Below are 57,671 nucleotides of genomic sequence, written 5' to 3' on the forward strand. Positions count from 1 at the left end.
CGGTGCGGGGCCGAGCGTCTACCCGCTCATCTCCGGGGGAGCCGAACCGGGAGCCGCCATCGAGATCGTCGACGAGACCGGCACGGTCCGCGCCCGGACGACCTCGGACGAAACCGGTGCATGGTCGGTCTCAGATCTCTCGAACGGACGCGACCAGACGGATGCCGCGGCCTACCTGCCTGCGGGCGACCATGAGCTATCCGCACGGCAGACCAGCGCCGGCCGGACCTCCCCGCTCAGCGCATCGGCCCCCGTCTCCGTTCTGCCGCCGCCGGTGCCGACCTCGCCTCTCGCCGGCGCCGCGGTCCTGGCCGATGGGTTCGAGCTCAGGATCTCCGGAGAGCCGAACCTCCGGGTCCAACGCGCCAGGGTCGGCGATGCCGCGCCCTGGCGCAGCCAGCTCATGCGCCTCGACGGCGAAGGTGCGGTGACCGCGCGCTTCTCCGTCCCCGCTCCCGGCCCCGTCATGCTCGGGGTGCGCTACCTCGATCCCGCCACGGGGCGGTTCGGGCCGGCATCCTTCGTCTCGTTCACGGCGTACTGAACACACCGCGCAACGCAGCCCACGCGGTCAGTGCCCACCGACGTTGCCGGTCAGGCGCCCGTGCAGAGCGGACGCCGCGGCATCGAGCCCCTCGATCGTGACAGTCTTTCCGTGCCGGTCGTACTTGTTCACGACCGCGTCGAGCGCGGCCACGGTCGAGGCATCCCAGACGTGCGACCGACTCATGTCGATCACGACGCGCTCGGGGTCCTCGGCGTACGCGAACTGCGTCGTGAGGTCGTTGCTCGAGGCGAAGAAAAGCTCGCCGTCGACCTCGTAGCGCGCCACCGGCTCGTCGCCGGCAGGGTCGAGCCGGCGGGTGACGGTGACGAGATGCGCGACGCGACGGGCGAACATCACCATCGCGGCGAGCACGCCGAGGATGACGCCGACCGCGAGGTTGTGGGTCCAGACCGTCGCGACGACGGTGATGAGCATGACGGCCGTCTCGCTCTTCGGCATCCGCCGGAGGGTCGCGGGCCGGATGCTGTGCCAGTCGAACGTGGCCACCGTGACCATGATCATGACCGCAACGAGCGCCGCCATCGGCATGATCGCGACGACGTCGCCGAGCGCGAGCACGAGGATCAGCAGGAACACCCCCGCGAGGAAGGTCGAGATGCGCGTGCGCGCCCCCGACGCCTTCACGTTGATCATCGTCTGCCCGATCATGGCGCAGCCGCCCATCCCGCCGAACGCACCCGACAGGATGTTCGCGGCCCCCTGACCGAGCGCCTCGCGGGTCTTACGCGAGTGGGTGTCGGTGATGTCGTCGACGAGCTTCGCGGTCATGAGTGATTCGAGCAGACCCACGACGGCCATCGCGAGGGCGTAGGGCGCGATGATGCGGAGCGTCTCGAGCGTGAGCGGAACGTCGGGCACGAACAGTTCGGGCAAGCTCGCGGGCAGCTCCCCCTGATCGCCGACGGTCGGCACCTGCCAACCGAAAGCCACGACGGCCGCGGTGAGCAGCACGATCGTGACGAGCGGGGCCGGGATCGCCTTCGTCAGCCACGGCAGCACGACGAGGATCACGAGCCCCGCGACCACGAGCGGCCAGACGAGCCACGGGATGCCGGCACCGAAGAGCTGCGGCAGCTGCGCGAGGAAGATGAGGATCGCGAGCGCGTTGACGAAGCCCACCATCACCGACCGCGGGATGAACCGCATGAGCTTCGCGACGCCGAGCACCGCCAGCACGATCTGGATGACACCCCCGAGCAGGACGGTGGCGACGAGGTACTCGATGCCGTGCTCGCGCGCGACGGGCGCGATGACGAGGGCGATCGCACCGGTGGCGGCGCTGATCATGGCCGGGCGTCCGCCGAGGAACGCGATCGCGACCGCCATGACGAACGACGAGAACAGCCCGACGCGGGGGTCGACGCCGGCGATGATCGAGAACGCGATCGCCTCGGGGATGAGCGCGAGGGCGACGACGAGCCCCGCCAGCACCTCGCGCGTCAGCAGCCGAGGGCTGCGGAGGGCCTGCACGACGGTGGGTTCGATGCGGTAGCGCGACGCGCTGTCGCGGGCGGGGGTGACGGCGGTCACGCGGTGCCTTTCGGTCGGTGCCCGGCAGGGCGGGCGGGCGATCGCGCGAGCGCGCGCAGCGCCGGCTGTCCGACGCGGGAAGAATGAAGGGGGTCGGCGCGGAACGGCGCCGACAAGAATCTAACGTAACGTGAGGTTTGATGTCGAATCGCGATGAGGTCACCATGCGCATCGGAGAGGTGACCGAGCGGACCGAGATGTCGTTCCGCACACTCCGGCACTACGACGAGATCGGCCTCGTCACCCCGTCGGCGCGCACCGAGGGCGGGTTCCGCCTCTACACGGAGACCGACGTCGCCCGCATCCTGCTCATCCGACGCATGAAGCCCCTCGGCTACAGCCTCGACGAGATGCGGGAGCTGCTCGACGTCGTCGACGCCCTCACCGCCACCCCGGCCGACGCGGAGCTGCGCGCGCGCCTCGAGGCGATCCGGGCCGGCGCGGCCGAGCGTCGCGAGAAGCTGACCCGCCAGGTCGCGATGGCCGACGAGTTCCTCGCGCAACTCGGCGACATCTGACCGGTCTCGCACCGGGACGCCGCCGCCCGCTGCCGCAGCTCACGCGTAGGCCCGATGCACGTGCCACCCGCCCGCGCCGCAGTACACGTCGAACACGAACGCCTCGCCGTCGGCATCCGTCGCCTGGAAGCGCCAGCCGTAGAGCCCGCGTCGCCGGTCATCGTCGGCGGCGAGAGACCAGACCGAGTCGCGCAGACGGGTCGGGATGTCGCTGACGGTCCAGCGCCGGCCCGCGTAGAACATCCGCGCAGGGATGTCGTCGACGAGCCAGAGGGTCACGTCATGGGCGCTCGTCGTGTCGGTCATGACAACCGAGGATAGAACACATCTTCGATACTCGCCAGGGCGCGCCGTCGACACTCGGCGCGCCGGTCGCGTCAGCTCAGCCTTCGCCGCGGTCGACGCCGATTCCCGCCACGCCTCGGATGTCGTCGACGCCGACGACGTCCGCCATGGTCACGACCCCGCGAACATCGCGCTCGACCATGCGGGTCGCCGCGAGGGCCGCCACCCGCCCCGTCGCCAGCGACTGCCCCTCTCCCGAGGCCGAGAACCGCCGGCCGCTCTGCCGATGGACGGCGCCGACGCGCCAGCGACTCGTGCCGAGGTGCGGCGCGCGGCGAAGCAACGGCGCCAGCAGTGGAACGACCCCGACGGTGCGCAGCGCAGCCGTCGCCACCCTGCTGTCGAGCGCCAGCCAGCTCCGCACGGCGACGCCCGACCGCGAGCCCCACAGCAGATCGTCGGGGAAGTCCGCGCGGAGATATCTTCGATTCTCCGCCGCCGACCGGAATCGCCGGACCGACCGCAGGTTGACGATCCGCTCAGCCTCCGGCGCGGCGTAGAGCGGCGCGCCGGCGAGCCGGACCGTCCAGTCGACGGCTGCCGCACCATGCGACTCGCCGGCCCCGAGCATCACCGTGACGTCGACATCGTCGCCGGGGGCGGCACCGAGCGCGCTCGCCAGAACGGTGCTCACCCCCGGCGCGATCCCGGCCCCGAGCAGCACCGCCCCGCCGTCGGCGACGCCGCCCGCGAGCCGAGCGAGGTGGGATGCCGTCGCCGACACGTCGACAAGAGGCGTCGAACCGACCGCCTCCTGCACCGCGGTGATCTCGAGCCCGCTCGCATCGATCACGGCATCCGCTCGGCGCGCGGCGGCGGCGAGCACCTCGCGGCCCTCGAGCGTCGTGACATCGACGGCGAGACCGCCCGGCCCAGGGCGGCGCGATGCCCCCACGACAGCATGGCCGCCGGCGCGCAGCGCGTCGGCGGCGGCAGCGCCGACCGCTCCGCGCGACCCGAGGACGAGAACGGACAGTGGTGACATGAAAACCCCAAACGTCTGGTTGGAGACCACCGTACGCACAGAACGTCGAACACGCCAACCAGAAGGTTGGAGTTGCTAGGCTCGGATCATGGCGTGGGACACCGAGGCGACGCGGCGCCGCCTGCTCGAAGCCGCGACCGAGCACTTCTCCGCGCGCGGATACGCCGGCGCGCGCGTCGAGGCGATCGCCCGGACCGCCGGGGTGAACAAGGAGCGCATCTACTCGTACTTCGTCGACAAGGCGGGCCTGTTCGGCGCCGTGCTCGCCGCCGAGGTCGACCGCCTCCTCGACGGCATCGAGATCCGCGGCACCGGTGCCGACGCGCTCGGCGGGCTCGCCCACGACCTTTACGACCGAGCCGCGTCGCACCCGCAGCTCGCACGCCTGCTGTCGTGGGAGAGTCTCGAGCTCGATGCGCCGGTGTCGGGGCCCAGCCGTGCCGAGGGGTGCGCCGCCATGGTCGACGCTCTTGCTGCCGCTTTGCCGGGCCGCTCCCGCGACGAGGCGGCGCAGCTGCTGGTGAGCATCATCGCGATCGCGACGGCCGACGGATGCCTCCCCCACCTGGTCACGCTCATCACGGGCTCGGCATCCGCGGACGCCCGCCGAGACGCCGTCGTCGCGCAGGCCCGATCGCTCGCCTGAAGCGTCGACCGAATCTGTCTACGCTGAGGCGATGGACCTCCACAGCCTCTTCGGACTCTCCGGCCGACGCGCCCTCGTGACCGGCGGGAGCTCCGGCATCGGCCGCGGGATCTCCGAGGCACTGGCGGCCGCGGGAGCCGAGGTCGTCATCGCCGCCCGCGGTCGCGACCTGATCGACGAGACCGTCGGGCGCATCCGCTCCGAGGGCCGGCGCGCGTCGGGAATCGTCGCAGACCTGTCCTCGCGCGCGGGCTGCCACGAGCTCGCCGATCAGGCCGGCGACATCGACATCCTCGTGAACTCGGCGGGCATCAACATCCGCCCTCCCCTCCTCGAGCTCGATGAACCCGCCTGGGACGCCACGATGGCCGTCAACCTCGACGCGCCCTTCATCCTCGGCCAGCGATTGGCCCCCGGGATGATCGAGCGCGAATACGGCCGCATCATCTCCATCAGCTCGCAGCAGGCGAGCCGCGCCTTCGCGTCGAGCGGCGCCTACGGCGCATCGAAGGCCGCCCTCGAGGGTCTCGCCCGCTCGCAAGCGGAGGCGTGGTCGGCAGCCGGGGTGACCTCTAACGTGCTGGTCCCGGGTTTCGTCCTCACACGCCTCAACCAGCGCCTCGCCAGCGACCCCGACGTCGTCGACGCACTGGCCGCCCGCACCTTCGTCGGCCGCAACGGCCTGCCCGACGACTTCGCCGCCGCGGCGATCTTCCTCGCCGGCCCGGGCTCGGCCTATGTGACCGGCCAGTCGATCGCCGTGGACGGCGGCTTCTCGGTCCACTGAGGCTGACCTTCCTTCGCCCATACCAGGTGAGCGCTCCCACGGGAAGGGCTCCCCTTCGACCCGGGGCTCGGACAGACTGAGCCGCTAGGTCGATCAACACGGGGAGTCGTCATGGCAGTGCAGGGTGAGACATCGTCGGCATCGGCAGTCCTCGACGCGCTGTGGGCGTACGAGGCCGCGGAGGGCGCCATTCGACTGCGCCTGCGCGACTCGATGCTCGTGTGCGAGAACGACCTGATCGCGCTCGAGAAGCTCATCGAGGCACAGGACCGCGACATCGCGCTGACCCCGTCGAACATCACCCAAGAGCTCGGGATCTCGTCCGCGAGCACGACCGCCATGCTCGATCGCCTCGAGCGCTCCGGGTATCTCCGGCGGCAGCCGCATCCGTCCGACAGACGCAAGGTCTTCGTGACGCTCGGCGATCGCCCGGTCGAGCGCCTGCGCCAGTCGGGATCGGACGTGCAGCATCGCGTCGAGGACGTCATCGCCCATATGCCGCCCGGATCCGCCGCCGTGCTCGTCGATTTCCTCTCGCGCATGCGGGTCGCCGCCGAAGCGGCCTGACACGCCTCGGCCGAGCGGCGCGCCGCGCCCGCGATGCAAGGCATCCGCCCCGACACCCCGGCCCGGATGCCGCGTCCCCGGCGCGTCGCCCGCGATCCCTTGCATTCGAGCGCGGGACAACGCGACACATACGCCGGCCGGGTGCCGCCTAGACGGCGGCGGTTGACCCCCGCACGATCAGCTGAGGCTCGACCACGACGTGCGTGGGGCGCTGTCCTGTGCGGATTTCGTGATGAAGCATGCGGAACGTGTCGGCTCCGAGCGCCCGGAAGTCGAGGCGCATCGTCGTCAGGGGCGGTGAGAAGTAGCTGGCGACAGGCATATCGTCCACGCCGACGATGGAGTAGTCGTACGGCGCCCGCAGGCCACGCCGCTCCATCGCGCTCATGAACCCCAGAGCGAGTTCGTCGTTGGCGGCGAACACCGCCGTGAAACGGGCGGGGTCGGCCACCTCGCCCGCGCGAAAGCCCGAGACCGATGACCAATCCGTCGACACGTCGAGCACGTCCGGTTCGACTCCCGCCTCGCTCATCGCGTCGCGGTAGCCGCGCTCGCGTTCCACCGCCTCGTTGCGCGTCCCCGGCCCCGCAACGTGCAGGATGCGGCGATGCCCGAGACTCAGCAGGTGACGCGTCCCGTCCAGTCCGGCGGCGTGCGAGTGGGTGCTCGCCGATGCATCGATCGACGGCGGCAGCTCAGACACCGTGATGATGGGCGTCTCGGCGCCGATGGACGCGACGAGGTCGTCGGCGCCTTGAACGGGAGTCGACAGCACGATGCCGTCCACGGGGATCGACAGAAAGTGGTCGATGCTTCGCTGCGCCTCGTCCTGCCAGTCGCCGGCGTCGTAGTCGAGGTCGAGCTCGATGATCGACAGCGTGTAGTCGGCCTCGCGCGCGGCACGACTCAGCCCCGTCAGCACGCCCGCGCTCCCGTAGTTGAGGGCGCCCAGGGCGAGCACCCCCACCGTGTCGGAGCGGCGCGTCCGCAGGTTCCGCGCCGATTGATTGAAGCGATAGCCGAGCTCGTCGACCGCGGCGGCGATGCGCTCCTTCGTCTGGGCGCTGACGTAGCCGGTACCGGTGAAGTAGCGAGAGACGGTCTGGGCCGACACCCTTGCCGCGCGTCCGACGTCCGCCATGCTCGGCCGGCCCGCGGTCGATCGGGTGTTCGTCACATCAGCCTCCCCGCGCCGTCGGTAACGATTCAGTAACGGGCTTCGCCGCCCGATAGGTTATCGATCACTCTACCCGTAGGTTATCGATCACTGAAATTGGTCAACCGGTTTTAATTGCATCGGTCACGCCACATGAACAGAGAGTCGACGATGACGAGGATCCCCGCCACCACGGCATCCGCCCACCCGCGCGCACCGCGCTGGACGCTCGGTACCGCTCCCTGGCAGTCGATCGCCCCTCTCGGTGCGCCGCGGGCACGGGTCATCGTCGACAACGACTTCTCGGGCGATCCCGATGATCTCTTCCAGCTCGTGCACCACCTCCTGTCACCGAGCGTCGAGATCCCCCTCGTCATCGGATCGCACCTGCGCGCAGGTGACCCATTCGACGAAGGTCCCGACACGGCGACGCACGCGGTCCAGGTGATCGCCGACGTCTTCGAGCGCATGGGGCTCGACTCGACGGGAGTTATCGCTCGAGGGTCGGAGGAGCCTCTCGTCGACCGCACCACACCGCAACCCGCGCCGGCGGTCGATGCCCTCATCAGCGAGGCGCTGCGCGATGATCCTCGTCCGCTGTACTTCGTCGCGGGCGGAGGACTGACCGACCTCGCGTCGGCATGGCTGCTCGAACCTCGCGTCGCCGAACGACTGACCGTCGTCTGGATCGGCGGCGGCGAGCACGAGGGGATCGCCGTCCCGCCTCCCGGTGCCATGCCGATCGAGTACAACCTGCTCATCGATCCGGTGGCCGCCCAGGTCGTATTCGGCGATTCCGACCTGTCGCTGTGGCAGGTGCCTCGCGACGTCTACCGCCAGTGCCTGGTGTCGGATGCCGAGCTGCGCTTGCGTGTGGCGACCGCCGGTCCGCTGGGCGCGTACCTCTACGACGAGATCACCGAGGTGATGCTCCGTGCCGAGGCGGAGGGACGCGGCCCCGCCGAGACCTACGCTCTCGGCGACTCTCCTCTGGTCCTCCTGACAGCACTGCAGTCACTGTTCGAGGCCGACTCCTCGTCGAGCCGCCACGAGGTTCGTCCCACGCCGCGCATCGGAGACGACGGTCAATACTTCAGCCGACCCGACGGACGCGCCATGCGTGTTTACACCTGGGTCGACACACGCCTCATGTTCGAGGACTTCTACCTGAAGCTCCGCGAGTTCTCCGACTGGCAGACCTCCCGCGCCTGACCCACTCATCTCCGGGACGACCCGCGCCCGATTCACCCATCACCACGAAGGAAGCAATGATGCACTCCATCTCCAAGCTGGGCGTCGTCGCCCTGGCCGGAACGACCCTCCTCGCGCTCGCCTCCTGCTCGAGCGGAGGCACCGGCAGCGGTGACGCCGACGAGCTCGTCATCTGGATGCCGACACAGGAGGACAGCCAGGGCGAGGCCATGACCGGTCTCATCGATGCGTTCGAGAAGGCGAACCCCGGCACGACCGTCACCCTCGAGCAACGCTCGGTCGACGAGCACAAGACCGCGATGCGTCAGGTCGCTGGAACCGACGCCGGACCCGATATCTACTGGTACTGGGAGGGGTCGGGCCTGGGCGGCGAGCTGATCGATGCCGGCATGAGCCTCGACCTCAGCGACTACTACAGCGAGTACGGCTGGGAGGACCGCTTCACGCCGGCATCCCTCAGCGGCATCACCCAGTACGGCGGCTTCCACGGCGTCCCCTGGAGCCAGCAGGGCGAAGGCATCTACTACAACAAGACGCTCTTCGAGCAGGCGGGCATCACCACGCCGCCGGCAACCTACGACGAGCTGGTCACGGCGGCGCAGAAGCTCGCCGACGCGGGCATCACGCCGATCGAGTTCGGCGGCACCGTCAACTGGGACGTCATGCGACTGCTCGACTCGCTTGTCGAGACTGAGTGCGGCGCAGAGACGGCAGACGAGCTGAACACCGGCGACGGCGATTGGGGCTCCGAGGCCTGCGTCACGGCGGCCTTCACCGAGCTCAAGACCTGGGGCGACGACTTCTTCAACAGCGGCTACCTCGGCATCAACAATGACGACGCGGCCCAGCTCTTCTTCTCGGGCCAGGCGGCCATGTCGCTCGAGGGCACCTGGTACAACTCGCAGGTCGTCGACAACGGACTCGACCCCGCCGAGATCGGGGTCATGATGTTCCCGACCGGAACCGACCGGCTCTACGGCTTCGGCGAAGCCTTCTACATCAACGCGGCCAGCGACAAGGCCGACCTCGCGGCGGAGTTCCTCGATTTCGGCACCTCCGCAGAGGGCCAGGAGATCGTCGGCGATGCCTGGGCCGCCCTGTCCGTGAACAAGGACGTCCCGGTCGACGAGACGAACCCGCTCAACGCGGTCTGGGCCGACCTCTTCAACGCAGCAGACGGCGTCTACACCAACAACGACCAGAACTTCTCTACCGCCGAGACGACCGAGTACTGGCGCATCCAGAACTCGGTGCTCACCGGCGACATCGCACCCGAGGACGCCGGCGCCGAGTTCCAGAAGTTCCGCGACGCGCAGTAGCTGCGACCCCTCCGCGGGGCGGCGACTACCGGAGCGCCGCCCCGCGGACTCGAACCCGAACAGGAAGTCCCATGGCCACTGTCACCCTCGTCACACAGGGACGCCGGAAGCAGCGCAGCAGCACGCCGCGGCATCATCGCTTCGCCTTGGCGCTGCCCTACCTCATCCCCACGGTCGTGCTCTACGGCTGGTTCCTGCTCTACCCGATGCTCGACGCGGTGCGCCTGTCGTTCTTCGAGTGGTCGGGCTTCCGGACGCAGGAAGCGACGTTCGTCGGGCTCGACAACTACATCCGTCTGCTGACGCAGGATGCGGTGTTCTGGACGGCGCTGCGCAACTCGGTCATCTGGGTCATCGCCTCCCTCCTCATCCCGACCGTCATCGCCCTCCTCCTGGCCCTCGGCCTGAACCGCAAGCTCATCGGCCGCAACCTCATGCGCGCGGTCTTCTACATCCCTGCCGTGTTCGCCTCGATCACGGTCGCGGCCATGTGGCGCTGGATCTACAACCCCACTCTCGGCTTCGTCAACCAGGCGCTCACCGCGGTGGGACTGGGGGATTTGGGGCAGTCATGGCTGGGTGACCCGCAGTTCGCGCTCGGTTCGGTCTTCGTCGCCAACATCTGGCAGAGCGTGGGTTTCAGCATGGTCCTCTTCCTCGCCGGACTGCAGACCGTGCCGCCCGAGCTCACCGAGGCGGCGAAGCTCGACGGCGCGAACGCCTGGCAGCGCTTTCGCGCCGTCACCATTCCTGCGCTGCGACCCACCACGGTGGTCGTCGTCATCCTCACCATCATCAACTCGCTCAAGGTGTTCGACCTCGTCGTGGGCATGACCGGCGGCGGTCCCGCACAGTCGACACAGGTCCTGGCGCTCTGGTCGTACACGCAGTCGTTCACCAATCACCAATTCGGGATGGGCGGCGCCGTCGCCACCGTCCTGCTGATCGTCACTCTGGCCCTGGTCATCCCGTATCTGGCCTGGTCGATGAAGGGAGAAGACCGATGAGCGTCACCATCGCCCCACGCGTGCTCGATTCGGCGAACGTAGGCCAGACCGCCCCCGCGCGTCGCCCACCGCGCGACCATGTCGGCATCGGCCTGTGGGTGGCGCTCGCCATCACCGCGGCCCTGTGGTTCCTGCCGCTGTTTCTCATGTTCATGACCTCGGTGAAGTCCAAGCCCGACCTCAACACCACACCCCTGTGGGCGTTGCCGTCGTCGTGGGAGTTCGGCAATTACGCCGCCGCAATCGACACCGGCGACTTCTGGGTGACGGCCGGCAACAGCCTCCTGATCGCGATCATCAAGGTGCCGCTCGGGCTGGCGATCGCGGCCGCCGCGGCGTATGCCCTCGCCCGCATCCGATTCCGCGGCAGTCGTGGGCTGCTCATGGTGATCGCCGTCGGCTCGATGGTGCCGGTGCAGATCGGGCTCGGCCCGCTGTTCAACACCATGCTCGAGCTCGGGCTGCTCGACTCGCTCTACGGCTTGATCCTGCCCTACCTCGCCTTCGGCATCCCGTACCAGATCTTCGTCCTGTACGGCTTCTTCCGCGGGATCCCCGAAGAACTGGAGGAGTCGGCGCGTATCGACGGCGCCTCGACCTTCCGAATCTTCCGGCAGATCGTGCTGCCGTTGGCCAAACCCGCGCTGGCTGCGCTTTTCGTGCTCGACTTCGTCGCGACGTGGAACGAGTACGCGATGGCGACGACACTGTTGCGCTCCCAGGGCAATTGGACGATCCCGCTCGCCGTGCAGAGCTTCTCGACCCAGCACGGCACCGATTACGGCCCGATGAACGCCTTCATCTTCATGTCGGCGATCCCGGTGCTGATCGTCTACCTGCTGTTCCAGCGCTACTTCGTGCAGGGGGCTCTCGCCGGCGCCGTGAAGGGCTGATGCTGCGAATCACCCGTGCCCCGATGCAAGGCATCCGCCCCGACACCCCGGCCCGGATGCCGCATACCCGGCGCGTCGCCCGCGATCCCTTGCATCCGCGCACCCGAGGCACCGGCTCAGGACGTCAGCGGCACACCCGTCATCCGTCGCCCCGGCGCCCAGCCGAAGAGGAGCAGCGCCGCAGCGAAACTGATCGGCCCGACCAGGTGGAAGACCTGCGACAGCGCAGACACGTCACCACCCGAGGTGCCGAAGGTGTCGGCGATCGACATCCCGATCGAGAATCCGGCGAACAGCCGCAGGAACAGCGCGGCCCCGATGATCGAGAGGTACAGGATGCCGAGCCGGCGGGGCGTCAGCCATGCCCCTCCCCTCGTCAGCGCGGCGACTGTCACAGCGGCTGCCGCCACCAGCCACACCCCGCCCCACACGGCCACCGACTGTGCAGCCAGCGCCGGATCGAAACCGTCGGCCGCGATCATCTCGGCGTAGATGGCGCTCAACTCGTAGCCGGGCACCTTGGCGAGCGGGTTCCACACCAGCAGATCGAGCGCGCCGAGCACGAGCAACACCGTGATGAACACGAGCCCCGCGATCGCGACCGGCCGCCGCCGGGCGAGCGGCGAAGACCGGTCCTCCAGGACGAGCGGCGTCGAGCGCCAGGCAGCGGCCAGCCCGACCGCGGCGCCGCCGACCGTGAGGCCGACGCCCGCCGCGCTCACCTCCGCTGCCAGGGGATGCGCCGCGGCGAGCGCGAGGAGGAGGATGCCGAACGCGGTGACCGCGAACGCGACCCTCACGACCGCCGATCGCGACAGCGCGGCCGCGCCGATGAAGAGGGCGATGGCGAGCAGCACTCCCCCGAAGAGGGCCACGCTGAGCACGGAGCGTCCGACGGCGAGCGCAAGCTCGATGACAGCCGGAATGGCGACCGCAGGCGAGCCGAGATCCGCCGTCAGCCAGAGCGCGGCCGAGGTCGCTCCGACCGCGGCGAGCAGCGAGACACCCCGCCGGCTCAGCCTCCGCGAAGCGGTGCCTCGGGGCTCACCGGTCAGCATCGGAGCGTCGCGATCCGCGGTGAGCGCGACCGCGATCGCGCCGCGCACGACGTCACCCCGGCGCACCCCGGCTTCGTGAGCCCCCGCGACATCCGCCCGCCACTGCTCGAGATGGCGTGCGCGCGACGCGGCCGGCATCGTCCGGCTCACCGCTCGAAGGACGAGGTCGAGGTCGAGGTTCACGCGATCGCTCCCCTCGCGTCACCGCGGCCACGCCCGGGCTCGGGCTCCTGCCGACGCGCGCGGCGTCGCTGCATCCGCACCGCATGCTCATCGACGGCGGCGCGGGCTGCGGCGAGGCCGTCCGGCGTCAGGCGGTACAGGCGCCGCCGGGGTCCGCTGCGGCTCGGGTCGACCTCCCACTCAGAGGTCACCCACTCCATCGACTCGAGGCGTTCGAGGATCGGGTACACCGTTCCCGCGGGCCGCCCCGTTGTGCTGACGATGCGCAGCCCCCACACTCCCTCGGCTTCGAGGGTCAGAATCTCGAGCACGTCCACCGTGGCCGGCGTGATGCGTTTGAGCGGCTGCATGCTCGCACTCTATCTCTATATACCTAGAGATAGAGTGGGAGTCGGGCCGAGATGCAAGGCATCCGTCTCGACACCCCGGCCCGGATGCCGCTCCCCCGGCGCGTCGCACACGATCGCTTGCATCCGCGCACCGGCCGACACAGCGCACCGGCCGACACAGATCAGGGCGGTCCAGGTCAGGGCCGATCGTCGAGCACGCGGCCGATCTCGCGCCGGCTCGACACACCGAGCCGGCGCATGATGTTGGCGACGTGGTAGTCGACGGTCCGTTTCGAGAGGTGCAGGATGCCCGCGATCTCACCACTCGTGTATCCCTGGCCGACGGCTCGGGCGACCTTGCGCTGCTGCTCGGTCAGCCGCGCCGCAGGTTGCCCGCTCCGGTCCCCGAGCATCAGCTCGGCGGTCGATTGCGCCACGATGGCTTCGTACCTCTCGGCCAGCCCCGCCGCTCCCAGGTCGGAGAGTTCGGCGCTGGCCTCTTCATAGGCGGCCAGCGCCCGCACCGGGTCGGGCACCCCGAGCGTGCCGAAGCGGCTGTAGTAGATGCCCGCCACCGTTCGGACCCAGGCCCGGCCCAGCGGATCGAGGTCGGGCGACAGGCGGTCGAGGGAACGCGCGACGGCATCGGCCGCCTCGGGGTGCCGTCCGTCGTACTCGGCCAGGATCGACACGTACGCCCAGTAGTACGCGCTCTGCTCCGCACCCTCCATCCGCGCCCAGATCGCGACGCCGCGGCGGAACTCGTCGATGCGGCCGAGGTGCCACGCGGCCAGCAGGTTCAGCATCCACCACTCGTCGCGCCGGTACGGCCGCCGGTAACCCGGCTCGGCGGCATCCTCGAGCGTCCGCCTCAGCCCGGTCCAGTCGCTTCGCGTGATCGCCACCATCAGTCGGGCATGCGTCAGCACCATGTGCGCGAGGAACGACGGAGTGTCTCGGCAGAGCAGTTCGGCGCGTTCGAGCACGAGCCCGCCGGCCTCGAGGTCGCCGCGAAGAGCGAGCAGCAGCCCGTGCACGGCCAGAGCCTGCGGCTCGAGCCAGTCGTGTTCCACCGATTCGAGGGGCGCGACGGTCGCGCGCACGACATCCACGGCATCCCGCCACCGGCCCTGCCGGATGCGGACGAACGCGAGCTCGACCTCACCGTGGATCCTCACGCCGGGTCTCCACTCGGGAGCGAGCCGGGCGCCGCGGCCCAGGTTGATCGCTGCTTCACCGAGACGGCCGGCGGTGTGCTCGATGCTGCCGAGGCAGATGAGCGCGAGCGCGTGGTCGGCGGTGAGGGTGTTGCGCATCCGGAGGGGCGCGATCGTCTCGGCGAGGGCGCGGCGTGCGCTCATGCCCCCGCCGGTGTGCAGTTCGACGAGCGCATCGAGGCCGAGCAGGTCGAAGTGCAGGTACGGGGGAAGCGCGGCCGCGCCCTCGCCGGCATCAGCGGATGCGGTCGCCACCGCGGCACGCGCCGCATCGATGCACTCGCGCGCCCGGACCCACGCGCCCGAGGCGGCAGCGCCGGTGGCGAGGTAGGTCAGCAGCAACGGCAGCAGGGGCCCCTCCTCGCCGAGAGGGTCGGGGTCCGCTCCCGGGAGGCTGTCGCGGGCGACCGCCGTGATGCGCGACATCGCACTGTCGAGGTCTCCTGCGCCGATTCTCAGCACGGCGAGCACCCCATCGCGGAGGACGCCCGCGGACATCGCGGCGACGTCGGCCCGGTGCGCTTCCAGCAGGTCGGCGCGATACGCCCGGAGCGCGATGGAGCAGGCGAGAGGCAGCCCCTCGGCGTCGCCCTGCGCGTGCGCGCTCATCGCGGTGCGCACCGCGACCACGGCCTCGCGCCGCCGCCACGCCGCGCGGGCCTCGATGATGAGCTGGTCCGTCGCCATCTGCTTCCTTCGGTTCGGGTCAGTCTGCCAGGCCCGATGGCCAGGGACACCACACAGCGCCCGGTCGGAATTCGCGTCGCGGCGTCCACCCGGTCGCGAGTAGCATTCGCCGTCACGCCGTGACCGCCGGACGGCTCTCGGGGCGGGAGAGCCGACACGCCGGTTAGGCTGACGGGGTCGTCCAGCCCTCGACGGAAAGAGCTCCCGATGTTCGAGATCATGACCGTCTGCACCGGTAACGTGTGCCGCTCCCCGCTCGCCGAGCAGCTCCTGCGCACGCGTCTGGCGGGACTGCCCGGAGCCGTCACCAGCGGCGGCACCTACGACATGGGCGGTGCGCCGATGCCGGCCGAAGCCCAGCGCCTCGCGGTCGAGAACGGCGTGAGCGCCGAGATGGCCGACGCGCACCGCTCGCAGCTCATCTCGCCGGCGCGCCTGTCGTCGCCGGATCTGATCCTGGCGATGGCGCGCGAGCACCGCCGCAGCATCGTCGAGCTCGCACCCAGCCGCCTGCGCGCGGCGTTCACGCTTCGTGAGTTCGCGCGGCTGGCTGCCGACGCGAGCGACGACGAGATCCGCGGCGCCGCGGATGCGGCAGGCGACGATCCGTCGGCGCGTCTGCGTGCCGCCGTCGCCGTCGTCGCGTCACACCGGGGCATGGCGCTGCCGCCCGAGTCTCCCGACGACGACGACGTCATCGACCCCTACCGCCGCTCGTGGAACACCTACCAGCTGTCCGGGTCGCAGCTCGTACCGGCGATCGACGAGGTCGTCCGAGCCGTCCGTCTGGCCGTCGCCGCCTGACAGGCCCACCACCCCGCCGACCAGGTCGACTCGCCGCTGAACGCGGATCCTGCACCGCGAGCATCCGCAGTTCCTGGCGAACCGACCGAGGACGGGCTCAACCCGGGGCCTACGGGAGGATGACGGCGCCACCGGGAAGTGTGCCGTCTCCTCCGGTGTCCCCGCCCGTGCCGTCGCCGCCGGACGATCCGTCGCCAGTGCCGGAGCCGTCTCCGCCGGTATCCCCTCCGCCGGTGTCGCCGCCCGTGGCGGGATCGCTCGGTGTGGGCTCGGGGGTGACCGTGCCGCCCGTGTCGCTGTTGCCGCTCCCCGTGCCCGGGCTGGTCGACCCGCGGCCGGTGGTGTTCCGCGCGGCCTCGCGCTCGGCGATGATCGCGGCGATCGCCCGTTCGTGGTCGCGGTGCAGCGCGTCGACGAGCGGCGGATACGCGACCATCTCAGCAGCCCCGAGGCCACCGGCGGCCTGCGCGGCAGGCACGGCAGCAGCGGCCGCGGTCACAGCGTCGCGGAACGACGGCAGCGCCTCGGCGTACTCGGTCACCTCTGCCTCCGCGGAGGCCGGGAAGCTCGCGCCCAGCGCCGCGATCGAACCCACGAACGCATCGCGGAGGGCGACGACCTGGCTTCGCACGGCCCGCGTCTGCTCGGTCATCGCCGTCAGCTCATCGGAGCGCTCGCGCACGACGTCGATCTGGGCTCCGACCTGCGCGAGGTCATCCGTGTCGATCGCGGGCCGGGTATATGCGGCGGGAGTCGACGGCACCTCGATCGCGTCGAGTCCGGCCCGGAGGTCGGCGACCGCCTGCACTGCGGCCGCCCGCGCGGACTCGTCGACGTATCCGGCGACCGTCGCGAGCGCGGGCTCGACCCCGTCGGCCTCGGCGCGCGCCTCGGCCATGAGGGTCTCGATGCGGGTGACACCTGACTGCACGGCCTGCTCGCCGTTGGCGAGGGAGGCCTCATCGACCGAAAGCGCTCGAAGAGCGGATGCCGCGGGGCTGGCGTTCGCGAACTGGATGGCGCCGAACACGCCGACCACGGTGACGACGGCGACAGCGAGCACGGCGAACGCGACGTTGAGCCAATCGGTGCGCTTGTGACCGCGACGCGGCATCTTCGGAGCGCCCGACTTACCCGCGATGTGCACGGGGCTCGCGGACTGTGCGGCGGCGGCGACCATCGCGACGAGCTGCCCGGTCTCATCGGGTCGGGCGAGTGGGACGGCCTGCTCCATCCGCGGGGGGCCGACGAGCGCGGCGAGGCGGCGCTCGTCGATGATGCTGTCCGCGGCGCGGATGCCGTCGTCGCCCGATCGGCGATCGTCGGTGAAGAGATCGGCGAGAGAGTTCATCCGGAAGTGCCTCGGACTCGGACTCGGGCGCACGGAAAGCGCGCGGATGTCGGTGGAGCGTCTGGTCTCGTGAAAGGATACCCGGCGACACCGACGACAGGAGAAACGTGGAACTCCACGACTACATCCGCATCCTGCGCCGCAACATCGTTCTGATCATCGCGACCACGCTGATCGGCATCGCCGCGGGCGCGGCGTCGGCGCTCCTGACGCCGCCGCGTTACGACGCCACGACTCAGCTGTTCGTGGCGACGCAGTCCTCGGGCGATGCGTCCAACAATGAGCTGCGACAGGGCACCGACTTCGCCCGGCAGGCGGTTCAGAGCTACGTCAACATCATCCCGACGGCGCTCGTCCTCGACCCGGTGATCGCCGATCTCGGCCTCGACGAGAGCGCCGCGCAGCTCGCCGAGCGGGTCTCGGTCTCGGCGACCCAGAACACCGTCGTCATTTCCATCACCGTGTCCGACCCGGGTCCCGAGGGCGCGGCGCGCATCGCCAATGCGATCGCCGACAGCTTCACGACCGTCGTGTCCGAACAGCTCGAGCGCTCGACCGCCGAGCGTCCGAGCCCGGTGCGGATCGAGACGGTCCAGCCGGCCCAGGTGCCGGTCGATCCCGCGGCCCCGAACATGCGCCTCGCGCTCGCCCTCGGCGCGCTGGTGGGTCTCGCCGCGGGTATCGCCGTCGCGATCCTGCGGGCGGTCGCCGACACCCGCATCCGCACCGTCGAGGACGTCGAGAAGATCGTGCCCGCTCCGCTGCTGGGGGGAATCGCGCTCGACCCGGAGTCGAAGAAGCGGCCCCTCATCGTCGCCGCCTCCGCCCGCGACCCCCGCGCGGAGGCCTTCCGCGCGCTGCGCACGAACGTGCAGTTCCTCACGACGACCGGCGGGCCGCTGGCGTTCGTCGTGACGAGCGCGAACCCGTCGGAGGGGAAGTCCACCACCGCCGCCAATCTCGCGATCGCCTTCGCCGAAGCGGGGTCGAAAGTCGTCCTCGTGGATGCCGATCTGCGGCGCCCGAAGACGGCGGAGTATTTCGGCATCGAGGGCGGCGTGGGACTCTCCGACGTCCTGGTGTCCCGCGCGAGCCTGCTCGACGTGCTCCAGCGGTGGGGCCAGGGGACGCTGTTCATCCTCCCCTCTGGCGCTGTCCCGCCGAATCCCGCGGAACTGCTCGGATCCACCACGATGTCCAAGCTCCTGGACGAGCTGCGAACCGCGTTCGACGTCGTCATCATCGACGCCCCGCCGGTGCTCGCGGTGACGGATGCCGCTGTCGTCGGCCGCGCCGTCGATGGCGTCATCCTCGTCGCGGCGGCGGGCTCCACCACCCGCGCGCGCCTCACCTCGGCGGTGAAGAACATCGAGACCGCCGGATCGCGTATCGCCGGGACCGTCGTGACGATGCTGCCGACGGCGGGTGCCGACAAGACCTCGTACGGCGTTTACGCCTACGTCGCAAAGGGCGATTGATCGTCCGAACCCACCTCTTGTCCGGTACCGGATGAGCCGTGTGGAACAATGACAGAGCCGTCGCACCGGACACTCATAGGGGGAATTACTACGTGGAACTCCGCGATTACCTGCGCATCCTGCACAGGAATTGGATTCTCCTTCTCGCTCTCCTGATCATCGGAACAGGAGCCGGGGCGGCATATGCCCTGCTTCAGACGCCGCGGTACGAGGCATCGACCAGCCTGTACGTCTCGGTCCGCACCGAGGGTGCCGCCACGGGAGAACTCGTGCAGGGCACGACGTTCGCCCGCCAGATGGTCACCAGTTACGTCGACGTCATCCCGACCTCGCTCGTCCTCGACCCGGTGATCGAGGAGCTCGATCTCGACCAGACCGTCGCTCAGCTCGCGTCGCGCATCACGGCGACCACTCCGGTGAACACGGTGCTGATCAATATCGGCGTGACCGACACCGACCCCGAGCTCGCCGCAAGAATCGCGAACGCGACCGCCGACAGCTTCACCACAGCGGTGCAGAACACCATCGAGCGCCCCGCGGACGGTCAGGGGACGAGCCCCGTCCAGGTCACCGTGACCCAGCTCGCGACCGCGCCCGAGGCGCCCGCGAGCCCGAATGTCCCGCTGTACATCGCCGTCGGGGCGCTGCTGGGCCTCGCCCTCGGCGTCGGCTTCGCCGTCCTGCGGTCGGTGCTCGACACCCGTATCCACACGCTGCACGACATCGAGCAGCTCACCGACAGGCCCATGCTGGGCGGCATCGCGTTCGACAACGAAGCGTCGAAGCGGCCCCTGATCGTGCACGCCGATCCCCGCAGTCCCCGTGCCGAGTCGTTCCGCACCCTTCGCACGAACCTGCAGTTCCTGAACGTCGAAGACGGCCCGCGCAGCTTCGTCGTCTCGAGCGCCGGCCCCGGCGAGGGCAAGTCGACCACGACCGCGAACCTCGCGATCGCCCTGGCCGAGACCGGCGCCCGGGTCGCGCTCGTCGACGGCGACCTGCGACTCCCCCGCGTCGCCGACTACATGGGCATCGAGGGCGGCGTCGGCCTCACCGACGTCATCATCGGACGCGTCCCGCTGGTCGACGCGCTGCAGAAGTGGGGCCAGAACCAGCTGTTCGTGCTGCCCAGCGGCCCGGTGCCGCCGAACCCGAGCGAGCTGCTGGGGTCGAGCTCGATGGACAACGTGCTCGCGGCTCTCACCGAGCACTTCGACTACGTGCTCATCGACGCGCCGCCGCTGCTGCTCGTCACCGATGCCGCGGTGCTCAGCAAGAAGACCCGCGGTGTCATCATGGTCGCCGCCTCGGGCCGCACGAAGAAACAGGAGCTGCAGGGAGCGTTCCGCACACTCGACACAGCCGGCGGAACGCTGCTCGGTGTCGTCGTGACGATGCTCCCGACAAAGGGACCCGACAGCTACGGCTACGGCGCCTATACCTACGGTTCGACGCACGTCGTCGACCAGGCGCCCGTTCAGCTCAGCCGCGCCGACGCCAAAGCCAAGCGGCGAGCGGACCGCGCCGAGTCGACGGGCGTGCGTCGCAGCTGAAGCCCCTGGTTCTCGATCGAACGAGCCCGCGAAGTCGTAGAGCTTCGCGGGCTCGTTCGTTCACACGGTGCGATGACTCAGCCCGCGGGACAGACGACGATGCCCGGCGCCTCCGCCAGCGGGGCCGCAGCACCGCACAGGTCGGCTCCGCCCAGGTCGAGTCGGGGGTAGCCGGCGATGTTCTCGGGCGGAGCGTCGAGCAGCGCGACGTGCGCGCCGGACATCACGACGACCGCGACGAGTCCGCCCCAGTGCGTCGCGATCCAGTCGGCCTCGACCGAGGCGACGGCGGCCGCCTGCTCGCGCTGCGCCGCGAGCTCCGTGCCATCCCGACCGGCAGCGGTGACCCCGGCGCTGCTCCCGGAGACGACGAGGCAGCCCGCGAGAGCGGCGGACACCACCACAGATGCCGCGCGCGCGGCGGCTCCCGACCGCCACAGCTGTCGCACTGCCGGGATGAGCGCCGCCACGAGCACGGGAGCGAACGCGAGGATGCCGGGGGCCGGATGCCGCACCCACAGCGGCAGGTGGCCGGCGGTCGACCACCAGCCGACGAAAGCTCCGAATCCGAGCACGGCTGCGGCGGCGAGGTGCGCGCGCGGCTCCGCGGCGAGCGTCGCCCAGAACCGATCGGTGCTCGGCCGGTAGCGCAGCACGAGACCGGCGATCAGCACGACGATCGCGAGCACGACGGCGGCGACGACGACGGCGGCGGGCAGGTACCAGGACGAGGCGAGGGTCGTCAGCTTCTCGCCGAACGTGGTGTGCGCGACCTGTCCCCCGCTCCGGATGAAGTCGCGGGTCGCGCGCAGGTGGTCGACGAAGCCGCGGGGTCCGAGCGAGATGAAGGCGAAGATCTCGACGAGCACGGTCGGCACCGCCAGGGCGATCGCGGGCGCGATCAGGGCGCGCAGGCGCCGCATCCAGGGCCGCCCGTGCTGGAGCAGCAGCACCGCGACGACGAAGGCGGGGAGCGAGAGCAGGGCGATGTACTTCGCCTGGATCGCGAGTCCCACGAGAAGCCCCGCCAGCCACGGGCGCGTGCGCAGCGCGACGAGCGCCCAGGCGAGCAGGGCGGCTGCCGGTACCTCGCCGAGCACGTCGGCGGGACCCTGGATCGGTGAGGGCAGCGCGGCGGCGGTGAACGCGAGCGGGACGGCGACGGCGACGAGCGCGCCCCAGCGTCCGCCGATCCGGCGGCCCAGGATGCCGACAGCGACGAGCAGCGCGACGAAATACGCCGCCGGCACGAGACGGCCGCCGACGACCAGGTCGACGCCGGTCGCGAGCACGGCGGCGATCGGCAGGAGCACGACCGGTCCCGTCGAGATGCGCGCGTCGAAGGGCGTCAGCTCGCTGCCCGAGAGGGTGCCGTCGCTGGTGTAGCCGAGTCCTTGGAGGAGGTTGACGGGCACGGTCAGGTTGAACGCCTCGTCCTCCCAGAGCCGCGTGGCCGAGATGCTCTGCCAGAGGACGATCCCGTGGGCGGCGACGAGAAGCGCCGCGACGATCCAGAATGCGACGGTCCGGAGCGTGCGGGTCACGTCAGGCCTCCTGGCGAGCCTGCTCGCGCACGCCGCGCATGGGGGCAGCCGGGCGCAGCGAGAGCCGCCACAGCTCGATCAAGGCGTCGCGCGCGAAGGCCCGCAGGCGCGGCGGTGGCAGCATCGGCTGTCCGCTGGTCCCCCACATGGTGCCGGTCGTCTCAGCGCCGCGGCGCGGAAGACTCCGAACGGCGACGTAGCGCACGCTCATGCGCCGGCGCGCTTCCGCGAGCGAGAAGTGCACGTGCGGCACGAGCGCATCGGCGCCGACGGCGTCGAGCAGCGTCGCGATCACCTCGGGCCGGTAGGCGCGGAGCGGGGTGTTGATGTCGGGCACTGCGCGTCCCGCGAATGGGCGGACGATGAGCCGCAGGCCGGCGCTCAGCACACGGCGGTACCAGGGATCATCGCGGCCGCGGCGCACGCCGTGCACCACGTCTGCGCCCTCCGACTCCACAGCCCCCACGACACGTGCGATGTCCTCGCCGGCGAACTGCCCGTCGCCGTCCACGTGGACGATGAGGTCCGCTGATGTCGCGAGCCCGGCACGGTAGGCGGCGAGCGCGGTGGGGCCGTGTCCGCGGTTGGCGGGCTGGGTCTGCACCTCGACGCCGGGCAGCTCGAGGTGCGCGACGACAGACGCGGTGGCGTCCGTCGATCGGTCGTCGGCCACGATGATGTCGAGGCGGTCGCAACGCGACGCGAGATGCTCGTGGATCTCCTTGAGGAACCCGGCGATCCCGTCGGCCTCGTTGTACGCGGGCATGACGATGGCGATATGCGTGAAACTCACGTGGCTCCCCGTGCTTTCCGGTGATGTCCCCGGGCGCGGACAACGCCTGTAGCCTAGTCGAGCCATGTCACTGCCCCCTCGCGTGAAGCGCGCTGCCGCTCTGAGCGCGCGCTTCCTCACCGTCGGTGGCATCAGCACTCTCATCGAGGTCGTCACCTTCAACATCCTGCTGTTCGGGCTCGGATGGGATGCCGTCGCCGCGAAGATCGTCGCGTCGCTCGTGGCTCTCGTGAACGCCTACTTCGGCAACCGGCAATGGACGTTCAAAGACCGTGCCCGTCGGCGTCGCTGGGTCGAGATCACACTGTTCGTGATCGTCAACGCCGTCTGCACCGCGCTCGGTGCGCTCCTCGTGTGGGGCGGCGTCGAGGCGGCATCCGCTGTGCTCGGACGCCCCGCCGGACCATTCGTCGTGAACGTCGTCAACCTCGTGAGCATCGTCGTCGTCGTGCTCGCCCGCTTCGGCTTCTATCACTCGGTCGTCTTCCGCGCGTCACCGACCGAGCCCGCCGCGCGCTAGCCCGACCGCCACCGAGGACGCATCCCCCCGCCGAGGACGCACCTCCCGCGGTGCGTGCTCGCGTCGACGGTGCGCGTTCGCGTCCCACGCCGCGTCTCGCGCCGACTGCGAACGCGCGAGTCCCCGCGACCGCCGTCCGGCCGCGGGGACTCGTGCTCGTGCTCGTGCTCGGTCAGTCCCCCATCGAGATGCCGGTGAAGTCGATCCACCAGCTCTTCGGCTGCTCGTAGCCGGTGACGGCCGACGACATCGCACGGGGCGCGGTGTCGTTGACGACGAACAGCCATGCGGCGTCCTCGGTCACCAGATGGCCGACCTCGGTCAGCAGCGCGGCGCGCTCCTCGTCGTCGACCGTGGTGAGCGCCTGGTCGTACAGCGCCTCGGCCTCGGGGTTGCAGTATCCGAAGAAGTTGCCGTCGCAGCCGAACCAGAAACCCTTCCAGCTCGAGGGCTGCTCGAGGCTGAAGGCCTGGTTGGCGGCCTGCCAGCCGGTGTCGCCTTCGCCGAGCTTGGCGTACATGCCCGAGAAGTCGACGGGCTCGAGCGAGACGTTGATGCCGACGGCCGCGAGCTGCGTCTGCAGCGCCTCGTTCATCGACTTCGCCTGCATCGCTCCCGAGCCGGCGGTGATGTAGCCGACCGTGACGTCGAGCCCGTCCGGGTAGCCGGCCTCGGCCAGGAGCGCCTTGGCCTTCTCGGGGTCGTAGTCGTAGAGGTCGTCGTCCTCGGTGTAGTACAGGCTCGCGCTGGCGAACATCTGGTGCGCCGGCACGGCTGTGCCGTGCAGCAGGTCGTCGGCGATGGCCTCGCGGTCGATGGCGTAGTTCATCGCCTGGCGCACCCGGATGTCGTCGAACGGCGCCTCACCGGTCATGAGCTGCCACGACCACTCCCAGTCGAAGGCGTTGCCGGTGGCGACGAAGCCGGCCGACTCGAGGCTGGCGAGGTCGTCGGGCTGAGCCGCCTCGATCCAGTCGACGCGGCCCGAGCGGAGGGCGGCCGTGCGGGCGGACGGGTCGGGGATGAGCTCGACCGTCAGCCGGTCGAGCTGGGGCACCTCGCCCCAGTAGTCGTCGTTGCGGACGAACGAGATCGACTGGTTCTGCTGCAGCTCGTCGAACACGAACGGGCCGGTGCCGACGGGGTTCGTGGCCTGACCTGCGGCGCCGTCCTCGTCGAGCGAGGTGGGGCTGGCGAAGTAGACGTTGTAGAGGTCGGCGAGGAAGAACGCGAAGGGCTGGTTGAGGGTGAACGTCACCGTCATGTCGTCGACCTTCTCGACCGAGTCGACGAAGGTCAGCACCGTGTAATAGGTGATGAGAACGGGGTCGTAGTTCGGATCGGTCTCATCCATGTACCGGTTGATGTTGTAGATGAGGGCGTCGGCGTCCCAATCGGTGCCGTCATGGAAGGTGACGCCATCCTGCAGGGTGAAGGTGTAGCTGAGGCCGTCGTCTGCGACCTCCCACGACGACGCGAGGGCGGGGGCAACCCCGGCGGGCGCGTTGGGATCGGAGACGTCGCGCTTGGTGAGGCCCTCGTAGACGAGGTTGCCGATCAGACGCTGCCCCTCGTAGCCGGCGGTCGTGATGGCGCCGGTGTCGAGGCTCGGGAACGACGCCATCTGCGAGCCGATGACGAGCGTCTGCTCGCCGTCCTCCGACGACGAGGCACCGGCCGCGCACGACGACAGGGCGAGGGCGGCGGCGAGGGCGACGGTGACGCCGAGCAGCGTCCGGCGTCGCGGTGAGGTGAGGGATGGCATGGTTCTCCTGGAGGTGGAGGCCACGTCGCAACGGGGCCGGTGAGTGGGTGCGGGGTGTGGTGCCTTCAGGCGGGGATCGGGTGACGTGCCGCCAGAAGCTCTCGGGTGTACGCGTCCGACGGTGCGCTCAGCACGTCGGCGGTGCGGCCGCCCTCGACCGCGCGGCCGCGGTTGAGGACGAGCAGGTCGTCGGCGATGTGCTCGACGACGGCCAGGTCGTGGGTGATGAAGAACATGGCCACGCCGAGCTCGGACTGCAGCTCGGCGAAGGTGTTGAGCACCTGCGCCTGCACCGACTTGTCGAGCGCCGAGACCGCTTCGTCGCAGACGAGGAGCTTGGGTCGTCCGGCGATGGCGCGGGCGATGGCGATGCGCTGCGCCTGCCCGCCCGATAGCTCGTACGCGTAGGCGTGGGCGTAGTCCGCGGAGAGGCTGACGGTCTGCAGCAGGTCGTTGATGCGCCCCCGCCACTCGCGCCGGGCGATGCCCTGCGCCGACAGCTGGAACGCCAGGCTCTCCCCCACGGTGGCGGTGGGGTTGAGGGCGTTGCGCGGGTCCTGCGGCACGAGCTGGAAGTCGCGTCGGGCACGCCGCAGCTGGGTGCGGCTCAGCGCGAACAGGTCGCGGCCGGCGAGCCGCACGGTGCCGGCATCCGGCCTCATCAGGCGCATGACGATGCGGCCGAGCGTCGACTTGCCGCTGCCCGACTCGCCGACGATCCCGAGCGTGCGGCCGGGTTCGATGCGGAAGTCCACGCCGTGCAGCGCGGTGAAGTCGCCGAACGTCTTGACGATTCCCTGGCCTTCGAGGATGGCGCTCACTGGGCGAACTCGCTTTCTGCCGCGACGGCGTGACCGGGGGCGACCTCGAGCAGCGGGCCCCAATCGCGGCGCGACCGCACCGCTTCGGGCACGACGGCGAGCTGTCCGCGGGGGACGCCCGCGGAGGGCTCGGCCGCGAGCAGCGCGCGGGTGTAGTCGTGGCGGGGCGAGCCGAGCAGCGCCGGCGCGAAACCGAGCTCGACGATCTGGCCGCCCAGCATGACGGCGACGCGGTCGTGCGGCTGCGACGCGATGCGTGCGGCGATCCCGATGTCGTGGGTGATGAAGAGGATGGCGGTGTGCAGCCGGTGCCGCAGGTCGTCGAGCAGCCCGACCACGTGGGCTCCGACCGAGGCGTCGAGCGCGCTCGAGGGCTCGTCCGCGACGATGAGCTCGGGTCCGCAGCTGATCGCGATGGCGATCGCGATGCGCTGCCGCATCCCGCCCGACACCTCGTGCGGGTAGCAGCGGATGACGCGACGCGGCTCGCGGATCTGCACCTGATCGAGCAGTTCGACGGCACGCTCCTTCGCCGAGGCCCGGGTCGCGACCTGCCGGTGCTGCAGCAGCGTCTCGGCGATCTGGGCGCCGATCTGGCGCATCGGGTCGAGCGACGAATTGGGGTCCTGCGGCACGACGCCGATGCGGTCTCCGTGGAGCGCCCGCAGCTGGGCGCGCGATCCGGCCACCAGGTCGACGCCGTCGAACACAGCACTGCCGGTCACCGTGGCGCTCGGCGGAGCGAGGCCGGTGATGGCCCGCGCGAACACGGTCTTGCCGCTGCCCGATTCGCCGAGCAGCACGGTGACCTGGCCGCGCTCGAGCCCGAGCCCGATGCCGTCGATGACGGTGCTGGGGGTCTTGCCCGGGCGCGGGAACGAGACCCGGATGTCGGTGGCGTCCAGCACGAGCGGCACCGTCGGCGCGAGACCGCCGGCGGGGACGGTGGCGAGCAGATCGCTCATGACTGGCCTCCCTTTCCGGCGATCGCGTCGCGCAGGCCGTCGCCGACGAGGGGGAAGAGCATCGACAGCATGAGGATGACGACGACCGGCGCGAGCGCGAGCGACACGTCGGTGTAGACCGCCGCCTGCATCTCGAACAGGATCGAGCCGAGCTCCGGCTGCGGCGACGGCACCCCGAGGCCGATGAACCCGAGTCCGCCCGCGATCGCGACGTTGGCCCCGACGAGCGACGTCGAGTACGCGAGCACCGCCGGCAGGGCCACGGGGATGATCTGGCGCACGAGGATGTCGATGTCGGTCGCCCCGCTCGACCGCGCCGCGGTGACGAAGTCGAGGTCGCGGATGCGGGCGACCTCGGTCTCGGCTATGCGCGCGACCGGAGCGATCCAGACGAGCGTCAGGGCGAGGATGAGGGTGCCGAGTCCGACGCCGAGCGAGATCGCGAGGAGCAGCGCGAGCAGCACCCCGGGAAAGGCGAAGAGCAAGTCGACGCCGCGCATCAGGATCGTGTTGACCGTCTTGTTGGCGAGTCCCGCGATCGTGCCGATCGCGAGTCCGAGCACGGTCGCGATCACGATCGGCACCACGCCGGCGACGAGCGAGGTGCGGGTGCCGTACAGCAGGCGACTCAGCATGTCGCGGCCCTGCGTGTCGGTGCCCAGCAGATGCCCGTCGGTGAGGAACGGCGAGAGCCGGGCCGACAGGTCGCCCCCGAGCGGGTCGGCGATCGGGAGCAGCGGTGCGGTGACGGCGAACACGGCCAGCAGCAGGATGATCGACAGCGCGACACGGCTGCGCAGCGGCATCCGTCGGAGAATCGAGCGGCGGCGGAAGCGGGGAGCTGCCTCGATCGGCACCCGCTCCTTAATGAGGATGGAGGTCACGCGCGTCCCTTTCTGATCCGCGGGTCGAGCAGGGCGTTGATGACGTCGGCGAGCAGCAGCACGACGACGAAGATGACGGCGATGAGCAGGGCGACGGCCTGCACGAGCGTGTAATCGCGCAGCCCCACCGACTGGACGACGAGCGCGCCGAGACCGGGGATGCTGAAGATCTGCTCGACGAAGAGGGCGCCGCCCAGCATCGTGCCGACCTGGATGCCCAGCACGGTGATCATGGGTGGCAGCGCGTTGTGGTGAGCGTGCACCGTGATGCGCCACGGTGAGAGCCCGCGGGCGCGGAGCGTCGGCAGCAGCTCGGACGCCGACAGGGTCGAGATCGAGGTCTTCAGCGACCGGGCCATCTGCGCGCCAGGCGCGAGGGCGAGGGCGATCGCGGGAAGCGCGAGGTGCGTCAGCACGTCGACCGGCGACCCGTCCCCGCGCGTGCTGATGCCGCCCGCGGGGAAGAGCGGCACCAGCACCGCGAAAGCGATGAGCAGCAGCAGGGCAACGGTGTACTGCGGCGCCGACAGGAACAGCGCCTCGGCGGCGTCGACGGTTCGGCGCAGTCCACGCCACGGCGACGTCGCCAGGTTGCCCATCACGATCGCCAGGAGGATGGCGATGACGCTCGCGGCGGTGCCCAGAAGCAGGGTGTTCTGCAGCGCCGGGCCGATGATCTCGGTGACCGGGCGGCCCTGGCTGTACGAGTACCCGAGGTCGCCCGAGAACAGATGCCCGAGCCAGATCGTGAACTGGGCCAGGAGGGGCTGGTCGAGTCCCATCACCGTGCGCAGCCGCGCCCGCTCGTCGGGCGTACTGTCGGTACCGAGGATCGTGAGCGCCGGGTCGCCCGGAATGGCTCGGATCGCGAAGAACACGACGATCGCGATGAACAGCGCCGTGACGATCGTCATCGCGAGCCGTCCGACGACGAGCCGGATGAGCCGGTTTTGCGCTATGGCTTTGTAGTCCATAATTGGAATTAGTAGTGGAGCGGTGTTACGGCCGGGTTTCCGAACCGTGAAAGTGTCGAACACGGCACCGTGACACGACGCCCCGTTAGCATCGACGAAACCGGCACCGCGCGGCTGCGCGCTCCCACCGCCGGCGAAAGGACTGAGATGGCCCTGCGGCACGCGATCCTCGCAGCACTCTCGCGCGGTCGCCCGCGCACCGGGTACGACCTCAACGCGAGCTTCAACGACGTCAACGACCGGGCATGGCACGCCAGCCCGTCGCAGGTCTACTCCGAGCTCGCGAAGATGGAGGGCCTCGGCCTCATCGACATCACGGAGCGCACGGAGCGCGGGCGCACGAGTTACGTCATCAACGATCAGGGTCTCGACGAGCTCCGTCGCTGGCTGCTGCACGACCAGCCCGATCACGGCATCCGCGACGACGCGTCGTTGCGCCTGCTCAACCTCTGGGTGCTCGACCCGGGCGACGCCGACCGTCTACTCGACGCCGAGGTCGCCTTCCAGCGCCAGCGCCAGTTCAGCCTGCGGCACCTGCTGCTCAACTGGGACGACGATCGCGAAGACCCCGACAGTGCCGTGTGGCGAAGCCGCCGGGCGCTCTACACGCTGTGGCTGCGCCAGACCGACCTGATGCTCGAGTGGCTCGACGAGCTGCGAGCCGTGCTCCACGATCCTGCGACCCCGTTCCCCGAGCTAGTGACGGGCGCGGTCCCCGAGAAGGTCTGACTCCTCGCGACCGCGCCCGCCCGACGGTCAGGCCCCGATCGTCCCGAGATCGGCGGCCGTGCGCCCGTATCCGGGCGTGGTGAAACGACGGTCCCAGGCGGCATCGGGCGCGAGCAGCTCGCGCCAGGGGGCGACCTCGACGTAGAGCACGCGCAGCGAGTCGAGCGCGCTGCGGTGCAGGGCCTCACCGTCGGTCGAGACCGCGTCCTCGGGAACCGCGACGTCGAAGTTCTTCATCATGCCGGTGCGCGACGTCGTCTCGACGCACACGTTCGTCTGCAAGCCTGCGACGACGAGGCGGGTGACGTCGAGGTTGCGCAGGATCTGGTCGAGGTCGGTGTTGAAGAACGCATCCCACCGGTGCTTCTCCATCACGATGTCGCCCGGTGCGGGCGCGACCGCGTCGAGGATGCGCGAGCCCCAGTCGCTGTCGGCGCCGATCGGCGACTCGTCGGGCGCGGGCGCATCGGCGAGCAGGCGGCGCATGCTGGGCGTCATGTCGGCACCGTCGGCCCGTGACGTCTGCCGCGTGTAGATCACCGGGACGCCGGCTTCCCGGGCGGCGGCGAGCAGCGAGGCGCACTCGTCGACGACGCGGTCGAACTCCCAGATGGGCGGCCAGCCGAGCGCACTGCGGCGCTCCTGCTGCAGGTACATGTTCTGCATGTCGATCATGATCAACGCGGTGCGAGCGGTCATGCCGTTCCCAATCTCGTAGTGTGGTTTGATAGTCCAATTCTGTTATAGAGTCTGGATGTTTCTTCAGTGTTTCCGCTATGGAGGTCTGCGTGTCCGCATCGTCGAGGTCGGCACCCCTCTCGCCCACGAGACGCCGGCGGGTGTTCGCCGTGCTCGTCGCGGCCGCCGCGCTGACGATCCTCGACGTGTCGAAGCTCGGCATCGCCCTGCCCGCCATCCAGGCCGATATGGGCGGCGACCCCGCCACGGTGCAGATCATGCTCGTCGGCTACACGCTTGCTTACGCGGCGACGCTCGTTCCCGCGGGGCGGATCGGCGACGTCCTGCCGCGACGCACGGTCTTCCTGGTCGGCGCATCGATCTTCGTCGCTGCGAGTATCGCGTGCACGGTCGCTCCAACGACGGAGCTTCTCGTCGCCGGCCGGATCGTCGAAGGTGTCGGGGCCGGCCTGCTCATGCCTCAGGTGCTGGGGCTGATCCAGCGCATCTACCCTGCCGCCGAGCGTGCCCGCCCCCTCGCGACGCTCGCCGCCGTCATGACGGTCACCTCCCTCGGCGCGCCCGTGCTGGCCGGGGTGATCATGGATGCCGCCGGCGATGCCCTCGGCTGGCGCCTGCTCTTCGTCGTCACCGTGGTCGCCGGCGCTGTGGTCGTCCCGCTCGCCGCGGTCATGATCGTCGAACCGCCGTCGGTGCGACGCGCGGGCTTCGACCTGGGCGGCGCGACTTTGCTCGGACTGGGAGTGGTGCTGGCGATCGCGCCGCTGTCGGCGTCGTCCGGATCACTCCCCGACACGCTCTGGCCGTATCTGATCACCGCCGCTGGCTTCGTGCTGATCTTCGTCTTCGTGCTGTACGAGCGCCGCGTGGCCCGTCGTGGCCGAGAGCCCCTCATCGATCCCGAGCTGTTCGGGCTTCGCCACTTCGGCTCCGGAGTCGCTGTCTCGGGGTTCATGCACGCCGCCGCGACGGGTGGCACGCTCATCGTCACGATCGCGCTCCAGCAGATCGTCGGATTGTCTCCTCTCGAGACCGCCCTGTGGATGCTCCCCTCGGCCATCGCGAGCCTTACGGGCGCGTGGATCGCCTCGCGCGTCGGCGCGACCAACGGCCCGCTCGTCGCGATCGGCACCGCCACCGGAGCCCTCGCCCTCGCGGCCATCGGCTTCGCTTTCGGCTTCGTTCCCGCCGACGAGCTGCCGTGGGTCGTCGTCGCACTGCTGAGCATCAGCTCGCTCGGCGCCGGAGCGGCCGCGCCCGCCAACCAGGCCCGTACCCTGCAATACGCACCGGAGCACCGTTCGAGTGTCGCCGGATCACTGATCCAGTTCGCCCAGCGCTCCGGTTCCGCCATCGGCATGGCCGCCGCAATGGTCGTCTACTACACGTTCTTCGCCGTGCCCACGATCGGTGGTCAACCTGCGGCGGGGCCCATGCTCGCCCTGTGGGTCGTCGCCGGACTCCTCGCCGTCGGTGGAGTGATCGCGACGATCGACCACGTGCGCAATCACGGTGCGGCAACGGCGCCTGGCAGCGGCGAACACCCAGCCGGGCACGATGAAGAGCGCGCGGACGAGGCTTTGGACCGCGGCCTGCTCGTTGCCAACGCGACGAGAAAAAGCCGTTGACAGCCATCCACTCCGGGGTCTGGGAGTACTGACCTCGGCCGTTGTTGATTCGGTGGATGGGTGCGCGGCCTCCGATGCCGAGGTGGCGTCTCTCTAAGTAGTAGTGGTCAAACCCTGCCGTCAACCCTGCTCGGCGGTCACTGTTTGAGGTCAAAGGCCGAGCGTATGTCCACTCGGTAGCGCGGGTCCGGTTGGGGCGTTCGACTTCCCCGTTAGTCCAGCGACAGTGCGGACGGATGAACTTCTGCGTGATGCCGTGAGCGTCGATCGCGGCACGGAACGTGCCGAGTGGCGGTACACGAACGCGCCGTCGCTGATGAGCCGCTCAACGTTCACTCCTGGCGGCTCGGCAGAACGTCATGGTTCGATTGAGGACTTCTACCGTGCTGGCGCCTTTCTCGTCATCGTAGAGCTGCGCATGGGCGACGCGTGAGTTACCGTCGATGACGGTGTACACATAGGCGTAGCCCGGACCGCATTTGCGAGCGGGACGTTCGACGCGCCCATTCAGGTGCCACCCGCCGCCATCCGGAGTCTGTATGGGCTCCTTCACGTCGACGTGGATCGACGACCCGGGGTGGTCGTGCTCGTAACGCATCGCGGATCGACAGCTCGCGCGGATCACCGTCCCGGTTGCCGAGTCCAGCTCGCGCAGCAGCGGCACGGCGGCAGGACCTCCACGAACTTCGTCGCCTGCAGTCCGCTCGTAGCACAGTTGGAGCGCCGCGGGTCCGATGAGTCAGGTCACGCAGCGTTCCACATCGCCACCGGAATTGCCGTCGTTAGAGCCGGGAGACGATCGGCACGACGATCTGCGACAGTCGTGTGCCGCTCCCTCCAAGCGCTTCAACCGTCAGCTTCGCCGCCGAGCTACCGGCAGACAGGGTCCGCTCGATCACCTGCTCATTCATCCCGGCCCCAAGCGCGACAGTAGTCGATGCTATTCCGGGGCCCGAGAATCGGATCCGGTCAGGCGAGCGCCGCGAGGTCGCCGCAACGACGCAGCGAACCGACACAGCACCGTCGGAGCGAGCGTGCGCCTCCGCTCGCATCGGAACCGGATCGCCGCTCAGCAACGAGATGTCGATGTTGATACTCGTCTCGAACAGGACAGTGACCCGGTGAATCACGCCGCCCGCGATCTTCGCCGCACTAGGGCGGATGAACACTCGACGATCCCCGGGCCCGAAGGTCACGAGCATGCTCGCTTGCCCACGTTTCAACGTCAGACTATGCGCGTTGACCTCGCGCCCCGCATCCCCCGAGTGCATGACCGAGCCATCGGAGAAGCGCAACTCGTCCCCCTCTTTCACGAGGAGGGGAAGAGTCTGTCGGCACTCGCCGGAGCGTTGTGTGGCGAACGCAAAGCCCAAGCCTCCATCCCAATACTTCCAACGGATCGCGTAGTCCTGGGCGTTGGGTGTCGCCTCCGCGCGCTGCGAAAAGAATCCACTCACATCATTCACGGCAGAGGAGTCGATCGCCGGGGCGCTAGAGGTGAGACCTTCGAAGTAACTACTTGTAGAACTGGACCGTCTCGTCGAGAACGTTTTGTCGGGCCCAGCCGTCTCCCACCCCTCCGGGACATCCGGGTCGTTCGTACCGACCAGCACCGTCCCCATAACGGGACTCCAGAGAGTGCCCAACTGTCGAGTTGACAGCCCGGACGGGTGCGCGCCGAACACGCCAGCCGCGTAGTACGAGGGGCGTCGCACGAACAGATAGATATCCCCGGCAGAACCGTTGGCCAATTTCGAGAATCGCGAGTCCACGAGCACGGGAAGCGAAGCTTCTCGGGCTTCGCGCGCAGCCGCGGTGGGACCGACGGGAGCGAGTGGCCCGTACATCCAGGTACGTGGCGACGTGTGCGGCTTGATGAGCGGCTTGATTGGGTCGCTCGACGAACGAAACTCCGCCCGAACCTTGGCCTTTTCTTCTCGCGTGGGAAGGAGTAGAGCAATATCCGGCACTGCATCTAGGAACGTTTTGGCGAGCGCCGCGCGGTCGTCGAGATCATCGGCGGGCCGGTAGAGCGAACTCGTCACATTTCTGTTGTTCATCGCCGGCACAAGAGAGAACACCTTCACGCCAGGCTCCGGGACAACGACGTACCGCATGAAGTCCACGTACCGCTGGACCATAGGCACAATGCCCGGATGACTCGTATGGAGATAGAGCCACGCGAGATCGGGCATGGCCACCGCGAAGTTGTATCCGAAGTCCATGCCGTACGGTTCGTGAGGGAACCCTGCCGGAGCGACACCGTTTTCGAGGAGGAAGGACAGCCGCTCGTCGATCTGACCCTGCGTTACCGCGGGGTGTTCCAGCACCTGGAGAGCTCGTTGCGCGCCCACGAGGCCACCGCCAACCTGGTTGAAGTAGCGGATGGGGGTCTCCCAGTGTTCCGCCGTCTGGTCCATGAACCACTCCAGGGCCCTACTGATACTCGCGGCCAGCTTCTGCTGGCTAACCCGAGACGCGCCGGCGTCTCGAAGCAGCTCGAAGGCGTCGGCCTGCGCGACCATCCCGAAGGTCGTCGAAGCCAGCGATGAGCGTCCGCGATACTCGGGGTACGAGCCATCAGAGAGCTGGAGTCGCGTGTAGTACTCAATCGCCGCTTCGAGCCGCGTCAGGAGCGCTGGACTTCTGTAGAGTTCCGCGTCCTCCCGATTCCAGGCCCGCTCGTTCGCATAGAACCAAGCGAGCGTCGAGACATGCTCCATGATGCGGGAGTTCATCTTGCTGTGGGTGCGCTCCGGTCTCCACCATCCGCCACCCATGAAGCCGAGGTCGGGCCCTTCACCCACAATGTCATTCGCCATGGGAACAACGCTCATGAGGTACCGAGCGAACACTTGTTGCTCGTCTGCGAACAGGTCTCTGGCCGGGGCTGGGAATGACCTGAGGCTGGGGAGGGTGGAGCTTTCCGGCCCAGGAGAACCCGGAGCTAGAACGGGGACCAATCCGACGACTCCCAAACCGGCCGCCAGGCGCAGCATGGCCCGGCGCGTCAACCCACCTCTCCAGAACGATTCCGAAGGCACCGCGCTGTTCATCAGTGGCTCGGGACCGACAACACGTTGTGCGAGGTCAGCGCCCGCAGTTCGGGGCCTCGATGTTCAACGCCGTGTCCCTCACCATCGGAGTGTGCCAGATCTGAAGGGGCCCATACTGGTCCCCCGCAGCTCCGGTGAAAGTTGCGGAGACGGTTCTCGTGGTCGCAGGGTCGTTCACAACATTGATCTTCACTGCCGGGCGGCCAAGATGCTCGATCGGGGTCACGTCGACCGCGACACCGTCGACTGCCGCGGAGACGAGATTGGCGCCGACGGGCCCGTAGAGAACGACGTCGGAACTGATCACGCCGCGCGGGAAGAACCGCGCGGGCGATATGTAGCGCGCAAGTCCATCTACCTCGTCCGGCTGGAGCGACGAGGTAAGCGACGAGGTAACCGTGAAGGACGGCGCAGTATCACCACCAACCGCGCACACATCGGATACGACGCTCACAGAAGTGTCGAGGTAGTAATCGAGCTTCCCCTCGGAGATGTCGTTGACGTAGGAGCCAATCATGGTGATCGCGTCGTTTGATGACGGCAGCTCGCCGGTCATACGACTGCCTGCGATGACCTCGGCTTCCGCCTCCGACTTCGGGACATAGAGGATGCGACCTTCCTGCGCGGCCCGGGCAACCTCGTCCACCAGGGCCCGTGGATTGGAAACAGAGGTGATGGAGTCGAAAACTGCTCCCGCCGCCGACGCGAAGTATGCGTCCTGGACGCGCGGATCCTCGAAGCGGAAATAGACCTCGTTGAGGAGAGACTCCACGACGTTCGAAGAATCAAGCTCGTCGCCGTTCGGGAGTACCACCGGTCCGGAGGCCTTCATGATGTAGCTCAGGGCCACGGGGTCGATCGAGAGAGTCCCGTCAATCGGTGTTCCGAATTGCTCCTCCCAGAACGCACCCATGATGCGTGCGGAGTCGGCGAAATCAGGAGTAGTCGTGACGTCCTGCATGTATCTGCCGATCTTGTCTCCGTAGAGGGCGACTGCCGCCGGATCGAGATCGACGATCGGGTTCTTCCGACCATTGACGAAGTCTGTGCTGGATGCTTGCTGCGTGATCGCGATCGCGCCATTGTCCGCTGTGAGCATCACCAGCGACGCAGGGTTGCCTCCGGTACCTCGCGACTCAGCGTTGTTCTGCACCAACACGAGATAATTGCGCGGCCCATCGGCACCGAGAATCCCGGGAAGCACAGACAGGGTCTTCTGCGCGGGATCGATGACCGGCTCGATTTGGGCGAGCGCCTCGTCGAGCTGGTTCACACCGGCCGAGACTTGGTCGATCACCTCCGATCGATCGATACCATCAACCGTCGCGCGGGCTTTCGCCAAAGCCGCAGCGGCTCGATCCAAGATGCCAGAAGCGATGTCGAGCTGCGAGACGTCGATCCGGCCGTCCCTGGGAGCGAGGCTTGCGAGGCTCAGGCCCGAGGCTGGCTCGAGCGCATTTACAACGAGGTCGTCGATCGTCTCTGCGACCGCGCGGACCGCCGTGAGGTTGGCGCCGGCGACCGGGACGTTCTCGGCGAATGTCCAGAGGCCTCCGCCTGCTTGCTCTCGCGCTTCGGCGGTCAGTGCCTTGAGCTCGGCGACCGTAGACGCTGCCCCTTCGGTGTCGCTCGCGAGCACTTGCTCCTTAGCGGTAGACGCGAGCGGTATGGCGGACTGAAGCGCGTCGCGGGCAGCGAGCGCGCGGTCGGCAAGCGTCTTCGCAGCGAAAGCCCCGAGGGCGCCGAGCACGACGATGAGAAGAAGTAGCCCGACGGGAACCCACAACCTGAAGCTGCGAAGGAACGGCCTCCTCGCTCCGCGAGGGCGGCTCGACTGGCGGGATCGGCGAGTATGTTCGGACACGAGGTCAGTCTAAGAGAGCGTTCCTGCGCATCACCCCGGGGGAGGCGCAGCCGCTCAGAGCGAGGCACGTTTACACGCTGGACACACGCTGAAGGTAGCCTGAACGTCTGCGATGTACCGAACGAGGGGTGCGGTGTGACGTCGGAGGCAGGATATGCGATCAGGGCAACCGAAACGTTGTCCCGATCATCGACGGGCGAAGGCGGCGCATCGCCGCCGGTGACCGCCCCGACCACGACGCTGCCTGCAGTCAAAGACTGGAGGCCTGCCTACGCCAGGCGTCTCCGGTTGACCGATCTGCTCGTGCTGATCATGGTGGTCTTTGGCGCCCAGGTCATTTGGTTTGGCACCGGCAACGTCGAGGTGGCGATCAGAGCGGACTACCGCGTATCCGAACTGTCTTACTGGTACTTCTCTACCGGGCTGGTGCTCGCCTGGATGCTTGTTCTGCATCTGATTGACTCGCGTAGCCATCGTGTCGCGGGTACCGGTATGGACGAGTACAAGAAGGTCGTCGACGGGAGCTTCCGACTGTTCGGCTTCGTCGCGATCTTCGCGTTCCTACTCCAAGTGGACGTCGCGCGAGGTTTCCTACTCATCAGCCTCCCGGCGGGGGTGACTGCGCTCGTGATCGAGCGGTGGATGTGGCGCCAGTGGCTGCTGCGACGACGCAGGCGTGGTGAATACTGCGCTCGGGTTCTTCTCGTGGGATCGGAGCAGTCAGTTGCGCACATCGCGGCTGAGCTTTCGCGAACGCCGCAAGCGGGCTACTCGGTCGTTGGGGCCTGTGTTCCGAGCGGCAGGATCGCAGACGTCATCGCCGGCACATCGATTCCGATCATGGGCCACGTCAACACGATCGAGCGGGCGCTGCGCGTCACAGGTGCAGACACCGTTGCGGTCACCAGCACAGATGATCTTCCCGCGGCCAAGGTGAAGCAGATCTCCTGGCAGCTCGAGTCGGGTCGGCAGCACCTCGTTCTCGCACCGAGCATCATCGACATCGCCGGTCCGCGTCTGCACACGAGGCCGGTAGCGGGTCTGCCACTCATTCACGTCGAGACACCGCGATTCAGCGGCGGCCAGCGCCTCGCAAAACGGATGGTGGATCTCATCGTCAGCATGATCGGTATCATCGCGATCAGCCCGATCCTCGCCCTCCTCGCGATCACAGTGCGGTTGACGTCAGAGGGACCTGTCCTCTTCCGGCAGAAGCGCGTGGGGCTCCGCGGGCGAGAGTTCACCATGCTCAAGTTCCGGTCGATGGTGGTGAACGCCGAGGAGATCCTGCCCGACCTGTTGGCGGGACAGCGAGACGCCGGGAATGAGGTGCTCTTCAAGATGAAGAACGACCCCCGCGTCACTCGTGTGGGCCGACTCATGCGAAAGTTCAGCCTCGACGAGCTTCCCCAACTTTTCAACGTCGTAGCCGGGTCGATGTCTCTGGTTGGGCCCCGCCCGCCCCTGCCCAGTGAGGTCGAGCAGTATGCAGATCATGTCCATCGACGTTTCCTTGCGAAGCCGGGCATAACCGGCCTCTGGCAAGTCAGCGGCCGGTCGACTCTCTCCTGGGAAGACTCAGTGAGGCTCGATCTGTCCTACGTGGAGAACTGGAGCCTCCTCGGAGACGTAGGGATCATTCTGAGAACTGCTCGTGCCGTAGTTGCGCCTGGCGCGACATCGGCGTGACGGCTCTACTCTCCCTCAACCGTCCCTTTAGCAGAGATTTGATCTGATCGTGTCCGTCAACGTTGTGCATTGGAACCCTGAGCGGCCCGTCTTCGGCGGCATTGTGGGCCGCGCACTCCCGCTTCGTCGCCCTCTCAACAACTTCGGCGACCTCCTTGGCCCGGTGATCGTCGAAAGAATGGTCGATCGACTGGGCCTGACCGAAACCGACAGGAAGAGTCGACTCCTCGCCGTCGGATCGATATTGAAACTCGCTCAAGACGGAGATGTCGTCTGGGGCATCGGCGCAAACGGCAAGTCTCTAACGGGCCCATTTGACTTCTCTCGGCTCGACGTGCGGGCCGTGCGCGGCCCGCTGACGAGGGATTTCCTCGTTTCTCGCGGGGTCGAGGTTCCCTCGGTTTTCGGAGACCCTGGGTTGCTCGTCGGCCACCTGTGGCAGCGCGACGAGCTCGCGATGCGAGCTCCGGCAGGTACACCTCGCATCGTCGTCCTGCCGAACTTTCACGACTTCAAGCAGCAGAGGAAGACGCATCGCAACGCCGTCGACCCGACCACCGGTCTTTGGGAAGTCATCGGAGCGATAGCCCAGGCAGACCTCGTGGTCGGATCCTCGCTTCATGGGATCGTCATCGCAGAGAGTTTGGGGGTTCCCGCAAGGCTCGTCAGATCCCACACCGAACCAGCCTTCAAGTACGACGACTACTTCCAAGGCACCGGTAGGGCCGAGGTGGGCGTGGCGGCGACAGTCGATGAGGCCCTAGCTATGGGCGGTAGTTCACCACTGAAATGGGACCCCTCACCCCTGGTCCAAGCATTTCCTGCCGAGCTATGGTCGCGTTGATGCTCAGCCGCGCACCATTCAGGTTGCCTACCCATTCGAATCGCTCGAAGCCCGGTCCTCGCACATGAGTCTCGCAGCCGCAGCCGCGCGAGGCGCTGCAGTCACTTTTCTCGGTCAGTGGATCAAGTTCCTTATAATCCTCGTAGGCACAGGCGTACTCGCAAGACTCGTCGAGCCTTCCGACTTCGGCTTGCTGGCGATGGTGACCGCAGTCTCGGGCATCGGCCTCCTCATCGCCGATTTTGGACTGTCGACGGCATCGATACAAAAACAAGGCATCACCTCGCAGGAGAAGAGCAATCTCTTCTGGCTCAACACCGCACTGGGCACGGCTCTAGCAGCGATCTTCTTCGTATTAGCGACCCCGCTGAGCCAGTTCTATGGCGCTCCCGAGGTGGAGAACATCGCGCGATACATCGCGATCGTTCTCGTCCTCAATGCGCTTGCGGCTCAATCGAAGGCCGAGATATCGCGTAAGCTACGCTTCCGTCAGCTGGCTGGCATCGACGTGATGTCTCAGGCCGCTGGGATCGCGGTGGCGGTGTCCGTGGCGGCTGCCGGTGGCGGGTACTGGGCACTAGTGTGGCAGCAAGTCACACCGGCCGTGGTGCAGTTCATCGGCTACGCGATACTCGCGCGATGGGTTCCGCGTCTACCCCGACGCACTGGCACCATGAAACCGCTGCTGGCTTTCGGAATGAACAGCCTCGGGACACAGAGCCTGAACTACGCCTCGAACAATTTTGATTCCGTGATCGTCGGCAAAGTTCTCGGCGCAGACTCGCTCGGCATCTACTCACGCGCTTTCCAGCTTTTCAAGGTGCCGATGCAGCAATTGGCCGCACCGATGACACGAGTCGCCTTCCCAATCCTCTCGCGCCTCAATGGCACAGACAAATACGACTTGTACATCGCGCGAGCGCAGCTGCTGCTGACGTACAGTCTCGGCGGTGTGTTCTTCGGAGCGGCGGCACTGGCGGACCCCCTCATCGACATCTACCTCGGCCCAGGTTGGGACGAGGCAAAACCGGTGTTCTATATCCTGTCCGTCGGAGGCGTTTTCCAGGGGATGGGCTATGTGTACTACTGGATCTTCCTCTCGAAGGCGATGACGGGCCTTCAGCTCCGGTTCACGATCATCTCCCGACCTATCATGATCGCGCTAACGGCGGCGGGGGTTTTCTGGGGCATCAACGGCGTAGCTGCCGGCTTCGCAGCCGGCCTGGTTGTGAACTGGGTCGTGTTGACAGCATTCGCGCTCCCCCGCACTGGCGTCAATCGCAAGCTTCTCCTTAAAGCGACCCTGCGGCCGCTCGCCCTCTACAGCCTGATGTTGGCGCTATTGACCATTGTGAGCCTGAATCTCAAGTACGTCCTCGGCCCCGTGCCACTGCTACTGCTGTTGATCACACTGGCCCTCATCTACCTCGCCGCCGCGATCCTGGCAGTGAAACCCATTCGTAGGGACGCGAGCACGATCTACGCCTCAGTGAAGCTCATCCGACGACGAGGAAACTAGAGTCGCCTACAATCACGCTCACTGACACCCTCTCGTTCGGATTGACGTCATCCGATGCGCCATCCGATGCACCGCCAGAGGACGCAGGGCGGGCTCCCCGGACTGCGAGCAGCAGTCCGGAACCGCGCTCAAGCGTCAGCTCACGCGCGACCGCGATCCAACTCTGAATCTGACTCCGAGTGCTCCCCGACAGCGATCGTGGATGCGGCCGTCAATACGCCGATGATGCTCCACAGAATCTGAGGAACGCCATTGGTCGAAAAAGGCGAGTTGATGAGGAACGTCACCACCAGCGACACAAGTACAACGAAGATCGGCGACGCGCCCGACCCGAGGACAGCACGCGAACGTTTGATGACTACGAACATTGCGACGAGCAGGAGGATGAACGCGAAGAGCTCAACGAGCCCGCCTCGCACCAACACAGCCAACCACTGCGACTCCGGCGAGGCCCAGCTGAGCAACTTCGGTCGGATCGGCCAATCGGGTGAGAAGTCGTACGTCTGCTGCCCCCACCCAGTGAGGGGTCGCGTTAGCCAGGTGGGCACGGTTTCATTTTCCCAGATGCGCACCCGGTAGGCGATTGTGGACGGGAGCCAGCGCAGCGATTCGTCTGTATAGCGACTCACCGTGGATTGCTGATCAAGGCGCCCTTCAATATCGCTTCCGAATATTTGCCATCCGATAATGCCGGCTGCGCCCGCAAGAATGACGAGGGTGGGGTTCCCCTTCAACTTGAGGAACGTCACGAGAAGCACGGCGGCAGCTGCGCCCACGGTGGAGAAGGTCAGCGTCGTCATCTCTCCGGCGAAGAGAATCGCGATACAGATGAAGATGAATACCGATCGACCACGACGCTTGGCCGACCGATCCATGATGAGCACAGCGCAGAAGCTAGCGATCGCCACCGCAAGGTAGCCCCCCAGCGCGGTCCAATGCCCGATTGTGCTCGTGGAGCGTAGGTCTGTACGCCCGGCCTGCACGCGGGCCTCGAGGCCGCCCACGCTCACGTTAGCGAGGATCCAGTCGAGAACGCCCGGGAAACGAAGCATCTGAAGGATCGCAAGCACTGCTACGCCGACCGCGGGGACAGCAAGCCAGAACAAGAAGTCGCGCACATCCCGCTTCGTCTTGATGACCAAACGCGCTGAAATGCTCGCGAGCCACAGAAAGAACCAGGTGGTGAAGATACCAGAGTGAACGGCGTGATTCAGCTCGACCGCATTGACGAACTCACTGAACAGTCGCGCGCTCAACAGGAAAACGAGCGCGGCGTCGAACAACCCGAACCGTAGACGCAACGCGTCTTTCCCGGCACTACCGAACGCAAGCACGGTGGCCAACACCGTGAGCACAGTACTGGGCGACGGCAAGAAGCCGAGTGAAGAAGGCCACAACAGACTGGGAACCGCTGCCGCCAGCCCCAGAACGACTGCGACATGCCTTACAGAAGAGGCTGGCCGATCGGTCTCGGCCGGGAGTGACGACCTCGCGATTACGCGAGCGCGGTGTGGCTCAGACATCCTTGAGCATCAATCGATAGAAGCTGCGATGCCGTTCGGCAACAGAGGACCAGTCACGGTTGTGCAGATCGGGCGCGCCCTCTGCTGCGCGGCTGGCCCTCGAGATCGCGTCGCCGAGGTCCGCGGACGTCAGCGGCCCATCGAACAGGACGAGCCAGTCTGCCCCTACCTCGCGCTGCAGTTCCTCGTTCACCGGCGACCGCGGAGCAAGGACGACTCGACCGAGCGACAAGGCGACGAGAATCACACCAGAGTTGTGCATCTCGGAGTACGGCAAGACGACCAGCTCCGCGCTCGTCGCCGCCCGGACGAGCTCAGCGTCCTCGACAAACTCGAGGCGCACGGTTACCCGCGAATCTCGAGCAGCCGCGCTCTGGATTTCTCTCCCAAGGCGGGGCGTGTTCGGCTTCCCCACAATGTGGAGGCTGAGGTGGTCCCCCTCAACGCCGCTGAATGCGTTCAGAAGCGCGGGCACATTCTTGTACGGCCTGATCAAGCCGAAGAAGAGAACACGTCCGGAAACAACCTCAGCTCGGTCGTAGGATGCGAACCTTTCGATGTAATGACCGTGTGGTATGTGCACGGTTCTGCCCTGCGTGGTCGTGGACGACTGATTCAGCGCGATGTACCCGTTCGTCCGAGAGTTGAGGACTCGGAGGACGTAGCGCTCCAGCGCACCTCCTTGCTCGTGAGAATCGAGATTATGGAGTGTCCGCACTACCTTCGTGCGCGTCAAGGTGATCCGAAAAGCCAGAAGGAGCAACAATCCATACTTAAGCCATCGCCGCGGGGCGGTGCGGCCGCGCACCAAGTATTCGGGCCAGTGGATGTGTAGTACGTCGTAGTTAGAGAGCAGAGCGCGTCGCCAGGAGAAGAACGAGACCACCGTGTCATCACTGGCCGCGGCCTGCATGTGATCGGCGTATCGGGTCACCTTGCCATCGGGCGCCGCCATGGAATGCAAGACACGAATCAGCCTCGGCTGCTCTGTCCCGCCCGGCAGGGAAGTCGCAAGTCGATCGAGTTGCGCGCGAGCTTCCGCCACCGTGGCTGGAACCTCACTCAGCGAGGACAGTGCGGCTCCAATCTTCCCACCCTTCGGCCCTTCCTCGATGTCGTCCAGAGATACAACGCAATCGGCGAAGCCTGCCGCATCGAGGGTGCGCCCGGCTTTTTCGGTCGAGGCCACACCGAACGCTCGCGGGACCGCCCCCTCGGTCGCCGCCACCAGAAGCGCATGCACCCGGTCACTCAATATGAGGGCCGTGCGGCTGTACAGATCACGGACGGCCACCTCCGCCTCCGCATGGTTGCCCTCTCCCCACAGAAGTATTTCGCCTCCCAGCCGCGCGTGCAGATCGCGGGCCAGATCGTCGTCGGCTGCTACTTGCGAGACCACCGCGAGGCGAAGTCCGGCGGCCTCCGCAAGGCTAGCCACTGCGGACACCTCGCGTTCGGATGGCCAGACCCGATCTCCGCGGAGCGACACTGTCAAATGATCGCGATCGGAACTCGTTTCGATCTGAGGGGGCCCCTCGCCCATCGCCCAGTCCGGCGCGACGCTGCCGCGCCCGATCGTGTCGCGGCTCCACCGATCACGCCACGTCAAGGTGGATGCCACTCGGGATGTGAGGCGCAATGGCCAGACCCACTTCCCCAGCGGGCTCCTCACGCCTACGCCTGTCTGATGGATCGACCCCCCGCGCAGTCGCACAGCCAGCCCGAGCGCCGCGAAGCCCAAACGCATAGGCACACTGCGTCGGTCCGCGATGGCCTCGCCTGGACTCATGTGCACGAATGTGCGACGCCACGCAGCGCTCCTCGCGATCGCAAGGAACCACCGCAGTTGTGAGGTGTACAGGACCGCATCAGAGGGCGCTTGGAGGCCAGCGAGGTAGCCGGGCGAGCAATTACCTACGTAGATGTGCTGCGGGCCGAACTTGTTCAAACGTCGCACAAGGCCCCGACGCAGTATCGAATCACCGAGATTCGAATCCAGCCCCTCACCCCAAGAGAAAACTCGCTGCCTCATGACACCCTCCTCGATGACGCGACTCTCAGACGGTTGCGGAAATCGAAGAGTCGCAGGGCGGCGACCGTCACGGCCGTGTACGCCACCGGACCCAGCCGAATGAGCGTCATCTCCAAGAAGAGCCTGGAATCTGTCGACAGGAGCTCTCGCGTCCGGACTCCGCGGAGACCCTGGCGAGCGAGCGCGTAACCTTGCTTCCGCACCTCGGGCGACGCTCCCTGCCTTATCGGGACAAAAGCAAGCGCGTGCACGTAGAACCGGCAGTCGAATTCAGTCAATCGAAGCACGCTTGCTTCGGCGGCCCCGAACGACGCGACGGTCTCGTGTACCACCGACCTTGCAGCGGCGAAGTTCCCAAACTCGATTCGCTTCTTGCGCGTAATAGATCCGGGCCGCCAGAGGTAGTGGTAGACGATTGTTGGAATCATTCTCACGCGACGTGCGCGACCCAGCATCGCCACCACACCACAGAAATCCGACTGCGAAGACAGGAGTGGGAACGGATCACTTCCCAGGATTTCTGTGCGGAACAGCTTGCACCACAGATAGCCGTGGATCTTCCCCTTCAAAACGAGCTGCAGGGCGTCTCGAGCAGTCAGCTCCTGATCGCTGTCGATTCCGTCGACGATACGCCCGGGAACTAGAGGATCGGTCCGGTAGTCAGCTCTCGCCAACAGAATGTCAGCCTGCCCGATACGCGACACCATGTGAGAGATGGCCTGAGGCAACCACTCGTCGTCGTGGTCTACGAACCACACGAACTCAGTTCGAGTCTGCGCGACGGCACGATTACGAGCGTGAGCCACGCCACGACTCTCCGACTCTTCGAGAATCGAGAACCTCGGATCAGCAGCGACGTGCTCGGTCAAGAGAGAGAGCGTGTCGTCATCTGACGAGTCGTCGATGAAGATAACGCGGTCCTGATCTCTCAAGGAGCCGATGAGCTGAGAGACCAACCCCGGGACATACGATGCCGCGTTTTTCACGGGAGCAATGACGGTGACTGCCCCGGGGAGAAGGTCAGAGCTTGCGGACTGCATCGAAATACTCCCTGACGATCGGACCATAGACGGCCTCCGGGCTTGCCCGCTTTTCTACATAATCCAGGGCTAGAGATGTCTTCTTCTCCGTGGAGAGGTCAAACTCCGTACCACTTAGAAGGGCGGAGGCGAGCTCACGATCTGTGGCCGTGGCATCGACGATGGTGCCTCGCCCCCCTCCAAGGAGCTCACCCATGCCCCCGAGCGCGATCCCGACCACCGGCCGCCGCCGCGCGAAGGCCTCCAGAATCACAAGACCGAGGCCCTCCCAACGCGATGTGATCAGAAGCCCGTGAGCTCGATCGAGTTCGCCGACCACATCGCGGCTCTCGCCGACGAACTCGACTGGTGACCCCAGGTCCGACGCGAGCTTCTTGCATGTTTCATCAAGCGACCCGGCTCCCAGCCAACGACCGGCCACGTTTGCGAGCTTGGAGGCTTCGGCGATGGCTCGCACAAATCGCTCAGGGTCTTTTTGCTCCTCGAGCCTTCCAATCCCGAGGATCAAGCGGGGCTCATCTAATGCAGGAGCGACCCGCTCGATGACGGGAGTGTCCGAGGAGTTGAACGGCACACCACCGACGACGGTCACCCGTTCGGGGTCGCGGCGGAAGGTCTGTACGACCATCCTCTTGACATCCTCACTAACCGCGAAAATTCTCTTGGACCTGAAGGACAAGAAGCGAAGCCTGGTATCCGGAAGCGTGTTATGAGCATGCTCGACGACAGAGATACCCAACCCCGCGCTGGCTATATGCGAGATCAGAGCATCGTGACGCTGGTGAGCATGGATGACGTGAGGACGAAATTCTCGAAGGATGCGCCTGAGCTGAACAATCTCGCTTAGCGGCCCTACACGGGAGTGCTTTCTCCGCCAATCGAGCGCTGAAGAAGCTACTTCTTTTTCCAGCGGACCCCCCGCGCTCACGAGGACACTCTCGACTTGAGATTCTTGCCGCGCCCACGTCGCTAGGGCGATCACGACACGCTGCAGACCCCCGCTGTTGAGCGTATTGAAGACATGAACTACGCGGGGGCGCTCCGCCTCATCGTCAAACATGAACGACCCGCCTCACTGCAGCCTGCTCTATGGCAGATCGGACGTTTCCGTCCGCCTCGACATGTTGCGCGATTTGCAACTTCGATGTCAACTGCGCAATCTGTTCTTGGTGGTCGTCCACGTGCTCGCCTCTGTCCCGCCGCCGCGGGACCACTACCGGATGTATTCCCTTCTCGAGCAACGCGAGTATCGTTCCGACGCCGGCGTGGGTGACGACCACATCCGCCGCATCACACTCTTTTGCAAAGTCCGCGTCTTTCATGTATGCGACAGCCGTACCAGGTAGGTCGTTCCGGCTTGTCTCACCCAGCTGCCATACGGTGTGCTCGTTGACCATTCCGGACGCGAGGAGCTGGTCGACTACCGCATCAAAACGGTAGGGGCGGATGGTCCCGAGAGTGACGAAAATACGCATCGGAAGTGCGGGCGGCTCAGAACGTTCGGCGCTCTCGAACCGCGAGAGAACAGCGGGGAATTGCCGCCATCGCTTCGTTGCCCACCGCTCATGCTGAGTTCGCAACGAAACGAGTCGAGATGCAGCGAGAATTCTCCCGGTCAGCGATGGTCCGTCTGTTCGCGACACGCTCTCGATGTAGTACGCAGGAATACCTTTGACCCGCATCAATGGCAGCACAGCGACCGCAAGCGCCGCACCCGTGCTGACCACGAGGTCGAAGTCTCCCTTGCGCACCGACTTCGCGACGATTCGTGAGGCCTTGAACGTCGCCGCAAAATCCCTAGGTTTGACATACGGCACGCGCAGCACTTCGTCGTGCGCCAGGAGAGAGTCGGTTTGGGGAGAGTCGAAGGTGACCCAAAGAGAGCCTGGGGCAGGGTTGAGTGATCCTGAGATGCGTTTCAGCTGAGCCAGGTGGCCGCCGGTTGATGCGACGAAGAGGATCCGCCGAGGTCGCGTGGAGTCGAGAAGAGGATCCTTCGCGTGCGCGTGCATTGGTGCCTTCCGTCGATCGGCCCTGCCGGATCGAGGATACACGCGACGATGTTACCTACCGTTTCCGAAGAGTCTCCGGCCCGTGAACGTCAGCGGGGAGGCTGGGTCTCAGCGGCCTTCAAGATGCGAGCTCGCGCCACACCACCCCGTCCCACGTGAGCGCGAGTTGATCCCCCTTTCTCAGGGCCCTCGTAGCCGCGCCTCGCAGGAGAGTGTTCGCGGCCCCTCCGTGTGGGACGCGCCAGACTCCTGAGACAGTATCCTGCACCCAGAACCTCGCTACTTGACCTCGGAAGTATCCCGGGAGGAAGACAGTGGAGGTAACGGTCGCGGTACCTGGATTCACCTTGACGATGATGTTCGGATCCGGCGACTGCCGCACCTTTGTCATGGGGGACCCCAGTTCGCTGGCGCCGAGGTAGAAGTACGCCGAACCGAGGTCCTGAACGTCACCGCCCGGATCACTCGAGACGCGCCACTCGAAGAGCGACGAGGCGTCCCTATCACCGGGAAGCACGGGGAACGGGTACGAGAACTCCACACGGCGACCCCGTACACGATGACTGCCGCCGATGAGAGGACGGTTCACACGATCGGCAACGGACTTCGTCGCACGAACCGTCAGCTCATTGAGAATCGAGTCCTGAGTTCCCGGCGACCAGCCCTGACCGCTGGATACGGCAAGAATCGCCTGCGGCTTGCCAGCCGTGTTCGCTGTGTAGTCAAGCAGGACGCCGGCTGAGTCTATGAATGAGTTGCGGTTAGTGATTCCGTTGTATTCGGTGCCGTCCACACCGATGGGCGCGAAATACAGCGCATCACGTAGCACAACGTTTCCGTTCGTCGTCGCCAACATCCTCCTGCTGTCTCGAGCAGTGACGCCGCGGGCGTTCAAGCTCACCTGGGTGAGACGTTGCCTGGCTGCGGGATGCGAGTCACCCTGAACGTTGACAAGGAGCGCCGAGTTTGTCGCACCGGTGACGACGAGGTCGGTGACCGTATGCCCGTAGGACAAACCCCCTCCACCCTCGGTAAAGACGGTGACCCCTGTTTCCATGTTTACCGAGGTGCATGCAGACACACGATGATTTTTGCCGCGTAGCCCGAAAGCCGCGTAACCTTGGTCCGTTCTGGGGATACCGCTCGAAGCGGAGCAGCCCACGAACTCCACGCCCTCCGAAGCGTGATGGGTATCGAATGCGTTGTTGGTCGTCATACTCGCGCTACACCCTATGATCCTCGTGCCGTACGTCCTGCCAAATCGCAGGATGTCACCGCCGGCACCCATACGAGGCGTGTCGTCCGTGTACCCGTGTCTCAGGTAGCGGAACGTGCAACCGATCACCGTTCCAAGGGAGGAGCAGTTGTCCAGGATTCCGTAGCCGAGCTGACCATTCGCTAGGTCCTCGCGGACATGATCGACTACGAGGTTTTCTACTGTGTAACTCAAACAGGACGTGAGCTGAAGCCCAATAGAAGATGCCCGCGCGATATGGACGTTGCGAACCGTAGGAGAGCGCAGCCCCATCAAATGGACCGCAACTCCGAACGACGTAGTCAGGCCGTCATCGGAAAGGTCGAGCTCGACTCCTTCGAGCCTGAATGTTTGCGGGCTGATGCGCGCTGCCCTGACCGCCGTTTGATACTGGTCGCGTAGGAGCCCAGCGAGGGTGACCTGGCGACCGCTCACTTGGTCGACCGAGACAAACTCCCCTCGACGACTGGACGATGAGGCGGTCCCCGGACGCGCCTCAGGAATGGGGTCGTCGGAGACGATTTTCAGAACATCGCCCGGGCGCCAATCCACGTTTGACGATGTGGTCAGCACGGTCACCGGAGCCGAGGCGCCACTGGGGAAGGTGCGCACCTCGGTGGAGACGCCGCTGATCGATGTTGCGCTCGAGTAGGTCCCTACCGCAGTCACCAGGGGGCCGGCGGCCGCGTGAACAAGAGTCGCCCCATACCCGACGATGCTCATCGATCGTCCGGCTGGGACGCTCAGAGTGCCGTCGACCCGATACCGTCCTTCAGGCAGAAGCAGGGTGCCGCCCTCGGGCGTCGCACCCAGAGCCCGCTGCAGCCCCGACGTGGAGTCAGATTGTCCTGATGGATCGATGCCCGGATAGTCGTTCGGGTCGGCAACAACCGAGGTCACACGGGTCTCCGAAAGAGCCTGGGCCGACGGGGGGTTGAACAGGCCGCCGGCCGCAACTCCCACAGCCAATCCGGAAGTTGCTATGAACGCCCGGCGCGAACTACCCGGCTCTCGATTGGTTGTCACAGCTGTGTCCTCTTCTCAACGTGTGGCAGGGCATTGACACCGTCGCGTGAGGTCTCTAGCAACGCGCAGACGCGCCCCGCCTGAGGCCTGCATCCCGAGGGGAGGCGGCTTGGACAAACAGTAGCCGTCTGGAGTCTCCTCAGGCATGCTTGCAATCCGCCGTGTCCTTCCCGGTTGCTAACGTGCCGCTCAGGAGGCAGCCTCATGACCGATGAACTCGACCGCGAGATGCTCCACGCCGTCGCGGCCTACCTGAAGCGCGTCGCCGCGTCCGAGAGCGACGACCAGCACGCGGTGAAACGAACACCGCTGGGCGACGTCATCTCCGAGCATGTGGGTGCGGATGCGTCGCAGATCGCGGTGGTCGCGGAGTCGATCGCCGATCATCGTCTCGTCGATGCAGACATCGCACTCCAGACGTTGGCCGGGGCGGAGGGGACGCTCATCGGCGTCGGTGGTGGTGAGCAGCGACTGCATCAGAGCTTCGCCGAGCTGATCGCCAACCCGTACGCGCGTTTTCAGACGGGTCCGGTCGACTACGCCGAGCGCGCGAGCGGACCGTCGAGCACGCGCCGGGTCGTGGCGATGGGCATCTGGCTCCTCGTGTTCGAGGGGACTCCCCTCGCGGTGCTGCAGCGCGCGGCGTCCCCCCGCTCCGGTCGCGACTCGGCGACCCTCGAGGTGCTGGCCGGCGACCACGACGTCACAGGCGCGTTCCTTGCACGGGTACGCGAAGTGATGATCGAAAAGAGCGTGCTGCGCGGCCAGGTGCTCTCCTTCCAGCCGACGCAGTTCGGCCACGAGGCAGGCGCCACGTTCCTGCCGCGGCCGTCGGTGGCGGCCGATGACATCGTCCTGGCCGACGGTGTGCTCGACGAGGTCGTGCGTCACGTCGTCGGCATCGGCGAGCACCGGGACGAGTTACTCCGGACGGGGCAGCATCTCAAGCGCGGCGTCCTGCTGTACGGCCCTCCGGGAACCGGCAAGACACTCACCATTCGGCATCTCGCAAGCCGCGCGACGGAAGCGACCGTCGTGCTGCTGACCGGCGATAGCATCCGGTTCATCCCATATGCGACCGAGATCGCGCGCACATTCCAGCCCTCGATCGTCGTTCTCGAAGACATCGACCTCGTCGCGATGGAGCGACACATGTCTCCGCAGCCGCTGCTGTTCGAAGTGCTCGAAGCGCTCGACGGGCTTGCGGGCGACGCGGACGTCACGTTCGTGATGACGACGAACCGGGTCGAGGTCCTCGAGCCCGCTCTCGCGGAGAGACCGGGACGCGTCGACCTCGCGGTCGAGATCCCCCGTCCCGGTCGCCGTGAGCGCGAACAGTTGCTGCGCCGCTACGCCGGAGGTCTGCCCTTCTCGGATGCAGCGATCAGCTCGGCCGCTGCCGCCACCGATGGTGTCACGGGGTCCTTCGCGAGGGAGCTCATCCGCCGTGCTGTGCTCGCCGCCGCGATCGAAAGCCAGCCTGTGACGGATGAGCATCTCGCTCGCGCGCTCGACGGGCTTATGGACTCACGCCAGCACCTCACACGGCGGATGCTCGGTGCCGAGGCGGGCGGCTGAAGAGGCCGTCGATGGGCCGGCCACCGGTCAGCGCACCTCCGCCTCGAGTCGGGCGGTGGAACGCGAGCGACGTCAGCGCGCGAGCGCTCCGGGCGACCAGCCGTTCCGGTTGCCCGAGACCTGTCCGCTCTGCACGATCAGCCGCTCGACGAGCGGGATCTGCGCGGTGGGGATGCTCACCCGGCTGCGCAGCATCGCGATGCCGACGAGGGCGATGAACCCCGAGAGCATCTTGTCGATGACCGACGTGAGGATGTTGGCCGAGAAGGCCGCGGCGACGACGGGCAGGCCGAGTCCGGCGATCGACGAGGTGACGTTGTCGGAACCGTGGCCGGAGTACCCGCCGAACATGAGGACGCCCAGCGGAGCACCCACCAGCGAGCACGCCACCGCCACGAGCAGAGTGAGGTTGACGTAGCGGAAGAGGTCGGCTCCCATGCCGAACCGGCGGATGCCGTACCCCCACACGAGCGCTCCGGCGACGTTCACGAGCGCGAAGGGAGCCGCCCCCGGGGCGCCCACGACGAATCCGAACACGTTCGTGCTGAGCCCGACGACGACTCCCGCCCAGGGACCGAAGACCATCGCCGCGACCGCGGTGCCCGCCATGTCGAGGTAGATCGGCAAGTGGAGCAGCTGCACCGTCGACATGCCGATGAAGTTGACGATGAGGCAGCCGAACATGATCAGCGCCTGCGTTCGCCGGGAGACGAGCGGGGGCGGCGCTGTCAGCGAGGTCGGCGCGACCGGCGATTCGCTCGCGGGGCGGGGACGCCGCGGCGGCGAGACCCGGGGAGCCACATCATCGGGCCGGCGTGCCTGCTGATAACGACGGATCCAGCGGTCGGCCTCGTCTGAATCTGCGCCGAGCGCCAGCACGATGTCGCGCAGCAGCCCGATGTCGACCCGGGCCCGGCCCGGCCGGAACGCGTCGTACACCGTGGTACGCGGAGGCGTGGCGGCCGCCGGGTTGACGCCCCTCTCGACGCGCAGTTGTGCGATGCGACGGACGAGTTCGGCGTACGACACCGGCCCGGCGGCATCCTTCAGCGCGAGCAGATCCCGCGCGATCGCGTCGAGTGAATCGGGCTCGCCGAATCGCGTGTCATCGTCCTGCACGTGCGCTCCCCCGCCCTCGAGCGGATGCATGTCGCAAACCGCATACGCGCGGCGGATCCCCTCGCCCCGCGGCGATCACTCTATCGACACTGGCCGCCGGGGTGTTCGGGATTGTTCGCACACGCGCGTTGCGGGCCCGAACGGCCCGCGTCGTCGGGCGACCGATGCCAGCGTGAGAGGGACGGCTCGCCGACTGGGGCGCGGGTCGCGATTCGCTCTCGATGAGGATCCATGAAGAGAAGACATCCCTCCCTCGCCGCGGCCTCGGCCGCCCTGATCGCAGCGACGCTCGTCGTCGCCGGTATAGCGCTCCCGGCGCATGCCGACGAACCGGCCGGAGGCGTTGATCCGGCGGGGCCGACCGCGGCAGCCGAAGTCGAGGTGGCAGCTGCCGAGGTGGTGGCTGAGGCGCTGGTTGCGGACCCGGAAGCCGCGGAGCCGGTTGGGGAACCGGATGCCGCGGAGCGCGTCACCGCCGAAGCATCCGCACCCGCACCCGCATCCGCATCCGCACCCGCACCCGCACCCGCACCGGAGTCCGCTGAGCCCGCGGCAGCCAGTGCGGTGCCCGGCTACGTGAATGACGACGGGTCCGGCGCTGGCCACGATGACGACGACAGTGTCGCCGATCTGCCGCCGCAGACGGGAGTCACGATCAGCATCCGGGTCGATGGCGCAGAGATCGGCGTCGGCCCGATCGGCGAGCGCGGACCGATCGAGCGATACGAGCTCATCGTCCGTCCCATGGACGGCGGCGAGCCGATCACGCGCACCTCGACGACCCGGACCGTCTTCATCCTGACCGGGCTGAAGCCGGGCACGTACGAGATTGAGGCGAGCCTGCACAACAGTCACGGCTCGACGGGCGCCCGCGACATTCGGTTCGCGGTGCCGGAGGTTCCCGGCGAGCCGACGGTGACGATCCGTGACAGTAGCCCCACGGCGCTGCTCGGCGAGATCTGGGCGGCCCCGCTGCAGAACCCGTTCCCGGAGGGGGTCTGGCCGTTCTATCTGCCCACCACCTACACCGCGACCCTCACGGGCGGCGGCCGCACCGAAACGCGCGAGGTCGACGACGTGCAGGGTCTCGGACGCTTCGGGTTCACCGGCCTCGAGCCCTCGACGACATACACGCTGACGGTCGTCGCCCGGAACGCCGCGGGGCAGAGCGCGCCCGTCTCGGTGCAGGCATCCACGAGTCCCGTCACCGGACCGGCCGCGCCCGATCCCGACGCGCTGACCGGCGATAACCGCGGCGGGGTCGTCGTGAACGGCGCATCCGTCCCCGGCACCACGGTGACGGCGAACGTCGGACGCGAGCTGGCGGGTATGGCGGTCCACGGGTGGCTGTTCTCCGAGCCGCGATATCTGGGCGTGGCCACGGTCACGGCAGACGGCATCGCGACGTTCGCACTTCCCGCCGACATCCCCGCGGGCGCCCACCGCCTCGCACTCACCGCGGACGACGGCAGCACGCTCGGCTGGAGCCCTGTCGAGGTGCGCGCCGCTGAGGTGACCACTCCGCCCGCCACCGGTGGCCCGGGTGGGCCCGGCGCTGGGGCCGGAGCGGGTGCCGGGTCTGGCGCTGGGGTTGACGGGTCTGGGGCTGGGGTTGACGGGTCTGCGTCGGAGGGCCGAGACGGCGCGACCTCGGCTGCGGGTTCTGTCGCGTCGGCGGCGAAGACGCGCGCTCTGGCATCGACCGGCGGTGCGGCGCCGTGGGAGCTCGCTGTGTGGGCTGCGGCGCTTCTCGCGGCCGGCGGGCTGGTGATCGCGAGACGACGAGTCGTCGACTGACGCTCATCGAGAGAACGATGTGCGGGGCACCGACCATGGGGGGCGGTGCCCCGCACATGCTTTCACTGCGCCATTTCGCTTCGCCCGCATTTCGCCGCGTGCGCCGTCCGACAGAGGCCGCCGATTCCTCCACAATTCGACAACGAGAAACTTCTCCACACATATACGGATACTCGATGTCAATGTCCGACCCCTTGGGCAGAATGGGAACATGGCATCGAACGGCGACAGCTCATACGAACCGCAGGCCGGCTCGTCGGCGTCGCCATACGCCGGTGTCGTCGACCGGGTCTCCGAAGCAGACGAACTGCTTCACGCGGCCCACATCGCGATGACGCGCGCTCTCGCCGAGGCGGGGCGCAGCGCCCTCCGGCAGGCAGCGCGCTCGCGAACGCGGCCGCGCGGTATGGGCTCCGACATGGAGATGCGCTCGATCGCCGCCGAGGTCGCCGGAGTGCGACGCTCGCACGACCGCCGCGTGCAGAGCGAGATCGACCACGCACTGACCATCGTCGACGACTACCCCGCTGTGTTTGAGGCGTGGGAGCAGCAGCGCATCACGCGCGACCATGTCGATGCGGTCGTCCGGATGGGATGCGGCCTCGCCGACGACATCCGCGACGACTACGCGCTGCAGGCGATCTCGATCTGCGAGCGTGACATCGCGTCACGGGTGCGCGAGGCGCTCCGCAACCTGGCTGCCCGGATGGGATCCGAGTCCTTCGCCGAGCGGCACCGCACGGCAACGGCGAAGCGACGCGTCTGGGTGACCCACGGCACCGACGGCATGTCCGAGCTCGGCGCCACCCTGCCGACCGTCATCGCCGCAGGCATCCACGACCGCCTCACCGCCATGGCGCAGTCCGTCAAGGATGCGCGCGCCACCGACGGGTCTCCACCCGCGGATGCTGCGCCGGGAGTTGCCGTTGCGGGTGATGGTGCCGCGGGTGCGGAGTCTGCGGATGCGGATGCCGCGGCGCCCGACGAGCGCACGATGGATCAGCTGCGCGCCGACATCCTCGGCGACCTGCTGCTCGGCGGCGCTCCGGTCGTCGACCCCACCTCTGGCAGCGACGCCGCGGGGCCGCTGGGTGCGATCCGGGCGCAGGTACAGGTGACGCTGACCTCTGAGACGGTGACCGGCGCCGACGAGGCCCCCGCCGAACTGGTAGGCGCCGCGCTCATCGACGCCGACACCGCCCGCAAGCTCGCCGGCCGGGCGAGAATCTGGAACCGGCTCTTCATCGACCCCGTCACCCGCACCCCGGTCGAGATCGACACCTACCGGCCCACCGCGGCGATGAAGAAACTGCTCATGGCGCGGGATCAGCACTGCCGGTTCCCCGGATGCCGGCGAGCCGCGATCCGCTGCGAGCTCGACCACACCATCGATTACGCCCTCGGCGGGCACACCCACATCTTCAACCTCGCCCACCTCTGCCAACGACACCACTCGATGAAGCAATTCACGAAGTGGGAAGTCAGACAGCTCGGCGGCGGGGTCCTCGAATGGACCTCACCCCTCGGCCGGGTCTACCGCGAAGACGTGCCGGTTCCGTCCGTGTGCTTCGTTCCCGATCCCGCCAGTCCGCCACCCGGGGCTGGCAGGGACGAGCCACCGCCCTTCTGACCCGGGCTCTTCACGAACTCGCCGGCGCCCCGGCGCGGCCGTCTATGCGATCCGGAGGCGCTCCGCTTCAGCGAGCACGACGGGATCCTCGCATCCGCGCGCGAAGCCGGCGATCCGACGGTCGATGTCGCGCTGCAGGATGACGCTGCCGATGCGCTCCGCGAGCGGCGCGAGCCACGCGGGGCGGCAGGCGAAGTTGTAGCGCCACACCGCCAACGAACGCGATGGGTCGCCCTCGACCGGACTGAACCGCCACCCGCCGCCCATACGCGCGAAGAACCACGAACCTTTCGTCATCTTCATCCCGACGTTCGACGGCGGGTTGTACGAGACGTATTCGCTCTCCATTGCCAGCCCGAAGCGCTGCACGGTGTACGTGCGGACGCCCTTCGCGGGCCGTTCCGCCCCGATCAGGTGCTGTCGCCGAATGAATGGATCCCACCGCTTGCGCACCGCGCCCTGCGTCTGCGACACCGCGAACGCGACGTCGGCGGGCACAGGCACGACGCAACGCGACTCGACGACCGGCACTCTCCCATCGTGGCACGGTCCGGCGCGCATACTGAAAGAGCAGCACCACCGTCCCGCCCCTGAATCAACGGAGAATCATGCGCAGCGTCCCCCTCGGTCGGAGCAACATCCAGGTCCCCAACGTCGTCGCGGGCATGATGAGGATCGAGGAGCTCTCCGACGACGACATCCGAGCCCTCTACGACCGCTGCCGCGAGGTCGGTGTCGACTTCTTCGACCACGCCGACCTCTATGGCTCCTCGCGCCACGCGTGCGAGCGGCGCTTCACCGAAGCGCTCAAGCTCACGGCATCCGAGCGCGACGAGATCACGTTGCAGACCAAGACCGGCATCGTCGCCGACGACTGGCACTTCGACCACTCGTACGAGCACATCGTGACCTCCGCCGAGGAGTCGCTCGAAGCGCTCGGCACCGACCGCATCGACGTGCTGCTGCTCCATCGTCCCGACGCTCTCGTCGAACCCGACGAAGTCGCCCGCGCGTTCGACCACCTCGAGTCATCGGGCAAGGTCCGCGCCTTCGGCGTCTCGAATCACACGCCCCGTCAGATCGACCTGTTGAAGACGGCGGTGACCCAGCCGCTCGTCGCGAACCAGGTGCAGCTGTCGATCACGCACTCGACGATCATCGCCCAAGGGCTCGCGTCGAACATGGCCGGCGAAGACGACTCGATCACCCGTGACGGCGGCGGACTCGTCGACTACTCGCGTGTCAACGGCATCACGCTCCAGGCGTGGTCGCCGTTCCAGAAGGGCTTCTTCGACGGCGTCATCTTCGGCGCCGAGGAGTACCCCGAGCTCAACGCCAAGCTCGACGAACTGGCCGCCAAGTACGGCGTTACCCCGACCGCCATCGCGACCGCATGGATCACCCGCCACCCTGCCGGGATGCAGGTCGTGCTCGGCACGACGAATCCTCAGCGCGTCGCGGATGCCGCCGAGGGCAGCGACATCCCCCTGACGCGGGGCGAGTGGTACGGACTCATCCAAGCCGCCGGGCACAAGGTGCCCTGAGCCCGGCGAGCCCTGCCTACTCGCAGCCGATGCCGTCGCCGTCGCGGTCGAGGTGCCGCCCGTAACCGGGGTCATCCGCTCGGACGGGGGCGGCACCTGCATTCCGGGCCGCCGTGCAGTTGTCGTAGTACACGGATGCCGGCGCCTGCGCGGCGGGCGCCTGAGCAACAGGCGCCTGAGCAACGGGTGCCTGCACCGTCCGGGCCGACAGCTGACCCTCGAGATCCGCGATCCGCGCGGCGCGGGCGTCGAGCTCGGTCTGCGACGCCGTCGCCGCAGTCTGCATCTCGGTCACCTGGTCGGTGGCGGTCTTGAGCGACGCAGTCGCCGCGGCGAGGTCCCCGAGCGCTCGGTCGAGATCCGCGCGGGCCTCGGTCAGCGCGGTGTCGTTCTCGACAGCGACGGTCTCGGCGTCGGCGACGTCCGTCTCAAGCGAGGTCACCTGATCCTTCAGCGACGTCACCTCGGACTGGGCTCCGGCGCCGCCGGCCCCGCCGCCGAGTAGCAGTCCGGCGACCAGCGCGGATGCCGACGTGATCAGCGCCGCCTTGCGCGACATCGGACGCGCGAGGAACGTCGGCTTGCTGTCGGTACGCAGGCTGGATTCGGACATGTACTTCTCCCCCAT

50 protein-coding genes and 1 pseudogene are annotated in these 57,671 nt (G+C 67.5%); 22 read left to right on the plus strand and 29 right to left on the minus strand.

All coding sequences use genetic code 11. From position 1 onward, the window contains the following. A partial coding sequence (locus CBF90_RS18540) for a hypothetical protein (RefSeq protein WP_172407857.1) occupies positions 1–544 on the plus strand: 544 nt, incomplete at its 5' end. 27 nt (positions 545–571) lie between these two features. Here the strand turns inward: CBF90_RS18540 and CBF90_RS17770 are convergent. Beyond that, the gene (locus tag CBF90_RS17770; protein ID WP_088380900.1) at positions 572–2,098 is read right to left on the minus strand and encodes a SulP family inorganic anion transporter; all 1,527 of its coding nucleotides are present in this window, start codon (positions 2,096–2,098) and stop codon (positions 572–574) included. 140 nt (positions 2,099–2,238) lie between these two features. Between CBF90_RS17770 and CBF90_RS17775 the strand changes: the two genes are divergently transcribed. Beyond that, entirely contained in the window at positions 2,239–2,616 is a 378-nt protein-coding gene (locus CBF90_RS17775) for a MerR family transcriptional regulator (protein ID WP_036304788.1), read from the plus strand. 39 nt (positions 2,617–2,655) lie between these two features. On the opposite strand, the gene CBF90_RS17780 is transcribed toward CBF90_RS17775, so the two are convergent. Both CBF90_RS17780 and CBF90_RS17785 read right to left on the minus strand, forming a co-directional pair. Continuing rightward, a complete protein-coding gene (locus tag CBF90_RS17780) occupies positions 2,656–2,922 on the minus strand; it encodes a hypothetical protein (protein ID WP_023954252.1) in 267 nt (88 codons plus the stop codon). Between the two features lie 76 nt (positions 2,923–2,998). Continuing rightward, complete coding sequence (locus CBF90_RS17785; RefSeq protein ID WP_088380901.1) at positions 2,999–3,946, minus strand: saccharopine dehydrogenase; 948 nt, start codon at positions 3,944–3,946, stop codon at positions 2,999–3,001. Positions 3,947–4,034: 88 nt separating this feature from the next. Here CBF90_RS17785 and CBF90_RS17790 point away from each other — a divergent pair, with 88 nt between their 5' ends. From CBF90_RS17790 to CBF90_RS17800, 3 genes are all read left to right on the plus strand, one after another. Then, entirely contained in the window at positions 4,035–4,592 is a 558-nt protein-coding gene (locus CBF90_RS17790) for a TetR/AcrR family transcriptional regulator (protein ID WP_023954248.1), read from the plus strand. Between the two features lie 31 nt (positions 4,593–4,623). Then, positions 4,624–5,379, plus strand: coding sequence for an SDR family NAD(P)-dependent oxidoreductase (locus tag CBF90_RS17795; protein ID WP_088380902.1), 756 nt, complete (start codon positions 4,624–4,626; stop codon positions 5,377–5,379). A 111-nt stretch (positions 5,380–5,490) separates the two neighbouring features. After that, positions 5,491–5,946, plus strand: a complete 456-nt coding sequence (locus tag CBF90_RS17800; RefSeq protein ID WP_023954245.1) for a MarR family winged helix-turn-helix transcriptional regulator — start codon at positions 5,491–5,493, stop codon at positions 5,944–5,946. 148 nt (positions 5,947–6,094) lie between these two features. Here CBF90_RS17800 and CBF90_RS17805 read toward each other — a convergent pair whose 3' ends face one another. Next, positions 6,095–7,123, minus strand: coding sequence for a LacI family DNA-binding transcriptional regulator (locus tag CBF90_RS17805; RefSeq protein ID WP_088380903.1), 1,029 nt, complete (start codon positions 7,121–7,123; stop codon positions 6,095–6,097). A gap of 150 nt (positions 7,124–7,273) precedes the next feature. Between CBF90_RS17805 and CBF90_RS17810 the strand changes: the two genes are divergently transcribed. The 4 genes from CBF90_RS17810 (at position 7,274) to CBF90_RS17825 (ending at position 11,533) form a co-directional block, all read left to right on the plus strand. After that, a complete protein-coding gene (locus CBF90_RS17810) occupies positions 7,274–8,314 on the plus strand; it encodes a nucleoside hydrolase (RefSeq protein WP_088380904.1) in 1,041 nt (346 codons plus the stop codon). A gap of 59 nt (positions 8,315–8,373) precedes the next feature. Next, positions 8,374–9,633, plus strand: a complete 1,260-nt coding sequence (locus CBF90_RS17815; RefSeq protein WP_023954239.1) for an ABC transporter substrate-binding protein — start codon at positions 8,374–8,376, stop codon at positions 9,631–9,633. Positions 9,634–9,704: 71 nt separating this feature from the next. Next, on the plus strand, positions 9,705–10,640 hold the full coding sequence (locus tag CBF90_RS17820) for a carbohydrate ABC transporter permease (protein WP_088380905.1): 936 nt from the start codon (positions 9,705–9,707) through the stop codon (positions 10,638–10,640). Next, on the plus strand, positions 10,637–11,533 hold the full coding sequence (locus CBF90_RS17825) for a carbohydrate ABC transporter permease (protein WP_088380906.1): 897 nt from the start codon (positions 10,637–10,639) through the stop codon (positions 11,531–11,533). Before CBF90_RS17820 ends, CBF90_RS17825 begins: the two co-directional genes overlap by 4 nt. 116 nt (positions 11,534–11,649) lie before the next feature. On the opposite strand, the gene CBF90_RS17830 is transcribed toward CBF90_RS17825, so the two are convergent. The 3 genes from CBF90_RS17830 to CBF90_RS17840 all read right to left on the minus strand — a co-directional run bounded on the left by CBF90_RS17830 (position 11,650) and on the right by CBF90_RS17840 (position 15,007). Continuing rightward, entirely contained in the window at positions 11,650–12,774 is a 1,125-nt protein-coding gene (locus tag CBF90_RS17830) for a hypothetical protein (RefSeq protein WP_088380907.1), read from the minus strand. After that, a complete protein-coding gene (locus CBF90_RS17835; protein ID WP_088380908.1) occupies positions 12,771–13,124 on the minus strand; it encodes a PadR family transcriptional regulator in 354 nt (117 codons plus the stop codon). The genes CBF90_RS17830 and CBF90_RS17835 overlap by 4 nt, the downstream gene beginning before the upstream one ends. A gap of 176 nt (positions 13,125–13,300) precedes the next feature. Then, positions 13,301–15,007 carry a LuxR family transcriptional regulator gene (locus CBF90_RS17840; RefSeq protein ID WP_023954229.1) on the minus strand — a complete coding sequence of 569 codons (1,707 nt, stop codon included), beginning with the start codon at positions 15,005–15,007 and terminating at the stop codon, positions 13,301–13,303. Positions 15,008–15,214: 207 nt separating this feature from the next. Here CBF90_RS17840 and CBF90_RS17845 point away from each other — a divergent pair, with 207 nt between their 5' ends. Then, positions 15,215–15,811: a low molecular weight phosphatase family protein gene (locus tag CBF90_RS17845; RefSeq protein ID WP_071919100.1), complete on the plus strand. Its 597-nt coding sequence runs from the start codon at positions 15,215–15,217 to the stop codon at positions 15,809–15,811. A gap of 109 nt (positions 15,812–15,920) precedes the next feature. Here CBF90_RS17845 and CBF90_RS17850 read toward each other — a convergent pair whose 3' ends face one another. Continuing rightward, positions 15,921–17,162: a hypothetical protein gene (locus tag CBF90_RS17850; protein WP_088380909.1), complete on the minus strand. Its 1,242-nt coding sequence runs from the start codon at positions 17,160–17,162 to the stop codon at positions 15,921–15,923. Between the two features lie 107 nt (positions 17,163–17,269). Between CBF90_RS17850 and CBF90_RS17855 the strand changes: the two genes are divergently transcribed. Together CBF90_RS17855 and CBF90_RS17860 are read left to right on the plus strand one after the other, a co-directional pair. Then, complete coding sequence (locus tag CBF90_RS17855) at positions 17,270–18,640, plus strand: polysaccharide biosynthesis tyrosine autokinase (RefSeq protein WP_064955406.1); 1,371 nt, start codon at positions 17,270–17,272, stop codon at positions 18,638–18,640. A 92-nt stretch (positions 18,641–18,732) separates the two neighbouring features. After that, a complete protein-coding gene (locus tag CBF90_RS17860) occupies positions 18,733–20,193 on the plus strand; it encodes a polysaccharide biosynthesis tyrosine autokinase (RefSeq protein ID WP_088380910.1) in 1,461 nt (486 codons plus the stop codon). 77 nt (positions 20,194–20,270) lie between these two features. Here the strand turns inward: CBF90_RS17860 and CBF90_RS17865 are convergent, their stop codons facing one another. Both CBF90_RS17865 and CBF90_RS17870 read right to left on the minus strand, forming a co-directional pair. Next, positions 20,271–21,737, minus strand: a complete 1,467-nt coding sequence (locus tag CBF90_RS17865; protein ID WP_064955408.1) for a glycosyltransferase 87 family protein — start codon at positions 21,735–21,737, stop codon at positions 20,271–20,273. A gap of 1 nt (position 21,738) precedes the next feature. Next, positions 21,739–22,530, minus strand: coding sequence for a glycosyltransferase family 2 protein (locus tag CBF90_RS17870; protein WP_172407858.1), 792 nt, complete (start codon positions 22,528–22,530; stop codon positions 21,739–21,741). Between the two features lie 64 nt (positions 22,531–22,594). Here CBF90_RS17870 and CBF90_RS17875 point away from each other — a divergent pair, with 64 nt between their 5' ends. Further along, positions 22,595–23,050, plus strand: a complete 456-nt coding sequence (locus CBF90_RS17875; RefSeq protein WP_088380912.1) for a GtrA family protein — start codon at positions 22,595–22,597, stop codon at positions 23,048–23,050. 172 nt (positions 23,051–23,222) lie between these two features. Here CBF90_RS17875 and CBF90_RS17885 read toward each other — a convergent pair whose 3' ends face one another. From CBF90_RS17885 to CBF90_RS17905, 5 genes are all read right to left on the minus strand, one after another. Beyond that, positions 23,223–24,815, minus strand: coding sequence for an ABC transporter substrate-binding protein (locus tag CBF90_RS17885; protein WP_088380914.1), 1,593 nt, complete (start codon positions 24,813–24,815; stop codon positions 23,223–23,225). Positions 24,816–24,880: 65 nt separating this feature from the next. After that, complete coding sequence (locus CBF90_RS17890; RefSeq protein ID WP_088380915.1) at positions 24,881–25,636, minus strand: ABC transporter ATP-binding protein; 756 nt, start codon at positions 25,634–25,636, stop codon at positions 24,881–24,883. Further along, complete coding sequence (locus CBF90_RS17895) at positions 25,633–26,601, minus strand: ABC transporter ATP-binding protein (RefSeq protein WP_023954209.1); 969 nt, start codon at positions 26,599–26,601, stop codon at positions 25,633–25,635. Before CBF90_RS17895 ends, CBF90_RS17890 begins: the two co-directional genes overlap by 4 nt. After that, complete coding sequence (locus CBF90_RS17900) at positions 26,598–27,485, minus strand: ABC transporter permease (RefSeq protein WP_023954207.1); 888 nt, start codon at positions 27,483–27,485, stop codon at positions 26,598–26,600. Before CBF90_RS17900 ends, CBF90_RS17895 begins: the two co-directional genes overlap by 4 nt. After that, positions 27,482–28,459, minus strand: coding sequence for an ABC transporter permease (locus tag CBF90_RS17905; RefSeq protein ID WP_023954205.1), 978 nt, complete (start codon positions 28,457–28,459; stop codon positions 27,482–27,484). The genes CBF90_RS17900 and CBF90_RS17905 overlap by 4 nt, the downstream gene beginning before the upstream one ends. Positions 28,460–28,606: 147 nt before the next feature. Between CBF90_RS17905 and CBF90_RS17910 the strand changes: the two genes are divergently transcribed. After that, complete coding sequence (locus tag CBF90_RS17910) at positions 28,607–29,188, plus strand: PadR family transcriptional regulator (RefSeq protein ID WP_023954203.1); 582 nt, start codon at positions 28,607–28,609, stop codon at positions 29,186–29,188. A gap of 27 nt (positions 29,189–29,215) precedes the next feature. Here the strand turns inward: CBF90_RS17910 and CBF90_RS17915 are convergent, their stop codons facing one another. Continuing rightward, positions 29,216–29,887: a cysteine hydrolase family protein gene (locus tag CBF90_RS17915; protein ID WP_023954201.1), complete on the minus strand. Its 672-nt coding sequence runs from the start codon at positions 29,885–29,887 to the stop codon at positions 29,216–29,218. 89 nt (positions 29,888–29,976) lie between these two features. Here CBF90_RS17915 and CBF90_RS17920 point away from each other — a divergent pair, with 89 nt between their 5' ends. Then, on the plus strand, positions 29,977–31,515 hold the full coding sequence (locus CBF90_RS17920; protein WP_172407859.1) for an MFS transporter: 1,539 nt from the start codon (positions 29,977–29,979) through the stop codon (positions 31,513–31,515). 70 nt (positions 31,516–31,585) lie between these two features. On the opposite strand, the pseudogene CBF90_RS19425 reads toward CBF90_RS17920, so the two are convergent. The 4 genes and pseudogenes from CBF90_RS19425 to CBF90_RS17940 all read right to left on the minus strand — a co-directional run. Next, positions 31,586–31,783, minus strand: a pseudogene (locus CBF90_RS19425) (integrase core domain-containing protein); the annotation flags it as partial. Positions 31,784–31,840: 57 nt separating this feature from the next. Beyond that, the gene (locus CBF90_RS17930; protein ID WP_088380917.1) at positions 31,841–32,179 is read right to left on the minus strand and encodes a DDE-type integrase/transposase/recombinase; all 339 of its coding nucleotides are present in this window, start codon (positions 32,177–32,179) and stop codon (positions 31,841–31,843) included. 118 nt (positions 32,180–32,297) lie between these two features. Continuing rightward, positions 32,298–34,337, minus strand: coding sequence for a hypothetical protein (locus CBF90_RS17935; protein ID WP_141097174.1), 2,040 nt, complete (start codon positions 34,335–34,337; stop codon positions 32,298–32,300). A 268-nt stretch (positions 34,338–34,605) separates the two neighbouring features. Further along, positions 34,606–36,321, minus strand: coding sequence for a DUF4012 domain-containing protein (locus tag CBF90_RS17940; RefSeq protein ID WP_141097175.1), 1,716 nt, complete (start codon positions 36,319–36,321; stop codon positions 34,606–34,608). Positions 36,322–36,654: 333 nt separating this feature from the next. Between CBF90_RS17940 and CBF90_RS17945 the strand changes: the two genes are divergently transcribed. From CBF90_RS17945 to CBF90_RS17955, 3 genes are all read left to right on the plus strand, one after another. Further along, the gene (locus CBF90_RS17945) at positions 36,655–38,124 is read left to right on the plus strand and encodes a sugar transferase (RefSeq protein ID WP_242435689.1); all 1,470 of its coding nucleotides are present in this window, start codon (positions 36,655–36,657) and stop codon (positions 38,122–38,124) included. A 49-nt stretch (positions 38,125–38,173) separates the two neighbouring features. Further along, positions 38,174–38,968: a polysaccharide pyruvyl transferase family protein gene (locus tag CBF90_RS17950; protein WP_088380920.1), complete on the plus strand. Its 795-nt coding sequence runs from the start codon at positions 38,174–38,176 to the stop codon at positions 38,966–38,968. Positions 38,969–39,032: 64 nt separating this feature from the next. Further along, a complete protein-coding gene (locus CBF90_RS17955; protein WP_088380921.1) occupies positions 39,033–40,487 on the plus strand; it encodes a lipopolysaccharide biosynthesis protein in 1,455 nt (484 codons plus the stop codon). A gap of 140 nt (positions 40,488–40,627) precedes the next feature. Here CBF90_RS17955 and CBF90_RS17960 read toward each other — a convergent pair whose 3' ends face one another. From CBF90_RS17960 to CBF90_RS18335, 6 genes are all read right to left on the minus strand, one after another. Then, complete coding sequence (locus CBF90_RS17960; RefSeq protein ID WP_172407860.1) at positions 40,628–41,833, minus strand: O-antigen ligase; 1,206 nt, start codon at positions 41,831–41,833, stop codon at positions 40,628–40,630. 169 nt (positions 41,834–42,002) lie between these two features. Beyond that, on the minus strand, positions 42,003–43,448 hold the full coding sequence (locus CBF90_RS17965; RefSeq protein ID WP_172407861.1) for a glycosyltransferase: 1,446 nt from the start codon (positions 43,446–43,448) through the stop codon (positions 42,003–42,005). 590 nt (positions 43,449–44,038) lie between these two features. Next, positions 44,039–45,082 carry a glycosyltransferase gene (locus CBF90_RS17970; RefSeq protein ID WP_172407862.1) on the minus strand — a complete coding sequence of 348 codons (1,044 nt, stop codon included), beginning with the start codon at positions 45,080–45,082 and terminating at the stop codon, positions 44,039–44,041. Beyond that, entirely contained in the window at positions 45,063–46,142 is a 1,080-nt protein-coding gene (locus CBF90_RS17975) for a glycosyltransferase (protein WP_088380925.1), read from the minus strand. The genes CBF90_RS17970 and CBF90_RS17975 overlap by 20 nt, the downstream gene beginning before the upstream one ends. Then, complete coding sequence (locus tag CBF90_RS17980; RefSeq protein WP_088380926.1) at positions 46,135–47,094, minus strand: glycosyltransferase; 960 nt, start codon at positions 47,092–47,094, stop codon at positions 46,135–46,137. Before CBF90_RS17980 ends, CBF90_RS17975 begins: the two co-directional genes overlap by 8 nt. Positions 47,095–47,212: 118 nt before the next feature. Further along, a complete protein-coding gene (locus CBF90_RS18335; RefSeq protein WP_141097176.1) occupies positions 47,213–49,072 on the minus strand; it encodes a hypothetical protein in 1,860 nt (619 codons plus the stop codon). Positions 49,073–49,579: 507 nt separating this feature from the next. On the opposite strand from CBF90_RS18335, the gene CBF90_RS17985 reads away from it, so the two are divergent. Next, complete coding sequence (locus tag CBF90_RS17985; protein ID WP_088380927.1) at positions 49,580–50,953, plus strand: ATP-binding protein; 1,374 nt, start codon at positions 49,580–49,582, stop codon at positions 50,951–50,953. 72 nt (positions 50,954–51,025) lie between these two features. On the opposite strand, the gene CBF90_RS17990 is transcribed toward CBF90_RS17985, so the two are convergent. Further along, positions 51,026–52,102, minus strand: a complete 1,077-nt coding sequence (locus CBF90_RS17990) for an ECF transporter S component (protein ID WP_088380928.1) — start codon at positions 52,100–52,102, stop codon at positions 51,026–51,028. Positions 52,103–52,303: 201 nt separating this feature from the next. Here CBF90_RS17990 and CBF90_RS18000 point away from each other — a divergent pair, with 201 nt between their 5' ends. Together CBF90_RS18000 and CBF90_RS18005 are read left to right on the plus strand one after the other, a co-directional pair. Further along, positions 52,304–53,869 carry a fibronectin type III domain-containing protein gene (locus CBF90_RS18000; protein WP_141097177.1) on the plus strand — a complete coding sequence of 522 codons (1,566 nt, stop codon included), beginning with the start codon at positions 52,304–52,306 and terminating at the stop codon, positions 53,867–53,869. A 211-nt stretch (positions 53,870–54,080) separates the two neighbouring features. After that, positions 54,081–55,499, plus strand: coding sequence for an HNH endonuclease signature motif containing protein (locus CBF90_RS18005; protein WP_242435719.1), 1,419 nt, complete (start codon positions 54,081–54,083; stop codon positions 55,497–55,499). Positions 55,500–55,541: 42 nt separating this feature from the next. Here the strand turns inward: CBF90_RS18005 and CBF90_RS18010 are convergent, their stop codons facing one another. Beyond that, a complete protein-coding gene (locus CBF90_RS18010) occupies positions 55,542–56,030 on the minus strand; it encodes an SRPBCC family protein (RefSeq protein WP_023954159.1) in 489 nt (162 codons plus the stop codon). A 77-nt stretch (positions 56,031–56,107) separates the two neighbouring features. Here CBF90_RS18010 and CBF90_RS18015 point away from each other — a divergent pair, with 77 nt between their 5' ends. Further along, positions 56,108–57,043 carry an aldo/keto reductase family oxidoreductase gene (locus tag CBF90_RS18015; protein ID WP_088380931.1) on the plus strand — a complete coding sequence of 312 codons (936 nt, stop codon included), beginning with the start codon at positions 56,108–56,110 and terminating at the stop codon, positions 57,041–57,043. Between the two features lie 16 nt (positions 57,044–57,059). On the opposite strand, the gene CBF90_RS18860 is transcribed toward CBF90_RS18015, so the two are convergent. Further along, on the minus strand, positions 57,060–57,656 hold the full coding sequence (locus CBF90_RS18860; protein ID WP_242435687.1) for an excalibur calcium-binding domain-containing protein: 597 nt from the start codon (positions 57,654–57,656) through the stop codon (positions 57,060–57,062). Positions 57,657–57,671: the final 15 nt, after the last annotated feature.

Origin of the sequence: Microbacterium sp. AISO3, assembly GCF_002204305.1 — a bacterium.
Classification (GTDB): Bacteria; Actinomycetota; Actinomycetes; order Actinomycetales; family Microbacteriaceae; genus Microbacterium; species Microbacterium arborescens.

Coding starts and splice junctions, on each gene's coding strand:
- CBF90_RS18860 (WP_242435687.1), bottom strand. CDS start 57,656: ATGTCCGAATCCAGCCTGCGTACCGACAGCAAGCCGACGTTCCTCGCG.
- CBF90_RS17910 (WP_023954203.1), top strand. CDS start 28,607: ATGGCCCTGCGGCACGCGATCCTCGCAGCACTCTCGCGCGGTCGCCCG.
- CBF90_RS17825 (WP_088380906.1), top strand. CDS start 10,637: ATGAGCGTCACCATCGCCCCACGCGTGCTCGATTCGGCGAACGTAGGC.
- CBF90_RS18335 (WP_141097176.1), bottom strand. CDS start 49,072: ATGAGCATCGTCGGGTATGGGGCGACTCTTGTTCACGCGGCCGCCGGC.
- CBF90_RS17885 (WP_088380914.1), bottom strand. CDS start 24,815: ATGCCATCCCTCACCTCACCGCGACGCCGGACGCTGCTCGGCGTCACC.
- CBF90_RS17800 (WP_023954245.1), top strand. CDS start 5,491: ATGGCAGTGCAGGGTGAGACATCGTCGGCATCGGCAGTCCTCGACGCG.
- CBF90_RS17845 (WP_071919100.1), top strand. CDS start 15,215: ATGTTCGAGATCATGACCGTCTGCACCGGTAACGTGTGCCGCTCCCCG.
- CBF90_RS18000 (WP_141097177.1), top strand. CDS start 52,304: ATGAAGAGAAGACATCCCTCCCTCGCCGCGGCCTCGGCCGCCCTGATC.
- CBF90_RS17820 (WP_088380905.1), top strand. CDS start 9,705: ATGGCCACTGTCACCCTCGTCACACAGGGACGCCGGAAGCAGCGCAGC.
- CBF90_RS17990 (WP_088380928.1), bottom strand. CDS start 52,102: ATGCATCCGCTCGAGGGCGGGGGAGCGCACGTGCAGGACGATGACACG.
- CBF90_RS17955 (WP_088380921.1), top strand. CDS start 39,033: ATGAGTCTCGCAGCCGCAGCCGCGCGAGGCGCTGCAGTCACTTTTCTC.
- CBF90_RS17835 (WP_088380908.1), bottom strand. CDS start 13,124: ATGCAGCCGCTCAAACGCATCACGCCGGCCACGGTGGACGTGCTCGAG.
- CBF90_RS18015 (WP_088380931.1), top strand. CDS start 56,108: ATGCGCAGCGTCCCCCTCGGTCGGAGCAACATCCAGGTCCCCAACGTC.
- CBF90_RS17840 (WP_023954229.1), bottom strand. CDS start 15,007: ATGGCGACGGACCAGCTCATCATCGAGGCCCGCGCGGCGTGGCGGCGG.
- CBF90_RS17975 (WP_088380925.1), bottom strand. CDS start 46,142: ATGTTTGACGATGAGGCGGAGCGCCCCCGCGTAGTTCATGTCTTCAAT.
- CBF90_RS17915 (WP_023954201.1), bottom strand. CDS start 29,887: ATGACCGCTCGCACCGCGTTGATCATGATCGACATGCAGAACATGTAC.
- CBF90_RS17815 (WP_023954239.1), top strand. CDS start 8,374: ATGCACTCCATCTCCAAGCTGGGCGTCGTCGCCCTGGCCGGAACGACC.
- CBF90_RS17775 (WP_036304788.1), top strand. CDS start 2,239: ATGTCGAATCGCGATGAGGTCACCATGCGCATCGGAGAGGTGACCGAG.
- CBF90_RS17985 (WP_088380927.1), top strand. CDS start 49,580: ATGACCGATGAACTCGACCGCGAGATGCTCCACGCCGTCGCGGCCTAC.
- CBF90_RS17790 (WP_023954248.1), top strand. CDS start 4,035: ATGGCGTGGGACACCGAGGCGACGCGGCGCCGCCTGCTCGAAGCCGCG.
- CBF90_RS17875 (WP_088380912.1), top strand. CDS start 22,595: ATGTCACTGCCCCCTCGCGTGAAGCGCGCTGCCGCTCTGAGCGCGCGC.
- CBF90_RS17895 (WP_023954209.1), bottom strand. CDS start 26,601: ATGAGCGATCTGCTCGCCACCGTCCCCGCCGGCGGTCTCGCGCCGACG.
- CBF90_RS18005 (WP_242435719.1), top strand. CDS start 54,081: ATGGCATCGAACGGCGACAGCTCATACGAACCGCAGGCCGGCTCGTCG.
- CBF90_RS17980 (WP_088380926.1), bottom strand. CDS start 47,094: ATGCACGCGCACGCGAAGGATCCTCTTCTCGACTCCACGCGACCTCGG.
- CBF90_RS17905 (WP_023954205.1), bottom strand. CDS start 28,459: ATGGACTACAAAGCCATAGCGCAAAACCGGCTCATCCGGCTCGTCGTC.
- CBF90_RS17795 (WP_088380902.1), top strand. CDS start 4,624: ATGGACCTCCACAGCCTCTTCGGACTCTCCGGCCGACGCGCCCTCGTG.
- CBF90_RS17785 (WP_088380901.1), bottom strand. CDS start 3,946: ATGTCACCACTGTCCGTTCTCGTCCTCGGGTCGCGCGGAGCGGTCGGC.
- CBF90_RS17780 (WP_023954252.1), bottom strand. CDS start 2,922: ATGACCGACACGACGAGCGCCCATGACGTGACCCTCTGGCTCGTCGAC.
- CBF90_RS17935 (WP_141097174.1), bottom strand. CDS start 34,337: ATGGCGAATGACATTGTGGGTGAAGGGCCCGACCTCGGCTTCATGGGT.
- CBF90_RS17970 (WP_172407862.1), bottom strand. CDS start 45,082: ATGCAGTCCGCAAGCTCTGACCTTCTCCCCGGGGCAGTCACCGTCATT.
- CBF90_RS17850 (WP_088380909.1), bottom strand. CDS start 17,162: ATGAACTCTCTCGCCGATCTCTTCACCGACGATCGCCGATCGGGCGAC.
- CBF90_RS17810 (WP_088380904.1), top strand. CDS start 7,274: ATGACGAGGATCCCCGCCACCACGGCATCCGCCCACCCGCGCGCACCG.